Genomic DNA, 57,671 nt, shown 5'->3' with positions numbered 1-57,671 from the left:
TAGATTCACGCCAGTCTGGCACGTGCTGGTTAAGGTAGGTCATCAACGGCATTGGTTCACCGAAGTTGACATAGCCCTGACCGAGATTACGCAGCTTGCTTAAACCGCGCAGCATCTGCAGCAGGCTCTCTTTCTCTTTCGTTGCCCCGCGCAGTTCTTTGGCGTAAGTACCCACTTCCATGACGTGCTCATAACCGATGTAGATCGGAATTAACGTAATCGGACGTGTGCCGCCACGCAGCATCGCCTGAATGGTCATCGACAGCGTACCGGTTTTCGGGTCCAGCAAACGGCCTGTACGCGAACGACCGCCTTCCACAAAGTACTCGACGGAATAACCACGGCTGAACAGTTCGCCGAGATACTCACGGAAAACCGTGGAATAGAGCTTATTGCCTTTAAACGTACGGCGAATAAAGAACGCACCCAGACGGCGGAAAATCGGCCCGGCAGGCCAGAAATTCAGGTTGATCCCGGCGGCGATATGCGGCGGCACCAGCCCCTGGTGATACAGCACGTAAGAAAGCAGCAGGTAGTCCATGTGGCTGCGGTGGCAAGGCACATACACCAGCTCATGACCGTCGTGGGCCAACTGGCGAACGCGCTCGGCGTTATGGACGTTGATGCCCTGATAAAGTCGGTTCCAGGTGAAGCCCAGAATACGGTCAGTCAGGCGGATCATCTCGTAAGAGAAGTTCGCAGCAATCTCTTCCATCAGTGCAATAGCATTCTGCTGCGCTTTTTCATGGGAGATTTTTTTGCTGCGCGCTTCGTCTTCTACCGCTTTGGCAATGGCGCGGGAGGCGAGCAGTTTGTTAAACAGATCCTGACGAGCTGGCAGGCGCGGCCCTACGGCAGCCAGACGCTGGCGGGCAAAGTGCATACGCGCCACGCGCGCCAGTTTTTGGGCGATGGTTTTATCCGTGCCGTGTTCATCCGCCATACGGCGCAGCGAAACTGACGGAGAAAAACGCACAAAGCTGTCGCGGCCGAGCCATAGCACGGCGAAAAATTTCTGTACGCCGTTGAGCATGCGCAGTGGCGGGTTAACTTCACCTTTTTCACGCCCCGGCGCACGACCAAACATCACCGATACCGGCACCATCTGCACATCCAGATTTGGGTTGCTGCGGTGCAGATCGAGATAGTCGTGGAACAGCTTAATAGACTCTTCTTTCGGTGTGTAATAGGTGAAAACACGCGGCCCGCCATGAATAAACACATAGCGCGGTAGTAACGTGCCGTCTATTTCCAGCGGCTCTAATGGGTCAGGCAGGTCGTGCGCCAGGCACTGGGCGCGCAACGTCAGCAAATCCGCTTTTGAGTTGTACGGTAAAACGTACATAATTGGACGAGAGGTATCGAGTCCCAGTTCCGGGGCAGGATCTGCCGGAATAGACTTGCTTTTTACCAGGATGCTTAATGGTAAATTCAGTAATTTGTAGTAAATTCGTGGCCAGCCGGACATAAACGATGTAAAGCCTCTGGTTAATAATGCAAATGCGCGGGAAGGATAGCAGAAAGTCATGGGAAATTCTGTGGTATCCGCTCATGTTTCGCGCGACGTTACGCTAACCGTAATCTTCGGATTCAACGGTACACTGATATTGACGCTCATAATGTAAAAAGGTTCTTTCGATGGCCAATAATACCACTGGATTCACCCGAATTATCAAAGCTGCTGGCTATTCCTGGAAAGGTTTACGTGCCGCATGGATCAACGAAGCGGCATTCCGTCAGGAAGGTGTCGCGGTATTGTTGGCAGTTGTTATTGCCTGTTGGCTGGATGTGGATGCAATAACCCGAGTATTGCTTATTAGTTCTGTCATGCTGGTGATGATTGTGGAAATTCTCAATAGTGCCATCGAAGCGGTGGTTGACCGTATTGGCTCTGAATACCATGAGCTTTCCGGGCGGGCGAAAGATATGGGCTCTGCCGCGGTGCTGATCGCTATTATCGTCGCCGTGATTACCTGGTGCATTCTGTTATGGTCGCATTTTGGATAACCCTTCCAGAATTCGATAAATCTCTGGTTTATTGTGTAGTTTATGGTTCCAAAATCACCTTTTGCTGTATATACTCACAGCATAACTGTATATACACCCAGGGGGCGGAATGAAAGCGTTAACGGCCAGGCAACAAGAGGTGTTTGATCTCATCCGTGATCACATCAGCCAGACAGGTATGCCGCCGACGCGTGCGGAAATCGCGCAGCGTTTGGGGTTCCGTTCCCCAAATGCGGCAGAAGAACATCTGAAGGCGCTGGCACGCAAAGGCGTTATTGAAATTGTTTCCGGCGCATCGCGCGGGATTCGTCTGTTGCAGGAAGAGGAAGAAGGGTTGCCGCTGGTGGGTCGTGTGGCTGCCGGTGAACCGCTTCTGGCGCAGCAGCATATTGAAGGTCATTATCAGGTCGATCCTTCCCTGTTCAAACCGAATGCCGATTTCCTGCTGCGCGTCAGTGGGATGTCGATGAAAGATATCGGCATTATGGACGGCGACTTGCTGGCAGTGCATAAAACCCAGGATGTGCGTAATGGTCAGGTCGTTGTCGCGCGTATAGATGACGAAGTTACCGTTAAGCGTCTGAAAAAACAGGGTAATAAAGTCGAACTTCTGCCAGAAAATAGCGAGTTTAAACCCATTGTCGTTGACCTTCGTCAGCAGAGCTTCAGCATTGAAGGGCTGGCGGTTGGTGTTATTCGCAACGGCGACTGGCTGTAATCTATCTCTGATACCGCGATGCCGCCTGGCATCGCGGTTTGTTTTTAATCTCTCTTCATCAGGCTTGTCTGCATGGCATTCCTCACTTCATCTGATAAGGCACTCTGGCATCTGGCTTTACCCATGATTTTCTCCAATATCACCGTTCCCTTGCTGGGACTGGTTGATACGGCGGTCATTGGTCATCTTGATAGTCCGGTTTATCTGGGCGGCGTGGCGGTTGGCGCAACGGCGACCAGTTTTCTCTTTATGCTGTTGCTGTTTTTGCGTATGAGCACTACCGGGCTTACTGCACAGGCTTATGGTGCCAAAAATCCTCAGGCATTGGCGCGTGCGCTGGTGCAGCCGTTGCTGCTGGCACTGGGGGCCGGAGCGTTGATTGCCTTACTGCGTACGCCGATTATCGAGCTGGCGCTGCATATTGTTGGTGGTAGCGAAGCGGTTCTGGAACAGGCGCGGCGCTTTCTTGCAATCCGCTGGTTAAGCGCACCGGCGTCGCTGGCGAATCTGGTGCTGCTCGGCTGGTTGCTCGGCGTGCAATATGCCCGCGCGCCAGTGATTTTGTTAGTGGTTGGCAATATCCTCAACATTGTGCTGGATGTCTGGCTGGTGATGGGGCTGCATATGAACGTGCAGGGCGCGGCGCTGGCGACGGTTATTGCGGAATATGCAACATTGCTGATTGGTCTGCTAATGGTGCGTAAAATCCTCAAACTACGCGGCATCTCCGGCGAAATGCTGAAAACTGCCTGGCGAGGAAACTTCCGTCGCTTGCTGGCGCTTAACCGCGATATCATGCTGCGCTCGCTGTTGTTGCAACTCTGTTTCGGCGCGATCACCGTACTTGGCGCGCGACTGGGGAGCGATATTATCGCCGTCAACGCAGTCCTGATGACGTTACTCACCTTTACAGCCTATGCGCTGGATGGTTTTGCCTACGCGGTTGAAGCCCACTCCGGTCAGGCGTATGGTGCGCGCGACGGTAGCCAGTTACTGGATGTCTGGCGCGCAGCGTGCCGCCAGTCGGGGATCGTGGCATTGTTGTTTTCGGTGGTTTATTTGCTGGCGGGTGAACATATCATCGCGTTGCTAACGTCGTTAACGCAGATCCAGAATCTGGCCGATCGCTACCTAATCTGGCAGGTTATTTTACCGCTGGTAGGAGTCTGGTGTTATCTGCTGGATGGTATGTTTATTGGCGCAACGCGCGCTGCCGAAATGCGCAATAGTATGGCAGTCGCAGCAGCAGGGTTCGCTTTGACGCTACTGACGTTGCCGTGGTTGGGTAACCATGGTTTATGGCTGGCGTTAACCGTCTTTCTGGCGTTGCGCGGGCTTTCTCTGGCAGCTATCTGGCGGCGTCACTGGCGCAACGGTACCTGGTTTGCCGCAACATGACGGTTAAAAGTTCTGAATAAATAATCCTAAGCCAAATTCCTGACTACACTTAATCCCACGTTCAGAAGAAAAGTGAGCGTACTCTCATTCACCACCTAACGATGAGGATTTGAATATGAATAAAGACGAAGTCGGCGGTAACTGGAAACAGTTCAAAGGTAAAGTGAAAGAGCAATGGGGCAAACTGACCGATGATGACATGACGGTCATTGAAGGTAAGCGTGACCAGTTAGTGGGTAAAATCCAGGAACGTTACGGTTACCAGAAAGATCAGGCAGAAAAAGAGGTTGATAGCTGGGAAAAACGCCATGATTACCGCTGGTAATTAATCCCTCCTGCCCGACGTGTACAAGGATGTACGCCCTCTTAACGCGGTTTCTTTTTAACCTGCACAGAGTGATCATGCTGGCACTGTTCAGGATGACGACACGCTTCAACTTCCACACATGCCGCACAGAGACCATGTGCTTCAATCACATTATGCCGCAGGGCAAAACCCATTTTTGCCGCCAGCGTATGCATAATGTCTTCCACGCCTTCTGCACACTCTTCTTTCACTGCGCCGCAGCGATCGCAAATAAACATGGCTGACGTATGGGTGGGCTGATCGAACAGATGGCAGAGCACATAGCTGTTGGTGGATTCCACCTTATGCACAAAACCTTGTTCAAGCAGAAAATCGAGCGCGCGATAAACCGTCGGCGGCTTGGCTTGCGGCTCGGCTTCGCGCAGCAAATCAAGTAGATCGTAGGCGCTGATAGCCCCTTCTTGCAGGCTCATCAGGCGCAGCACTTCGAGACGTTGCGGTGTCAGGCGCACATTACGCTGCGCGCAGAGTTTTTCAGCCTGCGCCAATAACTCCTGCGTTGTGGTCTTTTCCATTGTGCACCTCGAAAGTGGGGTTAAGAATGTCCTTACTTTACCATAATTCTCACTTAAACGCCGACAACCGGGCATCGAAGCTGCCACATTGCCTGATCGCATATTCGTTATGCTATAGTAGCGCCCCCAATTCACCAGATGCTTAAAAAATCGCCATGTCAGCAGAATCACAAACCGCTTATCCCGCATACCGTTTCTCTATTGCTCCTATGCTCGACTGGACGGACAGACACTGCCGTTATTTCCTGCGTCTGCTCTCCCGTAATACGCTGCTCTATACCGAAATGGTGACCACAGGGGCGATTATTCACGGTAAAGGTGATTACCTGGCTTACAGTGAAGAAGAGCATCCGGTGGCGTTGCAGTTGGGAGGTAGCGATCCGGCGGCGCTGGCGCAGTGTGCGAAGCTGGCAGAAGCGCGCGGATATGATGAGATCAACCTGAATGTCGGCTGCCCGTCAGACCGGGTACAGAACGGCATGTTTGGCGCGTGCCTGATGGGGAATGCGCAACTGGTGGCTGACTGCGTAAAAGCGATGCGCGACGTAGTGTCGATTCCAGTGACGGTGAAAACGCGTATTGGCATTGACGACCAGGACAGCTATGAATTTCTCTGTGATTTTATCGACACTGTTTCCGGCAAAGGCGAATGCGAGATGTTTATTATCCATGCGCGCAAAGCCTGGCTTTCTGGTTTAAGTCCGAAAGAAAACCGTGAGATCCCGCCGCTCGATTACCCGCGTGTCTATCAACTGAAGCGTGATTTCCCGCATCTGACTATGTCGATTAACGGCGGCATCAAGTCACTGGAAGAGGCTAAAGCACACCTGCAACATATGGATGGCGTGATGGTCGGGCGTGAAGCGTATCAAAACCCAGGCATTCTGGCGGCGGTGGATCGAGAGATATTTGGTTCCTCGGATACCGATGCCGATCCGGTGGCGGTGGTACGCGCTATGTATCCGTACATTGAGCGTGAACTCAGCCAGGGGACGTATCTCGGTCATATCACCCGGCATATGCTGGGGCTGTTCCAGGGGATTCCTGGTGCGCGGCAGTGGCGGCGGTATTTAAGTGAAAATGCCCATAAAGCGGGCGCTGACATTAACGTGCTGGAACATGCGCTCAAACTGGTAGCGGATAAGCGTTAATTTTTCACCACAAAGTAGTCAAATTCACCACGCCCTGCGCTTCGACGCGGGGCGTTTTGTTGATAAATCAATATGTTATTTCTGGCATGATTCTTGTAAAGCCAGCAAGAGATTTCATTTTTGGGAGAACATCATGCTGGAACTACTTTTTGTGATTGGCTTTTTTGTCATGTTGATGGTCACCGGCGTTTCATTGCTGGGCATTATCGCTGCGCTGGTTGTGGCGACGGCCATTATGTTCCTCGGTGGGATGCTGGCATTGATGATTAAGTTGCTGCCGTGGCTGCTGTTGGCGATTGCGGTAGTGTGGGTGATCAAGGCGATTAAAGCGCCAAAAGTGCCTAAATATCAGCGTTATGACCGCTGGCGTTACTAAGGGATTGTGCGGATGATCACAACCTCGGGTTTTATCCTTAGAACAAAATAGGAATTGATAATCAAATCTGTCACTATTGCGCGTCAAACAAATTCATCGAGCTGTACCCTACATACAGCCGAACTATAAAAGAAAGGGCTTCCCAGGTGGAAGCCCAATTTCTTTATGGAATCAGTAAGCTGGAACCCTGCGTCGCCCGGCTTTCCAGAATCTCATGCGCACGCCGCGCATCCTTCAGCAGGTATTTCTGATGTTCTGCGACATCCACTTTAATTACGCCGCTGGCAATCAAAGAAAACAGTTCATTACTGGCTTCGGTTAACTCATCCCGCGTGGTGATATAGCCTTGCAGGGAAGGGCGTGTCACATACAGCGAGCCTTTCTGATTGAGAATGCCTAAGTTCACACCCGTCACCGCGCCTGATGAGTTGCCAAAACTGACCATTAAACCGCGACGTTGCAGGCAATCCAGCGAGCGTTCCCAGGTGTCTCTACCCACGGAATCGTACACTACGCGCACTTTCTTGCCGTCGGTAATCTCTTTTAACCGCTCGACCAGATTCTCTTCGCGATAGTTAATGACCTGCCATGCCCCGGCTTTTAAGGCGCTTTGCGCTTTTTGCGCCGTTCCCACGGTGCCGATAAGTTTTGCCCCTAAGGCTTTTGCCCACTGACAGGCAATTAAGCCCACGCCGCCAGCAGCCGCATGGAACAGGAACTGTTCGTCAGGTTTGATTTCATACGTTTTGCGTAGCAGATAATAAACCGTTAAGCCTTTCAGGAATGATGCAGCGGCTTGCTCAAAAGAGATCGCCGCGGGAAGAATTGCGGCTTTATCGGCATTGACGTTATGCACAGAGCTGTAAGCCCCTAACGTTGACTGTGCATAAACCACGCGATCGCCTGCTTTAATATGCTTCACGCCGCTACCGACTTTGCTCACGATGCCAGCCGCTTCTGTGCCTAATCCACTGGGCAGCGATGGCGGCGGATAAAGGCCGCTGCGGATATACGTGTCGATAAAATTAATGCCAATGGCTTTATTTTCGACCTGGATTTCATTCTCCGCCGGATCGGCAGGCGTGAACTCCACGGCTTGCAGAACTTCCGGGCCACCGTGCTTGTGAAATTCGATGCGTGTTGCCATTTAAACTCCTTAACTGAGCGACATATCTGTTTTAAGCCTAACAGTAGTCGCCGGGCCGCGCGGGGATTTTTTCCGGGCAGTGGTCACAACCCGGAATATCTCTGGTCAGTATTGAAACAGCGTCGCCGCAATCCAGTTTTGCCACTGGCGCTCAAAGTTGGTTAGCGTTGATACGCCCCGCTCACGGCACAAGCGAATCCAGGCATGGCAATCATTAGCTTCCAGACAAACACAAATCATGTATTGCCGGGCATCCTGATTTTCTGGTCGAAAACGCCAGGTCAGGAGTGGCCCACCTGGCGTTTGCGGTGTGATACCGGCTTCGCCATCATAGACAGCCCTGGCGCCACGACTCCCGCCACCATTTTCGATATAGCATTGTAAAGAGCGCAGTACAGCCAGCGCCAGTTGCGCACTTTGCCGCCACTGGAAAGATTGGGCGAGGCTGTTTTCATCGCTTTGAATGCCTTCCCGGCGAATATCTTCACAAAGTGTTGCTATGGTTTGCGCGGCAGTGTTGATCCCCTGCGTATGACACAAAATTGCAGCATGGTGGCTCATGGTATTTTGTATCGTTTCTCGCACGTCGTCGCGCAGCAGCCCCTGATTCAGGAACTGTTGCGCCTCATTAATCGTGCTGAGAATTTGTTGCCTCTCGAGAGGGCGGTCCTGACTTTTCTGATGAGCAATATGCAATGCACAGCGGCGGGCGAAAACTTGCCCGGCATTGAGCGCCGACCCACCAGGACGCGTCACACCATGTGTTCCGGCATTTTCTCCGGCAGCATAACAACCAGTTAGCGATGTACGCCCCCAAATATCAACATCAATTCCGCCATTAAGATGTTGATTATTTAGCGTAAATTTTAGCGGTGAGGCTGTGAGATCATGACCATGCATCTGATACAAACGAATAGCCAGAGGATTCATCTGTGTTAATCGCGCCAGCGGTTGCGCCAGCAGGGCGTGATTTTGTTGCAGATAGTCGATGACATCATCATCCAGTTCCCGCAGGTTGAATGGCGTTCCGTCCGCTGCGGGTTCGGGTTCCCGCAGAAAATCGAGGAAAACATCGCGCCCTTTTTGTGTCTCCTCATACACCGCGACATCCAGCAGGCTGGAGCCATATTCCAGCATTCGTTCCGCGTGAAACGGCCACTGGTAACCTTTGCGAAATATCGCGGAGGCCAGCATACGAGTCGTGGGGTAATAAGCTGCCAGAAAATTATACTGACGTCCGGAGTGGTCCTGCGAGTAGATGCGCGGCATCGCTTGCATGTAAGTACCGGAAAGATTCCACGGAAATTGGCTGCGCGGTGTACCGATACCAAACTGACTCTCCGTAAGATTCACCAGGCTTATACCTGCTTCCAACGCCATGCCCAACGCACTAAAACAGTTCACCGGATAGACACTGTCACGATAAAGTTCACCTGGCCCGCCCGTGGCTAAAACCAGATGTTGGCAGCGAATTACTACCATTCGCCAGGGATTATCCCGACAGGCTTTATCGATAGCGATCACCCCTACGACTCGTCTGTTTTCTCCTTCACCGCGGGTCAGGATACGAATCGCCGTTGTGTGATCGCGCAGAGGAATATTAAGGCGCATTGCCTCCAAAGCCAGAACTTTAACCATCAGGCGAGAAGTTCGTGGGCCGCAACTGGTGGCGCGACCGAACTCATCGTGATCGGTTTGATAACGCAACGTTGCGCCAAAGAGATCTTCTGGCAGATCCAGACCCAGATATTTCAGTACTTCACAGGTGTTCACTGAGCCGACGGCTTCAACATAGGCAGTGTCATGATCCATCGAACCGCCCGCCGCCAGAGTGTCACTTAATGCCAGAAAATGGTCACCATTTGCACGGGTATTGGCGGTGTGGAGCGTTTGTTTATCAGAACCAGAACAGGCGGAAGTACCCCAGAAAACTTTGCTGGAAGCGACCATGACATCGACATTTTGCCGTTTCAGCTCGACGGCAGCTCGCCATCCGGCAGCACCACTGCCTAGCACCAGCGTGTTGCAGCGGTACTCAGGTAAAATGGCGCCGTTAAGGTCGATACTACCGCTGGCTTGAGCCAGCGGTGAGTAATGGGGCATTTTGATATCAGTGAGCGCCGTTAGCGTTTCGTCAATCATTGCGTCCCACCTATTTCATCAGACTTTCGATTAAGCCGCTCATTGCCATATAGCCCATGATTAGCGTAAATGCGCTTATGGCAATAAACATGACGTTTTCCCAGCGTGAGCAACGATATTCGCCCATTAACGAAGGCTTGTTCGCCAGCCAGAACATACATAAAACAGTCAGCGGCAGAATAATGGCGTTAAAGGCCTGGCTGGCAATCATCACCAATACCGGGCGTGCGTGGAACAGCGGCACAACCAGACAAAGCAGAGACATAACCGTCATCAGGATACGGTAACCTGGGCTAACTTCGTTGCTGGTATCACGCCAGTCAGCCAGCAGCCAGGGCGTTAACAGTAAATTCGGGAACTGACTGGAAAGCCCGGCAGCAACAATACCGATAACAAATAGTCCCACGGCAGCCGAGCCAGCAATAGGTTCGAGAATAATGACCATTTGCGAGGCGTTATTTAAACCTGTGCCAGTTTGATACAACGTACCCGCAGCCGCAGCCATCACCGCCGCACTGATGATGAACATCATTCCTGCACTGACAATGGCATCACGATTTTGATGAGGCAGATTGTCCACACCCCAACCATTACTTTTTACCAGAGTCGTGCGCATAAGAAACATTGCTGGCGCTACGGTTGTACCCACCATGCCAGAAATTATCAGAAATGGCGTACTGTTATCGCCAGCGACAGGATCGGGAACAGACGGAATAAATCCGGCCAGCAGATCTGCGACCGGCGGCATCATAATGAAAAAATTAATCACAAACGCCAGCCCCATAATGCCAACCAGCGCGGAGAGGATTTTGTCGAACCCGGCGTTGCTGTTGGTCCAGAGCATCACGTTAATCATAATGACCATCGCGATAGCCCAGGCGAGTGCTGAGATACCGCCACTAAACCAGGTCGTGGACCATGTTGCCATTACATCCGCCAGAATGCCCATTACCCCCATAATGGAACCACTCACGGCAACGGTTAACCCGATCAGAAACAACATAGCAACGCCAGGATGGATATGGCGACGAAATGCAGTCAGCGCGCGTTCACCTGTGACGGAAGCATAACGACCATAAATACGGATTAAAAACCAGGTAACAATGCAAGAAAGCGCCACGGCCCACATCAGCGAGACGCCATAGTTTGCACCCGCTTTCGCCATAGTGGTGATACTGCCTGTCCCAATGCTGTAGCCAATAAGAAAGATGCCAGGCGCAAAGGCCGCAAGTTTTGTCATTATTCGCCGGAATAAAGAAGGCGTTTGGGGAACAGAGGTTGTCATATTCATTATCTTTCTTTCCTTGTAAGAGGCTTTCAGCGCGCCTGAAAGTGCGGGAGACGCTTCTCGGCGAATGCCTGACTTCCTTCACGAGCATCTTCAGTAGTGGCGGAAAAAGCGCCAGCAAGCGCTTCAAGCGTCGAGGCAACGGCAATACCTTCTCCGGCATCGATAACTTGCTTGGCGATCTGCACAGCAACCGGAGCACGTTGGGCGATACGTTGTGCCAGTTGCAGCCCGGCGTCGTGTAACGCTTCCCAGGTGACAACACGATTCACCAGCCCGCAGGACAGCGCACGCTGTGCATCTAGTGGTTCGCCGGTAAATACCAGTTCTTTCACCAGTGAACGCCCAAGTAGTGCCGTCAGCCGCTGCGTTCCTGACCAGCCAGGCACTGTCGCCAGTCCGGTTTCTGGTAGCGCCATCCGAGCCTCGGCGCTACAAATACGGATATCGGCGGTAGCAGCCAGTTCCAGACCACCGCCATAAGCCAGCCCGTGCACCAGGGCGATTACGGGGTGTGGCAGTTGTGCCAGAGCGTCAAATGCCTGATGACCGCGGCGGATCCAGTTGCGCCACATATCAAGTGCAGAAAGAGAGGTCCAGCGATGAATATCCGCACCGACACAAAACGCTTTTTCACTGGCGCTGGTCAGCAGAACCACGCGGATCTCCGAATCCGTTTCCAGCGTGTGGCAATGTGTCAGCAGCTGTTCAAGCATCTCCGGGGTTAATGCGTTGAGTTTCGCCGGACGATTAATCACCAGAGTGGCAATGAAACCGTTGCGCTGGAGGTCAATAGTGCCGTTATTCATGGTGACGTCCTTGTTGAAAATAGTGGGGATTCATTAGCTTGAGATCGTCTGCCAGACGGAGTGGGGCATCGCTTTGGGCGAGAATGTCGCGTTCAGGATCAATACCAGGGGCAATTTCTGTGACCAGTAGCCCGTCTGGTGTTAATTCCAGAACGCAGCGTTCAGTGATGTACTGCACTTGCTGCCCGAGTCTTATTGCGCGTTTGCCGGAGAACGTCACGTGGGCGACTTCTTGCACCAGCTTTTTGGCTTTGCCTTCTTTAATGATACGCAGCTGACCATCATCCAGTTGCAGCTGGGCACCAGCATTGAAAAAGCCAGAGAAAATAATTCGCTTCGCATGTGAAGTGATATCAATAAACCCACCGCATCCGGCAGTGACATGTGGACGGGCAGGCAGATGCGAGACGTTTACTGAGCCATCTGCGCCGATTTGTAAAAATGACATCAGAGTGAGATCAAAACCCCCGCCCTGGAAATAGGTGAACTGCTGGGGAGAGGGCAAAAATGCTTCTGCATTAGAGGCGCAGCCGAATTGAAATTCCAGTAGTGGAACTCCGCCAATTGCGCCCTGTTCCAGCAGCCAGGTGACATCACCGTGGCGACCTTGTTCCAGTAAAATACGCGGTACATTGGCAGAAATACCAAAGCCAATATTTACCGCATCTCCACTTTGTAGTTCTTGCGCGACTCGCTGGGCAATAACCCGCGCCGGGCCATGTTCCATATAACGAAAGGCGGACAGCGGACGACTGATTTCGCCGGAAATGGCAGGTTCGTATTGTGTTTGCGTGGTTTGTGTTTGTTCCGGCTCAATCACGATGTAATCCACCAGTACACCCGGAATACGCACCTCTTTTGGTTTCAGACTTCCGGCGGCAACCTGCCGTTTTACCTGCGCAATTACGATGCCACCGTTATTGCGAACAGCTGTGGCCTGTTCCAGTGGCCCAAGATAAGCCCCTTCATGTTCATAAGTCAGGTTGCCGCGTTCATCGGCAGTGGTAGCGCGAATGATCGCTACCTGGGGCACGATGCTGGGGAAAAACAGCCAGTCGTCGTTAGCAAATCGAACACGTTCAACCAGAGATTGTTGCGCCGCTTTTTCATTCATTGCGCCGCCCTGCAACAGGGGATCCACATAGGTATCCATGCCTGTTTGTGTCAGCACGCCAGGACGATGAGCCGCCGCTTCCCGGTGCATATCAAATAAGATCCCGGAAGGCAGATTCCAGGCGGGGATCGCGTTGTCATTGATCATTTGCCAGATTAACGGAGGCGTCATTGATGATGGCCCGGAGGGGTAGGAGCCAGCGATCACTTTTGCCAGTAAACCCGATTGCGCCAGATGATCGATGCCTTTTACGCCATACATATCACCTGCGGCGATAGGGTGGATGCTGGTGATGTTTTGCGGATGTCCGGCATGTTGAAAGCGTTCACCTATTGCTGCCAGCACGGCATCAGGACACCCCATTCCACTGGAGGAGGAGACGGTGACAACTGCGCCATCAGCAATCAAATCTGCAGCTTCCGATGCAGTGATCGTGCGTACAGAGCACATAATAATTTCCTTATTTCGATATAAAAATAATTAAAAATATCAATGTAAAACAACATAATAGTGATTATAAATTAATTGGAACGATCTAATTTATGCGTAATTTGTACGATTGGCGTGCAAAAAATACAACAAGGGAAGTATGAATCTGTGATCGAAACGACGATCTCCTGCGATCCATGGCGTTAACGGATCGCATGAGTAAAAGGAGATTATGATAAAGTAAATGCCTTGATCTTATGGGGGGTTGGAGTAGTCATGGCGAAGTCGGATACAGGAAGAAAGCGGGTAACATTAACCGATGTTGCACGTGCGGCTGGCGTTTCGAAATCGACCGTGTCGCTGGTACTCAACGACAGTCCGCTTATCAAAAAAGAGACGCAACAAAAAGTCCAGCAAGCCATTGAGCAATTAGGCTATGTCTATAACCGTTTTGCTGCCAATCTGCGTTCGCAAAAATCGCTGACTATCGGCGTGGTGATTGATGATTTGACCAACCCTTTTTTCGCTGAATTTACAATGGGCCTTGAGATCACGCTGGCGGAGCACGGTTTTATCACCGTAATGTCCAATACCTCCCAGCGTAGCGATCGGCAAAAACAGGTACTTGATACCTTGCTGGAACACCACGTCGCGGGCATTGTCCTCTGTCCAGTAAACAGCACCTCAGAAGCCGATTTACAGCGTTATGCCAACAGTTCCACACCCTTATTAATCACAATGCGCCCTCTGGACTGGCAACAATTGCCCGTCGATTACGTTGGCGTGGACAGCCACGCAGGCGTCCGGGAAGCTACGGAATATCTCATTCAACAAGGGCACAGAGACATCGTGTTTATTGGGGGACTTACGCACCATATGCGTTATCAGGGATACCTGGAGGCGATGAATCATCATGATTTACAGCCGTGGAGCACTGATGCTTTTTCGCTGCGCGCTGAACCGACTCAGGCCAACGGTTACCAGTTGATGCAACAACTGTTGGATATGCCTTCGCCACCCACAGCGGTGATTTGTTATAACGATTTAATGGCTTTTGGCGCGGAGTCGGCACTGGGCGAAAGAGGATTATTTGCCGGGGAAGATATTTCGTTGATTGGTAATGATGGCGTGGCGGCTTGTGCTTACAGTAACCCGCCGTTAACCACAATTGCGGTAGAGCCATTGGCTCTGGGGAAACAGGCGGCGCAGCAAATTTTACGGCGTATTGCGCAGCCAGACGCACCGCTCAGCCATTACGTCTATCGCCCAACCCTGCAAATTCGCGCTTCTACCGGAAGACGGGGGCGTTAAATGCTGTAGCGAGAAACTGTTTCTCGCTATACTCTCTATCCCTTTTTAACAGCAGGTAACTCCATTCACTATGGCTGGAAATAAACCCTTCAACAAACAGCAGGCTGAGCTTCGCGAACGCGATCCACAAGTTGCCGGGCTGAAAGTGCCTCCGCACTCGATCGAAGCGGAGCAGTCGGTGTTGGGCGGTTTAATGCTGGATAACGAACGCTGGGACGATGTGGCCGAGCGTGTAGTGGCAGACGATTTCTACACCCGTCCGCACCGCCATATCTTTACCGAAATGGCGCGTTTGCAGGAAGGTGGTAGCCCGATAGACCTGATAACTCTGGCGGAATCGCTGGAGCGCCAGGGGCAACTTGATAGCGTCGGTGGTTTCGCTTATCTGGCAGAGCTGTCAAAAAATACGCCAAGTGCGGCGAACATCAGCGCTTATGCTGACATCGTGCGGGAACGTGCTGTTGTCCGTGAGATGATCTCAGTTGCTAACGAGATTGCCGAAGCTGGTTTTGATCCGCAAGGGCGCACCAGTGAAGACTTGCTGGACCTTGCTGAATCCCGCGTCTTTAAAATTGCCGAAAGTCGCGCCAATAAAGACGAAGGGCCGAAGAACATCGCCGATGTGCTCGACGCTACCGTGGCGCGTATTGAGCAACTGTTCCAGCAGCCGCACGATGGCGTCACCGGGGTAAACACCGGCTATGACGATCTCAACAAAAAAACCGCCGGTTTGCAGCCGTCGGACTTGATTATCGTCGCGGCGCGTCCGTCGATGGGTAAAACGACATTTGCGATGAACCTCGTCGAAAATGCGGCGATGTTGCAGGATAAACCGGTACTTATCTTCTCGCTGGAGATGCCATCGGAACAGATTATGATGCGTTCTCTGGCATCGCTGTCGCGCGTTGACCAGACCAAAATCCGTACCGGGCAACTGGATGATGAAGACTGGGCGCGTATTTCCGGCACGATGGGCATTTTGCTCGAGAAACGTAACATCTATATTGATGACTCCTCCGGTCTGACGCCAACGGAAGTGCGCTCGCGCGCGCGTCGTATTGCCCGTGAGCACGGCGGCATCGGGCTTATCATGATCGACTACCTGCAGCTGATGCGTGTGCCGTCACTTTCCGACAACCGTACGCTGGAAATTGCAGAAATCTCCCGCTCGCTGAAAGCGCTGGCAAAAGAACTGAATGTGCCGGTGGTGGCCCTGTCCCAGTTGAACCGTTCTCTGGAACAACGTGCCGACAAACGTCCGGTCAACTCCGACTTGCGTGAATCCGGCTCCATCGAGCAGGATGCGGACTTGATCATGTTTATCTATCGTGATGAGGTTTATCACGAGAACAGTGATTTGAAAGGCATCGCGGAAATTATTATCGGTAAACAACGTAACGGCCCAATCGGGACGGTACGCCTGACCTTTAACGGTCAATGGTCGCGCTTCGACAACTACGCGGGGCCGCAGTACGATGACGAATAATAATTATTTTATGTATTAGGTAATTAAAGCAAACACTTATCAAGGAATACAAATGCAAGCGGCAACTGTAGTGATTAACCGCCGCGCTCTGCGACACAACTTGCAACGTCTGCGTGAACTGGCCCCCGCCAGTAAACTGGTTGCGGTGGTGAAAGCGAACGCTTATGGTCACGGTCTTCTTGAAACCGCGCGAACGCTTCCTGATGCCGACGCCTTTGGCGTAGCCCGTCTCGAAGAAGCCCTGCGGCTTAGAGCAGGGGGCATCACGCAACCTATATTGTTACTGGAAGGCTTTTTTGAAGCAGACGATCTGCCGACGATTTCCGCTGAACATCTGCATACTGCCGTGCATAACGAAGAACAGCTTGCTGCTCTGGAAGAGGCCAGTCTGGAGGAGCCAGTTACCGTCTGGATGAAACTCGACACCGGTATGCATCGACTGGGCGTTTTACCGGAACAAGCTGAGGCGTTTTATCAACGTCTTACGCAATGTAAAAACGTCCGTCAGCCGGTGAATATTGTCAGCCACTTTGCTCGCGCTGATGAGCCAAAATGCGGCGCGACTGAGAAACAACTCGATATCTTCAATACCTTTTGCGAAGGCAAACCCGGCAAGCGTTCAATCGCCGCATCGGGCGGAATTTTGTTATGGCCGCAGTCGCATTTTGATTGGGTGCGCCCGGGCATCATTCTTTACGGCGTGTCACCGCTGGAAGATGGCTCCACCGGTGCTGATTTCGGTTGCCAGCCTGTGATGTCACTGACCTCCAGCCTGATTGCCGTGCGTGAGCATAAAGCGGGTGAACCGGTAGGCTATGGCGGCACCTGGATTAGCGAACGCGATACCCGCCTTGGCGTGGTGGCGATGGGCTATGGCGATGGCTACCCGCGCGCCGCGCCGTCCGGTACGCCAGTGCTGGTTAATGGTCGTGAAGTGCCGATTGTTGGTCGCGTGGCGATGGATATGATTTGCGTAGATTTAGGTCCACAGGCGCAGGATAAAGCCGGGGACCAGGTCATTTTATGGGGTGAAGGTTTGCCCGTAGAGCGTATCGCAGAAATAACAAAAGTGAGTGCTTACGAACTTATCACGCGCCTGACGTCAAGGGTCGCGATGAAATACGTGGATTAATCGTTCTGTAATAGTTGATTGTCTGTGCCGGATGCGGCGTGAATGCCTTATCCGGCACGTAATATCTTGTAAATTCAATAAATTGATATTCTCGCATAGGCCTGATAAACGTCATGCATCTGGTGGTTTTGCGTTTGTCATCAGTCTTACCCTCTGGTTAATTGCCGTTCGTCGCTGAACATCCTCTCGATCTTCGCCATCTTCCGGTTTATTGTGTTTTAACCACCTGCCCGTAAACCTGGAGAACCATCGCGTGTTTCAAAAAGTTGACGCCTATGCTGGCGACCCGATTCTTTCGCTTATGGAGCGTTTTAAAGAAGACACTCGCAGCGACAAAGTGAATTTGAGTATCGGTCTGTACTACAACGAAGACGGGATTATTCCGCAACTAAAAGCTGTCGCGGAAGCGGAAGCGCGTCTGAATGCACAACCTCATGGCGCTTCGCTTTATTTACCGATGGAAGGGCTGAACAGCTACCGCCATGCCATTGCGCCGCTGCTGTTTGGCTCTGACCATCCGGTGTTACAACAACAGCGTGTGGCGACCATTCAGACGCTCGGTGGTTCGGGGGCATTAAAAGTAGGCGCTGACTTCCTGAAACGCTACTTCCCGGAATCAGGCGTCTGGGTCAGCGATCCTACCTGGGAAAACCACGTAGCAATATTCGCTGGGGCTGGATTCGAAGTGAATACTTACCCCTGGTATGACGAAGCGACTAACGGCGTGCGTTTTAATGACCTGTTGGCGACGCTGAAAACATTACCTGCCCGCAGCATTGTGCTGCTGCATCCTTGTTGTCATAACCCAACGGGCGCCGATCTCACCAACGACCAGTGGGATGCGGTGATTGAAATTCTCAAAGCACGCGAGCTTATCCCATTCCTCGATATTGCCTATCAAGGATTTGGTGCCGGTATGGAAGAAGATGCCTATGCCATTCGCGCGATCGCCAGCGCCGGATTACCTGCTCTGGTGAGCAATTCATTCTCGAAAATTTTCTCCCTCTACGGTGAGCGTGTCGGCGGTCTTTCTGTGGTGTGTGAAGATGCCGAAGCCGCAGGTCGCGTACTGGGGCAGTTGAAAGCAACTGTTCGCCGCAACTACTCCAGCCCGCCGAATTTTGGTGCGCAGGTGGTGGCTACGGTGCTGAATGATGCGGCGTTAAAAGCTAGCTGGCTGGCAGAAGTGGAAGAAATGCGTACCCGTATTCTGGCGATGCGTCAGGAACTGGTGAAGGTATTGAGTAAAGAGATGCCAGAACGCAATTTTGATTATCTGCTTAAGCAGCGCGGCATGTTCAGTTATACCGGTTTAAGCGCTGCTCAGGTTGACCGACTGCGTGAAGAGTTTGGTGTTTACCTGATTGCCAGCGGCCGCATGTGTGTTGCCGGACTTAATGCGCAAAATGTGCATCGCGTGGCGAAGGCGTTTGCAGCCGTGATGTAATGTCGTTAGCAGGTGGTTGAACAGCCGCCTGCTCAATTTTAACTTGTTGATATAATTATTATCATTGAGAATAGAGAGAAAGAAAAACTCTGCCCCTCATATAAAGCCGCTCACTTCTGGTAAGCGATATTAACCACGGACTAAATGGATATACCTACTCCATGGATAGACATTAAGCTATTAAAAAACACGAACTTCTCTCATGTGATCCTGCTCCCTTTCTCTAACAAAACCGCAGATAATCCTTCCTTTCCTCCGCTGCTGGCGTTATGGTCAGATGGTTTTTTCAACAAATCTCACAATAAAAAGTTTTAACTTACTGACTATTTAGGGAAAAATATGCGCAAGATCACACAGGCATTGAGTGCCGTTTGCTTATTGTTCGCTCTAAACAGTTCCGCTGTTGCCCTGGCCTCATCACCTTCACCGCTTAATCCGGGTACTAACGTAGCCAAACTCGCTGAACAGGCGCCAATTCATTGGGTTTCAGTCGCCCAAATTGAAAACAGTCTGGCAGGACGCCCACAGATGGCTGTTGGGTTTGATATTGATGACACTGTTCTGTTTTCCAGCCCTGGATTCTGGCGCGGCAAAAAAACGTTCTCGCCAGAAAGCGAAGATTATCTAAAAAACCCAGCATTCTGGGAAAAGATGAACAACGGTTGGGATGAATTTAGTATTCCAAAAGAGGTCGCGCGTCAGCTGATTGATATGCATGTCCGCCGTGGCGACACCATTTTCTTTGTGACAGGTCGTAGCCCTACGAAAACTGAAACAGTGTCAAAAACGCTGGCTGATGACTTTCACATTCCTGCAACCAGTATGAACCCGGTGATTTTTGCGGGCGATAAAGCAGGACAAAATACAAAAACGCAGTGGCTACAGGATAAAAATATCCGAATTTTTTATGGTGATTCCGATAACGATATTACCGCTGCACGTGATGTTGGCATCCGTGGCATCCGCATTCTGCGAGCCTCCAACTCCACCTACAAACCCTTGCCACAAGCGGGTGCATTCGATGAAGAGGTGATCATCAATTCAGAATACTGATAAGTCGGGAGAGCGCCTGACTCTCCCGAATGCTGTTTTTTTAATCGCACCTTTATCCTTTCGCTGTCTTGCTGCAAACTGATTAAGAGAGTTTTATCAAGGAGCAGCACATGTGGTTTCAAAAGACGCTCACGCTTAGCGCTAAATCTCGTGGGTTTCATTTGGTAACGGATGAAATCCTGACTCAACTAGCTGATATGCCGCGTGTTAATGTCGGTTTACTGCACCTGTTGCTGCAACACACTTCCGCCTCTCTGACACTTAATGAGAATTGCGACCCCACAGTACGCTATGACATGGAGCGTTTTTTCCTCCGCACCGTTCCCGACAACGGAAACTATGAGCATGACTATGAAGGGGCAGACGATATGCCTTCTCATATCAAATCCTCGATGCTGGGGGTATCGCTCGTATTGCCAGTGCATCAGGGGCGTATTCAGACCGGCACCTGGCAGGGAATATGGCTTGGGGAACATCGCATCCACGGCGGTTCGCGTCGCATTATCGCGACACTACAAGGGGAGTAAAAAATGACCATTTCGGAGTTGCTACAATATTGCATGGCAAAACCAGGCGCAGAACAGAGTGTGCATAGTGACTGGAAAGCAACGCAAATCAAAGTGGAAGATGTGCTGTTTGCGATGGTGAAAGAAGTGGAAAATCGCCCAGCGGTTTCGCTGAAAACCAGCCCTGCGCTGGCCGAGCTTTTGCGACAGCAGCATAGCGATGTTCGTCCCAGTCGGCATCTGAACAAAGCGCACTGGAGCACCGTATATCTCGACGGCTCGTTGCCGGATTCGCAAATCTATTATCTGGTCGATGCGTCTTATCAGCAGGCGGTGAATTTGCTGCCGGAAGAAAAACGTAAATTGCTGGCGTAACTCTGAAAGGAAAAAGCCGTTCAGCAAGCGGCCTGAGAATGATGACAAACGCAAAATTGCCTGATGCGCGACGCTTATCAGGCCTACGTAACCCATGCAATATATTGAAATTGCATGTTTTTGTAGGTCGGATAAGGCGTTCACACCGCATCCGGCAAGAACAAAGCGCACTTTGTCAATAATCTGAGGCCGCTCAGAAAGCGGCCTTAACGATTACAGCATCGGCTTGAGGAAGCGTGCCGTGTGTGATGCTTCACACTCCGCGACGGTTTCTGGCGTACCGGAGACGAGGATCTCGCCGCCGCCGCTACCACCTTCCGGCCCCAGGTCGACAATCCAGTCTGCGGTTTTGATTACGTCGAGATTGTGCTCAATCACCACAATGGTGTTGCCCTGATCGCGCAGTTTATGCAGCACGTCGAGCAGTTGCTGAATATCGGCGAAGTGCAGGCCGGTAGTCGGCTCGTCGAGAATATACAGCGTCTGCCCGGTGCCGCGTTTTGACAGCTCACGCGCCAGCTTCACACGCTGGGCTTCACCGCCGGAAAGCGTGGTTGCGGACTGCCCGAGGCGGATATACGTCAGGCCAACATCCATCAACGTTTGCAGCTTACGCGCCAGTGCAGGTACGGCATCGAAGAACTCTCGCGCCTCTTCGATGGTCATATCCAACACTTCGTGGATGGTTTTGCCTTTGTACTTAATCTCCAGCGTTTCACGGTTATAGCGTTTACCTTTGCACTGGTCGCACGGTACGTAAATATCCGGCAGGAAGTGCATCTCCACTTTGATTACGCCATCGCCCTGACAGGCTTCGCAGCGTCCGCCACGGACGTTAAAGCTGAAACGCCCCGGCGTATAGCCGCGCGCACGAGATTCCGGTACGCCCGCAAACAGTTCGCGCACAGGCGTAAACACGCCAGTATAGGTCGCCGGGTTAGAACGCGGAGTACGACCAATCGGGCTTTGGTCGATATCGATGACTTTATCGAAATGCTCAAGTCCCTGAATATCGCGATACGGTGCCGGTTCGGCGATGGTTGCGCCGTTCAACTGGCGTTGGGCAATCGGGAACAGCGTGTCGTTAATCAGCGTCGATTTACCAGAACCTGAAACACCTGTAATGCAGGTAAACAGACCGACCGGCAGCGTCAGCGTTACGTCTTTCAGGTTGTTGCCACGCGCGCCTGTCAGCTTCAACACTTTTTCCGGATCCGCCGGAACGCGTTTCTTCGGCACTTCAATCTTGCGTTTACCGCTCATGTACTGCCCGGTCAACGACTCCGGCACGGCCATAATCGCTTCCAGCGGACCTTCCGCGACCACTTCACCGCCGTGTACACCCGCGCCTGGACCAATGTCGATAACGTGGTCAGCGGCGCGAATCGCGTCTTCGTCGTGCTCCACCACAATCACGGTATTACCGAGATCGCGCAGGTGGATAAGCGTACCCAGCAGGCGTTCGTTATCGCGCTGGTGCAGGCCGATAGACGGCTCATCCAGTACATACATCACGCCAACCAGCCCCGCGCCAATCTGGCTCGCCAGACGGATACGCTGGGCTTCACCGCCGGAAAGCGTTTCTGCCGAGCGGGAAAGTGTCAGATAGTTCAGACCGACGTTAACGAGGAATTTCAGACGATCGCCAATCTCTTTGAGGATTTTTTCTGCAATCTTCGCCCGCTGACCAGCGAGTTTGAGATTGTTGAAAAACTCCATCGCATGACCAATGCTCATGTCGGAGATAGCTGGCAGCGGCGTATTCTCGACATACACGTGGCGTGCTTCCCGACGCAGACGTGTTCCGTCGCAGCTGGTACACGGGCGATTGCTGATAAACTTGGCTAACTCTTCGCGTACCGCGCTGGATTCCGTCTCTTTATAACGGCGTTCCATATTATGCAGCACGCCTTCGAACGGATGACGACGAATGGAGGTATCGCCACGATCGTTCATGTATTTGAATTCGATGTTTTCTTTGCCAGACCCGTACAACACCACTTTATGCACGTTCGCGCTCAGGCTGCCCCACGGCGCTTCGACGTCGAACTTATAGTGATCTGCCAGCGATTTCAGCATCTGGAAGTAATAGAAGTTGCGGCGATCCCAGCCACGGATCGCACCGCCAGCCAGCGACAGTTCCGGATTCTGGATCACGCGGTCAGGATCGAAATATTGCTGTACGCCGAGGCCGTCACAGGTCGGGCAGGCCCCCGCCGGGTTGTTAAACGAAAACAGACGTGGTTCCAGTTCACGCATACTGTAGCCGCAAATCGGACAGGCGAAGTTGGCGGAAAATAGCAGCTCTTCCGCTTTTGGATCGTCCATATCAGCGACGACCGCTGTACCGCCAGAAAGCTCCAGCGCCGTTTCAAACGACTCAGCCAGACGTTGGGTGAGATCGTCGCGCACTTTGAAACGATCAATAACCACTTCAATGGTGTGTTTCTTTTGCAGTTCCAGTTTCGGTGGATCGGAAAGATCGCAGACTTCGCCATCTATGCGCGCACGGATGTAGCCTTGACTTGCCAGATTCTCCAGCGTTTTCGTGTGTTCGCCTTTGCGCTCTTTAATAATCGGCGCCAGCAGCATCAGACGTTTACCTTCCGGCTGCGACAGCACGTTATCCACCATCTGGCTGACAGTTTGCGCCGCCAGCGGAACATCGTGGTCCGGGCAGCGCGGCTCACCGACGCGAGCGTACAGCAGACGCAAATAGTCGTGGATTTCGGTGATTGTCCCCACCGTAGAGCGCGGGTTATGAGACGTCGATTTCTGTTCAATTGAGATGGCGGGTGAAAGCCCCTCAATATGGTCGACGTCCGGCTTTTCCATCAGTGACAGAAACTGCCGCGCGTAGGCGGAAAGGGATTCAACGTAACGACGCTGCCCTTCGGCATATAAGGTGTCGAAAGCGAGCGAGGATTTGCCAGAACCCGAAAGCCCGGTCACGACAATGAGTTTGTCGCGGGGGATAACGAGGTTGATGTTTTTTAGATTATGGGTGCGGGCGCCCCGAACTTCGATCTTATCCATTCACCTTTCCCGGATTAAACGCTTTTTTGCCCGGTGGCATGGTGCTACCGGCGATCACAAACGGTTAATTATGACACAGAATGACCTGAATGAATATACAGTGTTGGAATGTGAAACCCAGAGCGCGATGTAACAATGTTTGACCAGAATTGTTTAGCGGAACCGAGGTCACAACATAGTAAAACCGCTATTGGTAATGCTACAATCGCGCGTTTACACTTATTAGAACGTTTTTTTTCAGGAGACATGAACATGGCCAGCAGAGGCGTAAACAAGGTTATTCTCGTTGGTAATCTGGGTCAGGACCCGGAAGTACGCTACATGCCAAATGGTGGCGCAGTTGCCAACATTACGCTGGCTACTTCCGAATCCTGGCGTGATAAAGCGACCGGCGAGATGAAAGAGCAGACTGAATGGCACCGCGTTGTGCTGTTCGGCAAACTGGCTGAAGTGGCCAGCGAATATCTGCGCAAAGGTTCCCAGGTTTATATCGAAGGTCAGCTGCGTACCCGCAAATGGACCGATCAATCCGGTCAGGATCGCTACACCACGGAAGTGGTGGTGAACGTTGGCGGCACCATGCAGATGCTGGGTGGTCGTCAGGGCGGTGGCGCTCCGGCTGGCGGTAACGTCGGTGGCGGTCAGCCGCAGGGCGGTTGGGGTCAGCCTCAGCAGCCGCAGGGTGGCAATCAGTTCAGCGGCGGCGCGCAGTCTCGCCCGCAGCAGTCCGCTCCGGCAGCGCCCTCTAACGAGCCGCCGATGGATTTCGATGACGATATCCCATTCTGATTTTGTTTTAAAACAATAGATTATATTGTTTTAAGGTAGGTGATTAGCGCATCTGCCAGGGATAAAAAAAGAAGCCTCCATAATGGAGGCTTCTGCATATCACACCAAAATCATCGGCCATTGTGGCGGTGCCTGATTTGTGGCTTCGACCATTACCGACTCAATATTGTGCCAGATTGCGGCAATATCCATCATGGTGATTCCGAGCAGTCCCATCGCGAACCAGCAGGCGGAAACAACGCCCAGGCCACTACTGATCACCGCGAGTCCTACGTAATCAGACCGACGAAAACGGATGTTGAGCGTACTTGCCAGAAACATCAGTACGGCGCTAAGAAGCTGCCAGCGAAGAAGAACCACGCCAGTGGTGAGGGTAGCCATCGAACATTTCCTCTGAAAATAACCGATGCCCTGGACAGCACGGTGTTGTTCACGGGAGGCGTGATGCACTCTGGCTATCATGGGGCTTGCAAAATACCAAAATGAAACAATTAGTGCGTTTCATTATTTTTGTGAACTATATCACAATTGGTTGTTTGTTAGCCAGATAGAGTCGCTATTTTTATTAGCATGCTTATTTTGTGGTTTTTCAGTGGCGTCGCGGAAATACAAAATATCGTATCTTCCTGATTGACTCGCATTTTTTAGTAAATTCTTTTTGATATCAGCGTGTTATTTTTAATAAAACAACGATTATAAAGGTATCAATTTCAAATCAGGCAAAAGTGCTATTTATACCGTAAGATTTATCTAACGTCGTCGGTGGCCAGGGTTTTCACCTTGCAATGACCAGCTATAACCAGACAGGGAATTGATAGAAATGAGTCATCGTGCACGACACAAATTGCTGGCGTTGCCGGGCATTATCTTTGTAGCACTCCTCCCCATCATCCTGTCACTATGGATTGCCTTCATTTGGGCAAAATCAGAAGTGAACAATCAGCTTCGTGTCTTTGCCCAACTGGCGCTGGATAAATCCGAGCTGGTCATTCAACAGGCAGATTCAGCGAGCGATGAAGCGAAACGCTATCAGGGGCAAGTTTGTACACCGGATCATCAAAAGCGAATGTTGAATATTATTCGTGGCTATCTTTATATCAATGAACTGATATATGCCCAGGATAACCATTTTTTATGTTCTTCACTTATCGCCCCTGCTGACAGATATATGATCGCCCCCGCGGATTATAAGCGTGACCCTGACATTTCTATCTATTATTATCGCGATACCCCTTTTTTCTCCGGTTATAAAATGACTTATATGCAGCGGGGTAATTATGTGGCGGTCATCAATCCTTTATTCTGGAGTGAGGTGATATCTGACGATCCGACGCTACAATGGGGCGTGTATGATACGGTGACGAAAACCTTTTTTTCGTTAAGCAACCAGGCCTCGGCTGAAACGTTTACTCCGTTAATTCATCTGAATGATTTAACGGTGCAACGAAATGGTCATTTGTATGCAATGGTACATTCAACAAAACGCCCAATAGCGGCCATTGTTGCCACTTCAAATAAACGCCTTATCGCTCATTTTTATAATCATCTTATTTTTGCTTTGCCCGCAGGTATTTTTTGCAGTCTGGTACTCCTGTTACTCTGGTTGCGGATTAGCCAGGAGTACCAGTCACCCAAACGCAAATTGCAACGCGCCCTCGAAAAAAGACAGCTTTGTCTTTATTACCAGCCAATTATCGATATCAAAACAGAAAAATGTATTGGCGCTGAAGCGTTGCTACGTTGGCCAGGTGGTCAGGGGCAAGTGATGAGTCCGGCAGAGTTTATCCCATTGGCGGAAAAAGAGGGGATGATTGAGTTAGTCACTGATTATGTTATTGATAATGTATTCAGCGATCTGGGGGCGTATCTGGCAACACATGCCGATCGCTATGTTTCTATTAACCTGTCGGCCTCCGACTTTCATACATCGCGTTTAATTGCGCGAACCAATCAGAAAATAGAGCAATACGCGGTGCGTCCGCAGCAAATTAAATTTGAAGTTACTGAACATGCGTTTCTTGATGTCACCAAAATGACGCCGATTATTCATGCTTTCCGTCAGGCCGGTTATGAAGTTGCGATTGATGACTTCGGTATTGGCTACTCCAACTTACACAACCTTAATTCATTGAATATCGATATTTTGAAAATCGATAAATCGTTTGTTGAGACGCTGACCACGCACAAAACCAGCCATTTGATTGCGGAACACATCATTGAACTGGCGCACAGTCTGGGGCTAAAAACGATAGCGGAAGGGGTAGAAACGTCGGAGCAAGTTAATTGGCTGCGCAAACGCGGCGTGCGTTATTGCCAGGGCTGGTACTTTGCAAAGGCGATGCCGCCGCAAATGTTTATGGAATGGACAGGGAAATTACCCGCACATGAGTTAATGTGCGGGAAATAATTCTAGATACGGTGGCGATAATCGCTGGGAGTGCGATCAAACTGCCGACGGAAAACGCGGGAAAAGGTCTGCTGCGAGACATACCCAAGATCCATTGCGATATCAAAAATAGGGCGCTCGGTGGTGCGCAACTCAACGGCAGCCAGTAACAGGCGGCGTTGACGAATGTAATCACCAAGTGTCTGATGCGTTACCGTGCGGAACATCCGCTGTAAGTACCACTTTGAATAACCTGATTTTTTTGCGACGACATCAATGTTCAGTGGCTGGTCAATATGCTCGTCAATCCATGCGATAAGATCCTGAATAATTTTCTGATGGGACATAAATCTGCCTCTTTTCAGTGTTCAGTTCGTTAATTCATCTGTTGGGGAGTATAATTCCTCAAGTTAACTTGAGGTAAAGCGATTTATGGAAAAGAAATTACCCCGCATTAAAGCCTTGCTCACCCCAGGCGAAGTGGCGAAACGCAGTGGGGTAGCGGTATCTGCACTGCATTTCTATGAGAGCAAAGGGCTGATTACCAGTATTCGAAATAGCGGCAATCAGCGACGATATAAGCGTGATGTGCTGCGATATGTGGCGATTATCAAGATTGCTCAACGTATTGGCATTCCATTGGCGACTATTAGTGAAGCATTTGGTGTGTTGCCTGAAGGGCATACATTAAGCGCCAAAGAGTGGAAGCAGCTTTCTTCGCAATGGCGAGAAGAATTAGATCGGCGCATTCATACCTTAGTGGCTCTGCGAGATGAACTGGACGGTTGTATTGGCTGCGGCTGCCTTTCGCGTAGCGACTGCCCGTTGCGTAACCCGGGCGACCGCTTAGGGGAAGAAGGTACTGGCGCGCGTTTGCTGGAAGACGAGCAAAACTAAAGCGCCACAAGGGCGCTTTAGTTTGTTTCCGGTCTTTGTCTTTCACTCTATCCCGCTGGTACACAGGAGGGTTTCCCCCGACGTCAACACACCTCATTCGAGCACGTGGTGGAGGTTCCGGTTGGTGTTGATACTTTAATTGTATGCCGCCTCCGTATCTTCGCCAGTGCAAAAAGACGTTTTTTAGACGCAATGTTTTTGCCATCTTGCACGATTTTTTACTGCAACCCTTCGCTACAAGCTACCTACAAATGCCGTAATTTTGCGCATCGACGATAACGTTTGCGCATCAATTGCCTGGTTTTTCATCGTCAATACAAGAAAAGGGAAAAAAGCAGCAAACTTCGGTTGAAAAAGCCGCTATGATCGCCGGATAATCGTTTGCTTTTTTTTTACCACCCGTTTTGTATGCGCGGAGCTAAACGTTTGCTTTTTTGCGACGCCCCACATTGTCGCAAACCTGAAGCAGGAAGATAACGTTTCGCTGGCAGGGGATTGTCCGCCACGCATCTTGACGAAAAATAAACTCTCAGGGGATGTTTTCTATGTCTACGCCATCAGCGCGTACCGGCGGTTCACTCGACGCCTGGTTTAAAATTTCACAACGTGGAAGCACTGTCCGTCAGGAAGTGGTTGCCGGGTTAACAACGTTTCTGGCGATGGTCTACTCGGTCATCGTCGTTCCGGGCATGCTGGGTAAAGCAGGCTTCCCACCAGCAGCAGTTTTTGTTGCGACCTGTCTGGTTGCCGGGATTGGTTCTATCGCGATGGGGCTGTGGGCCAATTTGCCGCTGGCTATCGGTTGCGCTATCTCCCTGACCGCGTTTACTGCATTCAGCCTGGTGCTGGGGCAGCATATTAGCGTTCCGGTCGCGCTGGGCGCCGTGTTCCTGATGGGGGTGCTGTTTACAGTCATTTCTGCAACGGGTATCCGTAGCTGGATTTTGCGCAACTTGCCTCACGGTGTGGCGCACGGTACGGGGATTGGTATCGGCCTGTTCCTGCTGCTGATTGCTGCGAATGGTGTTGGCCTGGTCATTAAAAATCCGCTCGACGGTCTGCCGGTTGCGCTGGGTGATTTCGCCACCTTCCCGGTCATTATGTCGCTGGTAGGTCTGGCGGTGATCGTCGGTCTGGAAAAACTGAAAGTGCCGGGCGGCATTCTGCTGACCATTATCGGTATCTCGATTGTGGGCCTGATCTTCGATCCTAACGTTCATTTCTCCGGCGTTTTCGCTATGCCGTCACTGAGCGATGAAAATGGTAACTCGCTGATTGGTAGCCTGGATATTATGGGCGCGCTGAATCCGGTGGTACTGCCGAGCGTACTGGCGCTGGTGATGACGGCGGTCTTTGATGCGACCGGAACCATCCGTGCAGTCGCCGGTCAGGCTAACCTGCTGGATAAAGACGGGCAGATCATTGATGGCGGTAAAGCGCTGACCACCGACTCCCTGAGCAGCGTTTTCTCAGGCCTGGTGGGGGCGGCTCCGGCCGCGGTATACATTGAGTCTGCGGCGGGTACGGCAGCGGGTGGTAAAACCGGTCTGACGGCAATCACCGTTGGCGTGCTGTTCCTGCTGATTCTGTTCCTCTCTCCGCTCTCTTACCTTGTTCCAGGTTACGCAACGGCTCCGGCGCTGATGTATGTTGGCCTGCTGATGTTGAGCAACGTGGCGAAAATCGACTTTGCTGATTTTGTCGATGCGATGGCGGGGCTGGTGACGGCGGTATTCATTGTACTGACCTGTAACATCGTGACCGGCATTATGATCGGTTTCGCGACCCTGGTTATTGGCCGTCTGGTTTCTGGCGAATGGCGTAAGCTGAACATTGGTACGGTTGTTATCGCCGCGGCACTGGTGACCTTCTACGCGGGTGGCTGGGCTATCTAATCTTTAATAAGATTCTGAAAACGGGTGGCAATGGCTGCCCGTTTTTATTTTCTCCGTACATTGTGTGAGCTTTTGCGATATTCTGAAAAAACTGAGAATTCAGGCATAACGCCTTTCTCAAACCATAAAACATCGCAAACAGGGAACGCATGGAAATCTTCTTTACCATACTGATAATGACCCTCGTGGTTTCGCTGTCCGGGGTGGTCACTCGTGTCATGCCCTTTCAGATTCCGCTTCCGCTTATGCAAATCGCCATTGGTGCGCTACTGGCGTGGCCGACGTTTGGTTTGCATGTGGAGTTTGATCCTGAACTCTTTTTAGTTTTGTTTATTCCGCCGCTGCTCTTTGCTGATGGCTGGAAAACGCCGACCCGTGAATTTCTCGAACATGGTCGGGAGATCTTCGGTCTTGCGCTGGCGCTGGTGGTAGTCACCGTAGTCGGCATTGGCTTCCTCATTTACTGGGTGGTGCCAGGCATTCCGCTAATTCCGGCCTTTGCGCTGGCGGCGGTGCTCTCTCCGACCGATGCCGTGGCGCTCTCCGGGATTGTTGGCGAAGGGCGAATACCGAAAAAAATCATGGGCATTTTGCAGGGCGAAGCGTTGATGAATGACGCCTCCGGCCTGGTGTCGCTGAAGTTTGCCGTGGCAGTCGCGATGGGAACGATGATCTTCACTGTTGGCGGTGCGACGGTCGAATTTATGAAAGTCGCGATCGGCGGTATTCTCGCGGGGTTTGTGGTGAGCTGGCTATATGGTCGCTCGCTGCGCTTCCTGAGCCGCTGGGGCGGCGATGAACCTGCGACACAGATAGTCCTGCTGTTCCTGCTGCCGTTCGCCTCTTATCTGATTGCCGAACATATTGGCGTTTCCGGTATCCTTGCGGCAGTTGCTGCCGGGATGACCATTACCCGTTCAGGCGTGATGCGCCGTGCGCCGCTGGCGATGCGTCTGCGTGCGAACAGCACCTGGGCGATGCTGGAGTTTGTCTTTAACGGCATGGTGTTCTTGCTGTTGGGCCTGCAACTGCCGGGCATTCTGGAGACGTCGCTGATGGCGGCAGAGATCGACCCGAACGTCGAAATCTGGATGCTGTTTACCGACATCATCTTGATTTACGCAGCGCTCATGCTGGTCCGTTTCGGCTGGCTGTGGACGATGAAAAAGTTCAGTAACCGCTTCCTGAAGAAGAAACCGATGGAGTTTGGTTCGTGGACCACACGAGAAATTCTTATCGCGTCTTTTGCCGGGGTTCGCGGGGCTATCACCCTGGCTGGTGTGCTCTCTATTCCGCTGCTGTTGCCGGATGGCAACGTCTTCCCGGCGCGTTATGAGCTGGTGTTCCTGGCGGCTGGCGTCATTCTCTTCTCGCTGTTTGTTGGCGTGGTGATGCTGCCTGTTCTGCTGCAACACATTGAAGTCGCAGATCATTCTCAGCAGCTGAAAGAGGAACGCATTGCGCGCGCGGCAACGGCAGAAGTGGCGATTGTGGCGATCCAGAAAATGGAAGAGCGACTGGCGGCGGACACTGAAGAGAATATCGACAACCAGCTGCTTACCGAAGTCAGCTCTCGCGTCATCGGTAACCTGCGTCGTCGCGCCGACGGCCGAAACGACGTTGAAAGTTCTGTCCAGGAAGAGAACCTGGAGCGTCGCTTCCGTCTGGCGGCGTTGCGCTCAGAACGTGCGGAACTTTATCACCTGCGCGCCACGCGGGAGATCAGCAACGAAACGCTGCAAAAGTTGCTACACGATCTCGATCTGCTGGAAGCGTTGTTAATAGAAGAGAACCAATAACGCTTTGGCGGTGTAATCGGTAAAAAGGTGCAGTACATTGCACCTTTTTACCGTTGGTCAGGTGACCAGAGGCTAGTGGAGATTAATGCGCGCGGCCCTGCTCAACGCCAAAGCCGGTCTGGGAACGGATAAATTGCGCACGGAACAGTTCACGCTCGCGCGCCCCTTCCGCTGAATTATCGGTTGCCGAGAAGAACCAGATGCCGAGGAATGCCACGCTGATTGAGAACAGCGCCGGGTATTCGTACGGGAAGATGGCTTTTTCGTGACCGAGGATCTGTACCCAAATCGTTGGGCCGAGGATCATCAGTACTACCGCAGTAATCAGCCCTAACCAGCCGCCCATCATTGCGCCACGAGTAGTCAACTTCGACCAGTACATGGAAAGCAGAATGATTGGGAAGTTGCAGCTCGCGGCGATGGCAAACGCCAGGCCCACCATGAACGCGATGTTCTGATTCTCAAACAGCACGCCGAGGATAATGGCAATCACGCCGAGGATCAGCACGGTGATTTTCGAGACTCGCAGCTCTTCACGTTCGGTTGCGCCTTTTTTGAAGACGTTAGCGTACAGGTCATGCGAAACCGCGGAAGCGCCCGCCAGCGTCAGACCCGCAACTACCGCGAGGATAGTGGCGAAAGCAACCGCTGAAATAAAGCCGAGGAACAGGTTGCCGCCCACCGCATTGGCCAGATGAACTGCCGCCATGTTGTTACCACCAATCAGATGGCCCGCAGCGTCTTTATATTCCGGATTCGCACCGACCAGCATGATCGCGCCAAAGCCGATAATAAAGGTCAGGATGTAGAAGTAGCCCATAAATCCGGTAGCGTAGAACACGCTCTTACGCGCTTCGCGTGCATCGCTGACCGTAAAGAAGCGCATCAGAATATGCGGCAAGCCAGCCGTACCAAACATCAGCCCAAGCCCCAGAGAGAGCGCGGAGATCGGATCTTTCACCAGTCCGCCCGGTTTCATGATGTCGACACCTTTTGGGTGTACCGCCATCGCTTCGCTGAACAGATTGTTGAAGCTAAAGCCGACGTGTTTCATCACCATAAAGGCCATAAAGCTGGCACCGAACAGCAACAGAACGGCTTTGATAATCTGCACCCAGGTGGTCGCCAGCATGCCGCCGAACAGGACGTACATCATCATCAGCACGCCAACCAGCACCACCGCAATGTGATAGTTAAGGCCGAACAGCAGTTCAATCAATTTACCTGCGCCGACCATCTGGGCGATAAGGTAAAGCGCTACCACCACCAGAGAACCACAAGCCGAAAGAATACGAATCGGCCCTTGTTTCAGGCGGTAAGAAGCCACATCCGCAAAGGTATAGCGGCCCAGGTTACGCAGACGTTCAGCAATCAGGAACAGAATGATTGGCCAGCCCACCAGGAAGCCCAGCGAGTAGATCAGCCCGTCATAGCCGGAAGTAAACACCAGCGCGGAGATCCCCAAAAATGAGGCGGCAGACATATAGTCCCCGGCAATCGCCAGCCCGTTCTGGAAGCCAGTGATATTGCCGCCTGCGGTGTAGTAGTCATTACGAGAACGTACGCGTTTTGACGCCCAGTAGGTAATGCCGAGCGTGAACACGACGAAAATCAGGAACATAATAATCGCCTGCCAGTTTGTTGGCTGGCGCTCAACGGCCCCGCTAATAGCATCCGCGGCGTTAGCTGCGAAAGGGAGTGTGGCGGCAAGCGCCGTCAGAACTCTTTTCATGATGCTTGTACCTCATGCAGGACTTCATTATTTAGACGGTCGAATTCGCCGTTCGCCCGCCAGATGTAGATACCAGTGAGAACAAAGGAGATAACAATGACCCCAACGCCAACGGGAATACCGCGTGTGACGCTGGTGTTCGGATTCAGCGGGGTGCCCAGCCAGCCGGGCGCGAAGGCGATCAGTAAAATAAAGCTGATATAAACTGCCAGCATAATAATCGACAGGATGGTGGCAAACCGTTGCCGTTTTTCGACTAACTCCCTGAAATGCGCATTGTCTTCTATCCGCTGATAAATCGTACCATTCATCACAGATTCTCCAGAGGTAATGTAGGGATTGTTTTAATTCCCGCTCCCTTATGGGAGAAGGTTAACGCTCGGGTAACCCTTGCCGAATGTAGGCCGGATAAGGCGTTCACGCCGCATCCGGCAACCAGTGCCTGATGCGCCGCTGTCGCGTCTTATCAGGCCTACAAACCGTTACCGACTCACATCGGGCAATTGTGGGTTACGATGGCATCGCGATAGCCTGCTTCTCTTCAAGCAGCTTCTCGACCACGCCAGGATCGGCAAGCGTCGAGGTATCGCCCAGGTTGCTGGTATCGCCCGCCGCAATTTTGCGCAGAATACGGCGCATAATTTTGCCGGAGCGGGTTTTAGGCAGGGAGTCGGTCCAGTGCAGCACGTCTGGCGTCGCCAGCGGGCCAATCTCTTTACGCACCCAGTTGCGGACTTCTGCGTATAGTTCTGGTGACGGTTCCTCCCCGTGATTAAGCGTGACGTAGGCGTAGATCGCCTGACCTTTAATATTGTGCGGAATACCCACCACGGCGGCTTCGGCAATCTTCGGATGCGCCACCAACGCCGACTCAATCTCCGCCGTCCCCAGACGGTGACCAGAGACGTTCAGCACGTCGTCCACGCGCCCGGTGATCCAGTAATAGCCATCTTCATCGCGACGCGCGCCGTCGCCGCTGAAATACATATTTTTGAAGGTGGAGAAGTAGGTCTGTTCAAAACGTTCGTGATCGCCAAACAGCGTACGCGCCTGACCCGGCCAGGAATCGGTGATCACCAGACTGCCTTCAGCGGCACCTTCTTGTGGATTACCTTCGTTATCCACCAGCGCCGGTTGTACGCCGAAGAACGGACGCGTTGCAGAACCGGCTTTCAGTTCGGTCGCCCCAGGCAGCGGCGTAATCATGAAACCGCCAGTTTCGGTCTGCCACCAAGTGTCGACCACCGGGCATTTCTCGTTGCCGATCTTCTTCCAGTACCACTCCCACGCTTCCGGATTGATTGGCTCGCCCACGGAACCGAGAATGCGTAGCGACGAACGGTCGGTGCCTTCAATCGCTTTATCGCCTTCCGCCATCAGCGCGCGAATCGCCGTTGGCGCGGTGTAAAGAATATTGACCTGATGCTTATCCACCACCTGCGCCATACGGGCAGGCGTCGGCCAGTTCGGTACACCTTCAAACATCAGCGTGGTCGCGCCGCAGGCCAGCGGGCCGTACAGCAAATAACTGTGTCCGGTAACCCAGCCCACATCAGCGGTACACCAGTAGATATCGCCCGGATGATAATCAAAGACATATTTAAAGGTCAGCGCCGCGTACACCAGATAACCGCCGGTAGTGTGCAGCACGCCTTTCGGCTTACCGGTAGAACCGGAGGTGTAGAGAATAAACAGAGGATCTTCGGCGTTTATCTCTTCCGCCTGATGCTGATCGCTGGCTTGCTCAACCAGGTCGTGCCACCACAGGTCGCGCCCTTCCTGCCAGTCGATTTTTCCGCCAGTACGCTTCAGTACCACCACATGTTCAATGCTGGTGACGTTCGGGTTTTTTAGCGCGTCATCAACGTTTTTCTTCAGCGGAATACTACGCCCGGCGCGCACACCTTCGTCGGAAGTGATCACCAACCGTGAGTTAGAATCGATAATGCGTCCGGCAACGGCTTCCGGCGAGAAGCCGCCGAAAATTACCGAATGCACCGCGCCAATGCGGGCGCAGGCCAGCATCGCGACCGCAGCTTCCGGTACCATCGGCATATAAATCGCCACCACATCACCTTTTTTAATGCCCAGCTCGAGCAGGGTATTGGCGAAGCGGCAGACGTCGCGGTGCAGCTCTTTATAACTAATATGTTTGCTCTGACTGGCGTCATCGCCTTCCCAGATAATAGCGGTACGATCGCCGTTTTCTTGCAGATGGCGGTCAAGGCAGTTTGCCGCCAGATTCAGCGTGCCGTCCTCGTACCATTTAATGGACACATTACCGGGGGCAAAGGAGGTGTTTTTCACCTTCTGGTACGGTTTGATCCAGTCGAGAATTTTTCCCTGTTCGCCCCAAAAGGTATCTGGTGCGTTAATTGATTGTTGGTACATCGCTTCGTACTGCTGAGGGTTTATCAGGCAATGGTCTGCGATGTTGGCAGGAATGGTGTGTTTGTGTATTTGGCTCATGCTTTTGTTCTCCTTGTAGGATGTTAATAATATGTGTCATAAGCGTTAAATGTAGGGGTATTGGCAGTTTTGTTTAGTATTTGGGCGGCAGATCACGCAAAAGTAGAATTGTGCAAATAAACGACAGGATTATTTTTGAAGGACACCAACAAAAGTTGGCATTTTCTTTCTGGAACATGCAGTTATGCATGTGTTTGAAATGGAGGAAATTATCGGCTAACTCTAAAGTGGTATTTCACATGCACTTACAATTGATTAAAGACAACATTCACAGTGTGGTTATTTGTTACACATAGGGGCGAGCAATGTCATGACAGTGTATGTGCGGTTACTGTCATGAAAAAACAATAAAAACTGCCATTGCCTCAATGGCAAAATTTGGATAAAGCCCCTATGACAAGGATAAAAATAAACGCACGCCGTATCTTCAGCTTGTTGATTCCTTTTTTCTTTTTCACTTCTGTTCACGCTGAACAAACGGCCGCTCCCGCGAAACCTGTAACTGTGGAAGCGAAGAATGAAACCTTTGCCCCACAGCATCCCGATCAATATCTCTCCTGGAAAGCCACCTCGGAACAGTCAGAGCGTGTTGACGCTCTGGCGGAAGATCCACGGCTGGTGATCCTGTGGGCGGGGTATCCCTTCTCGCGCGATTACAACAAGCCGCGTGGACATGCCTTTGCTGTGACCGATGTGCGTGAAACTCTGCGTACCGGTGCGCCGAAAAATGCCGAAGATGGTCCGCTACCGATGGCATGCTGGAGTTGTAAAAGCCCGGATGTGGCGCGCCTGATCCAGAAAGACGGCGAAGATGGCTACTTCCACGGTAAATGGGCGCGCGGCGGCCCGGAAATCGTCAACAACTTAGGTTGTGCCGACTGCCATAACACCGCCTCACCAGAGTTCGCCAAAGGTAAGCCGGAGTTAACCCTTTCCCGTCCATATGCGGCGCATGCAATGGAAGCCATTGGCAAACCTTTTGAGAAAGCTGGACGTTTCGACCAGCAATCGATGGTTTGCGGTCAGTGCCATGTGGAGTATTACTTCGACGGCAAAAACAAAGCCGTTAAATTCCCGTGGGATGACGGCATGAAAGTCGAAAATATGGAGCAGTATTACGACAAAATTGCCTTCTCTGACTGGACTAACTCCCTGTCGAAAACGCCAATGCTGAAAGCGCAGCACCCGGAATATGAAACCTGGACAGCGGGCATTCACGGCAAAAACAACGTGACCTGTATCGACTGCCATATGCCAAAAGTGCAGAACGCCGAAGGCAAACTCTACACCGACCATAAAATTGGTAATCCGTTTGATAACTTCGCCCTGACTTGTGCGAACTGCCATACCCAGGACAAAGCCGCCTTGCAAAAAGTTGTCGCGGAACGTAAGCAGTCGATTAACGACCTGAAAATCAAGGTTGAAGATCAACTGGTTCACGCTCACTTCGAAGCGAAAGCTGCACTGGACGCAGGCGCGACGGAAGCCGAAATGAAGCCGATTCAGGACGATATCCGTCATGCCCAGTGGCGTTGGGATCTGGCGATCGCTTCCCACGGTATTCATATGCACGCACCGGAAGAAGGTCTGCGGATGCTCGGTACTGCGATGGATAAAGCGGCGGATGCGCGTACCAAACTGGCGCGTTTGCTGGCGACCAAAGGCATCACCCATGAAATCCAGATCCCGGATATCTCGACCAAAGAGAAAGCCCAGCAGGCAATTGGCCTGAACATGGAGCAAATCAAAGCCGAGAAACAGGATTTCATCAAAACGGTGATCCCGCAGTGGGAAGATCAGGCACGTAAAAACGGTCTGTTAAGCCAATAATCCCCGTTCCGCCTCGCAAGGGGCGGAAAACAAAATGGAGTGAATATGAGCGTATTACGTTCGTTATTAACTGCTGGGGTGCTGGTGTCGGGCCTGTTGTGGAGCCTGAACGGAATTACCGCTACCCCTGCGGCGCAGGCATCTGGCGATCGCTACGAAGTTACCCAGCAGCGTAACCCGGATGCCGCCTGTCTGGACTGTCATAAACCAGATACCGAAGGTATGCATGGCAAACATGCTTCCGTTATCAACCCGAATAACAAACTGCCGGTCACTTGCACCAACTGTCACGGCCAGCCATCACCGCAACACCGCGAAGGGGTGAAAGATGTGATGCGCTTTAACGAGCCGATGTACAAGGTTGGAGAGCAGAACAGCGTCTGTATGTCCTGCCATCTACCGGAACAGTTGCAAAAAGCGTTCTGGCCGCACGATGTTCACGTAACCAAAGTGGCGTGCGCCAGCTGCCATTCCCTGCATCCACAGCAAGATACGATGCAGACGTTAAGTGACAAAGGACGGATCAAGATTTGCGTCGATTGCCACAGCGATCAGCGCACCAATCCGAACTTTAACCCGGCGTCTGTTCCGTTGCTTAAGGAGCAGCCATGACCTGGTCACGTCGCCAGTTTCTCACCGGCGTCGGTGTGCTGGCAGCCGTTAGCGGCACCGCGGGGCGCGTGGTGGCGAAAACGTTGAATATCAATGGGGTGCGTTACGGCATGGTGCATGACGAGTCGTTATGTATCGGCTGTACCGCCTGTATGGATGCTTGTCGGGAAGTGAACAAGGTGCCGGAAGGTGTCTCGCGCCTGACGATTATTCGTAGCGAGCCGCAGGGCGAATTTCCTGATGTGAAATATCGCTTCTTCCGTAAGTCTTGCCAGCACTGCGATCATGCGCCGTGCGTTGACGTCTGCCCAACGGGTGCCTCTTTTCGCGATGCCGCCAGTGGGATTGTCGATGTTAATCCGGATCTCTGCGTCGGTTGTCAGTACTGCATCGCCGCCTGTCCGTACCGCGTGCGCTTTATCCATCCGGTCACGAAGACAGCGGACAAATGCGATTTCTGCCGCAAGACTAATTTGCAGGCCGGTAAGTTACCCGCGTGCGTTGAAGCTTGCCCGACGAAGGCGCTGACGTTTGGCAATCTGGACGATCCCAACAGTGAGATTTCACAACTGCTGCGCCAGAAGCCCACTTACCGCTACAAGCTGGCGCTGGGAACCAAACCGAAGCTGTACCGCGTGCCGTTTAAATACGGGGAGGTGAGCCAATGACTCAGGCTTCCGCATTTCATTTTGAATCGCTGGTGTGGGACTGGCCGATTGCCATCTATCTGTTTTTGGTGGGGATCTCTGCCGGACTGGTGACGCTGGCGGTGTTGCTGCGTCGCTTCTACCCGCAGGCGGGTAGTGCAGACAGTACGTTGCTGCGCACCACGCTGATTGTCGGGCCTGGCGCAGTGATCCTCGGCCTGCTGATCCTCGTCTTTCATCTGACGCGTCCGTGGACCTTCTGGAAGCTGATGTTCCACTACAGTTTTACCTCGGTGATGTCGATGGGGGTGATGCTGTTTCAGCTCTACATGGTGGTGCTGGTGCTGTGGCTGGCGAAAATCTTTGAACACGATTTGCTTGCCCTGCAACAACGCTGGTTGCCGAAGTTGGGGAGCGTGCAAAAGGTCTTGAGCCTGCTGACGCCCGTTCATCGCGGACTGGAAACGTTGATGCTGGTGCTGGCGGTGCTGCTGGGGGCTTATACCGGCTTTCTGCTGTCGGCGCTGAAATCGTATCCGTTCCTCAATAACCCGATCCTGCCTGTGCTGTTCCTCTTCTCCGGCATCTCGTCCGGTGCGGCGGTGGCGCTGATCGCCATGGCGATACGCCAACGCAGTAACCCGCATTCCACGGAAGCGCACTTTGTTCACCGGATGGAAATCCCTGTGGTATGGGGTGAAATTTTCCTGCTGGTGGCGTTTTTTGTCGGTCTGGCGCTGGGCGATGACGGTAAAGTGCGTGCGCTGGTGGCGGCATTGGGTGGCGGTTTCTGGACGTGGTGGTTCTGGCTTGGTGTCGCTGGGCTGGGGCTGATTATGCCAATGTTGCTCAAACCGTGGGTCAATCGCAGTTCCGGCATTCCTGCCGTGCTGGCGGCGTGTGGGGCCAGCCTGGTCGGCGTGTTGATGCTGCGCTTTTTCATTCTCTACGCCGGACAGTTGACGGTGGCGTAAGCCAGAAAAGAGGTGGTTTCTGGACGTATTCCTTCCTGAAGTCGGTTTTCTGGCGTTGTTGTTAAGTCTCGGGGTCAACGTGTTGACCCCGTTGATGACCTTCGCGGGAGTGCGGTTACGCTGGCCTGCCATGATGCGGCTCGCCAGCATTGGCATTCTGGCGCAGTTCACACTCCTGCTGCTCGCCTTTGGCGTACTGACGTATTGTTTTCTCATCAGCGATTTCTCGGTCATTTATGTCGCACAACATAGCTACAGCCTGCTGTCGTGGGAACTCAAACTGGCGGCGGTGTGGGGCGGTCATGAAGGTTCGTTGCTACTTTGGGTACTGTTGCTTTCCGCCTGGAGCGCGCTGTTTGCCTGGCATTATCGGCAGCAAACCGATCCGCTATTTCCGCTGACGCTAGCCGTTTTATCTCTCATGATCGCCGCACTGCTACTGTTTGTGGTGCTGTGGTCCGATCCCTTCGTGCGGATATTCCCCCCAGCAATCGAAGGCCGCGATCTTAATCCGATGCTGCAACATCCCGGTCTTATCTTTCATCCACCGCTGCTTTACCTTGGCTATGGCGGTTTGATGGTGGCGGCGAGCGTGGCGCTGGCGAGTTTACTGCGCGGCGAGTTTGATGCGGCCAGCGCCCGAATTTGTTGGCGCTGGGCGTTACCTGGCTGGAGCGCATTAACGGCGGGGATCATCCTCGGTTCCTGGTGGGCCTATTGCGAACTCGGCTGGGGCGGCTGGTGGTTCTGGGATCCGGTGGAAAACGCCTCTTTATTACCCTGGCTTTCTGCCACTGCGCTGCTGCACAGTTTATCCCTGACACGCCAGCGGGGGATTTTCCGCCACTGGTCGCTGCTGCTGGCGATCGTTACTCTGATGCTGTCGCTGCTGGGGACGTTGATTGTCCGTTCTGGCATTCTGGTTTCGGTTCATGCGTTCGCGCTGGATAACGTCCGCGCCGTGCCGTTGTTCAGCCTGTTTGCGCTGATTAGCCTTGCGTCTCTGGCTCTGTATGGCTGGCGAGCGCGGGACGGTGGCCCGGCGGTGCGTTTTTCAGGGTTATCGCGAGAAATGTTAATCCTCGCTACGCTGTTGCTGTTTTGCGCGGTGCTACTGATCGTGCTGGTGGGAACGCTTTATCCGATGATTTACGGCTTGCTGGGCTGGGGACGCCTCTCCGTTGGCGCGCCATATTTTAACCGCGCGACGTTACCGTTTGGTCTGTTGATGCTGGTGGTGATTGTGCTGGCGACGTTTGTCTCTGGCAAACGCGCGCAGCTTCCGGCGCTGCTGGCGCATGCGGGCGTGCTGTTATTTGCCGCGGGGATCGTGGTTTCCAGCGTCAGCCGTCAGGAGATCAGCCTGAATTTACAGCCGGGGCAGCAGGTAAAACTGGCAGGATACACCTTCCGGTTTGAGCGCCTCGATCTGCAAGCCAAAGGCAATTACACCAGCGAAAAAGCGATAGTGGCACTGTTTGACCATCAGCAACGTATTGGTGAATTAACGCCGGAGCGGCGTTTCTATGAAGCACGCCGTCAGCAAATGATGGAGCCGTCAATTCGCTGGAACGGCATCCATGACTGGTATGCGGTCATGGGCGAGAAAACCGGAGCGGATCGTTACGCTTTTCGTTTGTATGTACAAAGCGGTGTGCGCTGGATCTGGGGGGGAGGATTGTTGATGATTGCAGGCGCATTGTTAAGCGGATGGCGGGGGAGGAAGCGCGATGAATAAAGGGTTTCTCACTTTGCTGCTGCTATTTACCTGTTTTGCGCACGCTCAGGTCGTAGACACCTGGCAATTCGCCAATCCGCAACAACAGCAACAGGCGTTAAATATTGCCAGCCAGTTACGCTGCCCGCAGTGCCAGAATCAGAACTTACTGGAATCCAACGCGCCAGTGGCGGTCAGTATGCGCCATCAGGTTTACAGCATGGTGGCGGAGGGGAAAAACGAAGTTGAAATCATTGGCTGGATGACCGAACGCTACGGAGATTTTGTTCGCTATAACCCTCCGTTAACTGGTCAGACGCTGGTGTTGTGGGCGCTGCCAGTGGTGTTGTTACTGCTGATGGCACTGATCCTCTGGCGAGTGAGGGCGAAGCGATGAAACAGCCTCAAATACCGGTGAACATGCTGACAACACTCACGATTTTGATGGTATTTCTCTGTGTCGGCAGTTATCTGTTAAGTCCAAAATGGCAGGCGGTACGTGCGGAGTATCAGCGTCAGCGCGATCCGCTACATCAGTTTGCCAGCCAGCAAACCCCGGAAGCGCAGCTTCAGGCATTGCAGGATAAAATCCGCGCCAATCCACAAAACAGTGAACAGTGGGCGTTGCTGGGCGAGTACTATCTGTGGCAAAACGATTACAGCAATTCGCTGCTGGCGTACCGTCAGGCGTTGCAACTACGTGGTGAGAACGCTGAACTGTATGCGGCGCTGGCGACGGTGCTTTATTACCAGGCCAGCCAGCATATGACCGCCCAGACTCGCGCAATGATCGACAAAGCCCTCGCGCTGGACAGTAATGAAATCACCGCCCTGATGCTGCTGGCTTCAGATGCGTTTATGCAGGCGAATTACGCGCAGGCCATCGAACTATGGCAAAAAGTGATGGATTTAAACTCACCACGAGTTAACCGAACACAGCTGGTTGAGTCGATTAATATGGCAAAACTGCTGCATCGGCGAGCGGATTAATCATTCAGTGTTGAAGATTATGTTATTGAGATGTGTAAAAAATAATCGAATGAACACATGCAAAAAATAATCACCAATCAGTATTATTGCAAATTAAACAAATAAAAATCTTTTCATAACAAATAGTTATTCATTAATTTTGCCATAAAGTCGCGTTATTATGCATTAATGCAGCGAAAAGCTCTGTTGTTAAAGGGTTGCGCAACATACCGCGCAAATGATACTGATCATAAGCGTTAAAAAAATCCACAAACCAACGCAACACAATCCATACCCTGCAGTTTATAACGTTCTTGCGTTTTTGAACGGGGAACGGCGTTCCACTGAGGAAGTCAATCGTATGAAAAATATAAAAATCAGCCTTGCCTGGCAGATACTCATTGCTATGGTGCTGGGCATTCTCCTGGGAAGTTACCTGCATTATCACAGCGACAGCCGTGACTGGTTAGTCGTTAATTTTCTCTCCCCGGCAGGTGATATCTTTATCCACCTGATTAAAATGATCGTTGTGCCGATCGTGATTTCCACGCTGGTGGTCGGTATCGCGGGTGTCGGCGATGCCAAGCAGCTTGGGCGAATTGGCGCGAAAACCATTATCTACTTTGAGGCGATCACCACTGTCGCCATCATCCTGGGGATCACCCTGGCGAACGTCTTCCAGCCTGGAGCAGGGGTCGATATGTCACAGCTGGCGACTGTCGATATCTCGAAATATCAGAGCACCACGGAAGCGGTACAAAGCAGTTCTCACGGTATTATGGGGACGATTTTGTCGCTGGTGCCGACGAACATTGTGGCATCGATGGCGAAAGGCGAAATGCTGCCAATCATCTTCTTCTCGGTGCTGTTTGGTCTGGGGCTTTCCTCCCTGCCCGCGGCGCATCGCGAACCGCTGGTGACCGTGTTCCGCTCCATCTCTGAAACCATGTTTAAAGTGACGCACATGGTGATGCGCTATGCCCCAGTGGGGGTGTTCGCGCTGATTGCGGTGACGGTGGCTAACTTTGGTTTCTCTTCTCTGTGGCCACTGGCGAAACTGGTGCTGCTGGTACATTTCGCCATTCTGTTCTTCGCGCTGGCGGTGTTGGGAATTGTGGCGCGCCTGTGCGGGTTAAGTGTCTGGATCTTGATTCGTATTCTGAAAGATGAGTTGATTCTGGCGTACTCCACTGCCAGCTCAGAAAGCGTACTGCCGCGAATTATTGAGAAGATGGAAGCCTACGGCGCCCCGGCATCGATCACCAGTTTCGTGGTGCCGACCGGTTACTCTTTTAACCTTGATGGTTCGACGCTGTATCAAAGTATTGCCGCTATTTTCATCGCGCAGTTGTATGGCATTGACCTGTCTATCTGGCAGGAAATCATTCTGGTGCTGACGCTGATGGTGACCTCGAAAGGGATTGCTGGCGTGCCGGGCGTGTCGTTTGTGGTGCTGCTGGCGACGCTGGGCAGCGTAGGTATTCCGCTGGAAGGTCTGGCGTTTATTGCTGGTGTTGACCGTATCCTCGACATGGCACGTACCGCGCTGAACGTAGTGGGTAATGCGCTGGCGGTGCTGGTGATTGCCAAGTGGGAACACAAATTTGACCACAAAAAAGCGATGGCCTACGAGCGTGAAGTGCTGGGCAAATTTGATAAGACTGCGGATCAGTAATTGAAGATTGCCGGGGACATCCACCCGGCAATGTGTGGATGCCTGATGTGACGCTTACCGCGTCTTATCAGGCCTATGCCAGACTGCGCAATAGCCTGATTTAGCGTGATTTTGTAGGTCGGATAAGGCGTTTACACCGGATCCGACATCAATGCCTGATGCGACGCTTACCGCGTCTTATCAGGGCTACCTTAACCATTGGTTAATTTTTCAAACTCTTCACACCCGGTATCAAACCCTTCCATACAGCTCAGGTTCAACCAGTGCAGCGCCTTCTGTTTGTTCTTCTCGATAAAACCTTCTTCACCGTTTAAGAACATCATTCCTGCCCAGTACTCGGAATAACCGGTACGGGAAATCGCAGAGCTACGCTTGAAATACCAGGTCGCTTTCTCATCATCGGCCTTAATGCCTATGCCGTTGGCGTAAATCAAACCAAGCAGCATCTGGGCATCGACGGCGGAGTCGTTCTCCAGATCTTCCGAGGCGTTTTCTAACAGCGAAATCGCCTTCGGATAATCCGGTTTACCTGCCTGAGTATTCACCAGAATATGTGCCAGCGTCACTTCACCTTCTTTACTGCCCGCTTGCGCTGCTTTTTCGGCGAGAATTTTTGCTTGTGGATAGTCCAGACTGACCGGATTGGTGATTTTAATCTGCGCCAACAGCGCGCAGGCATCGGCATCACCACTGTCGGCGGCTTTCTGTGCCCAATATTCGGCTTTGCTCAAATCGCCGGAGCTAAACCAGCTGTCGGCAAGAAAATATTGTGCGCGTCTGTCTCCGGCCTCTGCCGCCTTTACATACTGGCTGCCAGGCTCAGAGTCATTCGCGTGGGCAAAGAATGTCAAAAACAACATCAATGCGATAATTTTTTTCATTTTGATAATACGATTGGGTAGGGTGTATCCAGTATAAAGAGTTCGAATGGATAAAAAAACAGCCTCCCAGAGGAGGCTGTAGAAGGGACTTATTTACGCCAGTGCCGCTTCGCGCAGGCGAGTTTTCAACTTGTTGTACTCGTCAATAACGTACTGCTCGGCGGCGCGCTGATCGGCGATCGGCTCGACGCGCACGGCGCAGTATTTGTATTCCGGCGTTTTGGTAATCGGGCTTAAGTTCTCGGTAACCAGCTCGTTACAGGCGCCAATCCACCACTGGTAGGTCATGTAAATCGCCCCTTTGTTAGGACGATCGCTGACCTGCGCACGGGTGATAATTTTGCCTTTACGCGAGTGCACCCAAACCAATGCCTCATCTTCAATACCCAGACGTTTGGCGTCTTCGGTATTGATTTGTGCGTAGCCAGGTTCATCAGCCAGCGCTGCCAGTGCCGCACAGTTACCGGTCATCGAACGGCAAGAGTAGTGGCCAACTTCACGCACCGTTGACAGTACCATCGGGTACTCGTCGGTGAGTTTGTCGATTGGCGCTACCCAGTCGCAGGTGAAGAACTGCGCCAGACCGTTCGGGGTATCAAACTTCTCTTTAAACAGATAAGAAGTCCCCTGATCGGCATCTGACGTATCGCGGCAAGGCCACTGGATGAAGCCCAGTTCGCCCATTTTCTCGTAAGTTGCACCGTAGAAATCCGGGCACAGATGACGCAACTCGTCCCAGATCTCCTGGGTGTTGTTGTAGTGCATCGGATAACCCATACGGGTGGCGATTTCACTGATAATCTGCCAGTCCGTTTTCAGATCCCACTTCGGTTCAACCGCCTTGAAGAAACGCTGGAAGCCACGGTCAGCCGCAGTATAGACACCTTCATGCTCGCCCCACGACGTTGACGGTAAAATGACATCCGCTGCCGACGCGGTTTTGGTCATAAAGATGTCCTGAACGATGACCAGTTCCAGATCTTCAAAGGCTTTACGGACTGCCGACAGTTCCGCATCCGTTTGCAGCGGGTCTTCGCCCATAATGTACGCGGCACGCACTTCGCCATGCGCTGCGCGGTGCGGCAGCTCGCTGATGCGATAGCCGGTATGAGCAGGCAGGCTTTCTACGCCCCAGGCTTTGGCGAATTTCTCGCGGTTAGCCGGATCTTTCACGTACTGGTATCCCGGATACGTATCCGGCAGCGCGCCCATATCACAGGCGCCCTGCACGTTGTTCTGACCACGAACCGGGTTAACACCCGCATGCGGCTTACCGAGGTTACCGGTCAGCATCGCGAGGCTGGTCAGAGAACGGACGGTTTCCACGCCCTGATAGAACTGGGTCACACCCATGCCCCACAGAATAGATGCGCTTTCCGCCTGGGCATACATCCGCGCCGCCTGACGAATCTCACTGGCGCTAACGCCGGTGATATCTTCAACCGACTCCGGCGTGTAGCCTTCAACGATTTTACGATACTCTTCAAAGCCCTCTGTGCGAGAAGCGACGAACGCTTTGTCGTACAGATTTTCTTCAATAATGACATGGCCCATCGCATTCAACAGCGCGATGTTCGAGCCGTTTTTCAGTGCGATGTGCATGTCAGCAATGCGCGCGGTTTCAATTTTGCGCGGATCGCAGACGATAATTTTCGCCCCGTTACGTTTAGCGTTAATCACGTGATTCGCCACGATAGGGTGGGAATCCGCCGGGTTGTACCCGAAAACGAACACTAAATCGGTATTATCAATTTCGTTAATGGCATTGCTCATTGCGCCGTTACCGACCGATTGGTGCAGACCTGCAACCGATGGGCCGTGTCAGACGCGAGCGCAGCAGTCAACGTTATTGGTACCAATAACGGCGCGCGCAAATTTTTGCATTACATAGTTGGTTTCGTTACCCGTACCACGCGAGGAGCCTGTCGTCTGGATGGCATCCGGACCGTACTTCTCTTTGATGGCGCTCAGGCGCTCGGCAACGTAATTCAGTGCCTCATCCCAGGAAACAGGTTCGAGTTTGCCGCCACGCTGGCGACGGATCATGGGGGTTTTCAGGCGCGGGGTCAGGATCTGGGTATCGTTAATAAAATCCCAGCCATAATAACCCTTCAGACACAGAGTACCCTGGTTGGTTTTCCCCTGTGCTGCCTCCGCCCGGACGATTTTGCCGTTATCGACGACCAGGTTGATTTTGCAACCTGATGCGCAATATGGGCAAACCGTGACGACTTTTTTCATCAGTCTCGCTCCAGTTAATCAAATCACGCATACGCGCTCTCGACCACAGTATGCATCTTTTATGCCACATTTTATTTGAGGCTATTCCCTGATATTACGGGCACTATTTATTCAAAACTCTGACGAAAAACAGGCTGTCGTCAGTTTTGACGTGACGAAACGAAATACCGCGTGACAGCCATCACGCGGCAGACATTTTATTTTTTCTCAACGACGGGAGCCGCCTGATACCCACCGCCCAGCGATTTCATCAACTGAATACTTTGAATCACACGGCGGCTGTCCAGCATCAGTAATGACATCTCTTCGGAAAGCACCGGCAACTGAGCTTCGGTGGCCAGTAAACGGCTGGTTAGACCGCGTTGGTAGGCGGCGTCGGCGGCACGCTGGGTGAAGCGGGTTGCTTCTACGCGTTCTGCCTGCATCTCCCGCTCGTCGTTGAGCGTTTGCAGACGTGTGCCATTGACTGCAACGTCGCGCACCGCGTTCAGTACTGACTGGTTGTAACGTTCAATCATCATGTTGCTGGCGGCGCGAGTGCCTTCGAGATTGGCATTCAACCGTCCACCGTCAAACAGCGGCAATTTCAGACCCGGGATGAAGTTGAACTGGCGACTGGTTTTTTTGAATAAGGTATCCAGGTGGATGGAGTCCAGACCGAAAAACGCTTTGATATCAAAGCTCGGATAGAACAACGCCCGCGCGGAATCTACCTGATCTAATGACGCCTGAACATACCAACGCATGGCTTGCAGATCCGGGCGCCTGGCGAGCAACTCATAAGAGAGTGTCGCCGGAATACCGGTCTGTACTTGCGGTAATGCCACCGACTTGATCTCCGGCATATCGCTGGCTCCCGCGCCAATCAATGCACGCAGAGATTCTCGCGTTTCGGTGATTTGCCCTTTGACGGCAGCAATTTGTTTATCGACGGCCAGAATCTGCGCCCGCGCGCCGTGGAAAGGCACTTGCGCTTCCAGACCGTGCGCCACTTTGCTCTGGTGCGCTCTCACCGCGTAATCAATCACATCGCGAGTTTGCTCTAACAGATCAAGCATCTGGTAGCTGGCCTGCATGCTGTAATAAAGCTGCGCTACGCCAGTGGTCAGCGATAGCTCTACTGCTGCGGTTTCTGCCAGCGCGGCATTATGCGCGCCAATGGCGGCGGCAACCGCCGAGCGATGCACACCCCACAAATCAAGATCCAGTCCGGCAAACAAACCTACTGTGGCTTCCGTATAGTACGGCCCGTCCATACCCAGTGCTGGCGCATCCATTGAATAAGGGCTTAAAAAACCGTTCGCCGAGACGCGTTGGCGGTTGAGCATCCCTATCGCCGCCACCTGCAATTGTGAACCGGCATCTAACAGGTCGGCCTGTGATTGCGCTTTTTCTTCCCGCAGTTTCGCTTCGGCAAGCGTGTGTGAACCTTGCAACGTGTGCTGGATCAGGGCATCCAGTTGCGGGTCGTTAAATTGTTTCCACCACTGCGCCTGCGGCCAGCCGGAACTGGCCAGATGAATATCATCGGCAAGTTTGATTTGTTCCGGTTTGAGCTGTTGATGAGGCGCAGAATCCTTGCGTACCAGGGCACAGCCGGAAATCAGCGTCGTGCTGCCGAGAATGCTGCACAACAGCAGACGTGAAAGTTGACGATTGATCATTGTGTGGCTCCTTGTGCCTGTTCCGTGGCGGGCGTTAATGCCGGGGCTGTCCAGTCTGGCAAGCGGGCGAAAAGCTGGCAGACGTGTTGCTCCTGTTTTAATAAGGTGGGCAGGATGGCCTGCGAGGCGGGTGTTTCTTCAAGCGTTATTTGAGGAGAACGGCTGAGTGCAGTTGCCAGACCGGCGGCGTATTTCTCCAGTGCGTCGGCAAACTGGCCTGCTCTGTCCGGCTGTAGTGCGTTATCCAGCGCCTGCGCCGAGTTCCAGGTCGCATCCCAGGCGTGAAGAATGTCGCGTCCCTGACGAATAACCGTTTGCGAACGTTCAATCAGTAATGCGCGTTCTTCGCTGTCCAGTTGACGCTCCAGAGCCACGCGTTGGCACATCTCTTCACAGGCATTAAACGCCGCATGCAGACCTATGCGAATTTGCAGATAAGTGCGCAGAGCCGTGGCTTCCTGCTGGCGTGGGATCCGCATTACTTTACTTAACATACCCAGCGCGCCAGCCAGTTTTTGCGGCAGCGTGCGCGCTTCACTTTCGGGCCAGACAAAGGTGTAAATCACCGCGGACACCACGGTACCAATGATGATACCCAGGGCGCGATCGCGAATTTCCACCAGGTCGTACACCGGGCCAAAAACGTTTTCGAGCGTGGCGAGCGCGAAGGTGACCACCATCTGTGTGCCGATATAAGAAGAACGTTCGGAGCTGGTGGCAATCCATGCGCCCAACAGGAAAATCGGTGCCAGCACAAACAGCAATTCGACAATATTGTCCAGCCAGGGCATGACCAGTAGTGTAAATAACAGCGCCAGAATCGCGCCGCAAAAAGCCCCGCCAAAACGCAGCACCATCTTCTGGTACGACGAACCGACGTTCGGGTTAGCGACGATCACGCAGGTCAGCATACAGGTGTGAATGCCTTCCCAGTCCACGCCGCTGTAGAAGGTGTAACAGATCAAACAGGCGAGCAGCGTTTTTACCGCGTAGCGCATATAGTCTGGATTGGTAAAAGCATCGGCGACCATTGACGGCGGTTTGGCTGCGGGCGTTGGCGGCGTATTCGGGTCCATCTGACCCAGTTGCAATAACGTCTGGCAGATATTCTCCAGGTTACATTCCCGTGCCGCCATCGCTTCATCTTCACTAAGTCGCCAGTCGCTTTGCCAGCACTGACCTTTGGCAATGGCATGTCGCAGCTTGTTGATTTCTGAGGCTAATTTTTGCCGAAATTCAATGATTGCCTGAGAATCAGCAAAAGAGGTGGGATCGTAGCGATTCAGCGTCGAGTAAATGTAGGTTACCGTTGCCACGCAGCTTTGCCACCATGCGCTTTGAGTTCGCCAGTTGGCATCGTCCGCGAGACAAAAGACATTGAGTTTTTGCAGCGCCAGCGCCTCTCTTTCAATCCGCGTTTCGGGTAGCGGTGCGAGGCTGTCCGTCAGGTGACCAATGGCATCATCAAGCCGATCATTAAGCGCCTGATGCATTTGCGTAATGGCACGACTGGGAAACCACAGCACGCCGATTAACGTCATCAGCAAGGTTGGATAGAGGCCAACAACGATACACCACAGCGTTAAGCGCACGACCACTTCCGGATAGTCGAGCATGGCGGGGAAGGTTTGCCCGTAAATAGCGACAATGGCGACGGCGAAAAAGACCAGCCCCAGCCGATGGGTGCGCATCAAAAACATGCAGCCCATCAGGATCGGTCCGGCGATGATCAATCGGATCAACGGTTCGCCGTATGACCATTTGTAGATCAAAAACAGGCTGGCGATCTCCAGCACCGTGGCGACCATAAACAAGATCGCCACAAATTTGGTGTAAAACGCGTTCGACTGAATACCGTAAAACAGCACTGCCAGCGATAACGCCACAAAAGGGATCTCAAAGGTCATCGAGATCAGAATCACCAGCAGGCAGCCTACCCAGAGTTGCACGGTCTGCGGCACGCGGCCTGGTCGCCGCTCGCTTAACTCTTCATGAAAGAACGCCAGCAGCCTGACCACCGGTAATGGCAGGGAGTTGAGCGCGCTCATTATTGCGGCTCAAGATTAGCGACTGCCGAAGCACCGATGCGGAACATTTCCGGATCGGGTTTATCAACCATGATTTTGACCGGAAAACGCTGGGCGACGCGGACCCAGTTAATAGACCGAGACACTTTCGGCAGGCCGCCCAGCACCAGGCCGCCGTCATCCGGTAGCACGCCGTAGCCAATCGAATCCACTTTACCCTCGAAGGTTTTGCCGCTGTCGCTCATCAGGCGAATCGTTGCGGGTGTACCTGAGCGAATATTTTTCAGATCGGTTTCGCGGAAGTTGGCGATAACGTACCAGTGACGAGTGTCGATTAGCGTGAAGATAGGGCGCATGGCAGAAGCAAATTGCCCGACGGAGGTTTTGAGGGAAATGACCCGGCCATCAAACGGCGCGCGAACGGTTGCCATTTCCAGATGCAGTTTCGTCAGCGCGATATCCGCTTCGACTGCCGCACGCTGGGCAACTAATGCATCGACGCCGCTGACGGCGCTGGCGGCTGACTGCGCCTGCAACAATACGGCATTAAGATCCGCTTCTGCGGCGCGCTGCGCCGTTCTTGCACGGTCAACGTCTTCCGCTGAGACAAAACCTTCTTTCAGTAATGGCTCGGTGCGGCGTAATGTATCGCTGGCCTGTTTTGCAGCGGCACGGGCTTTTTCTACCGTGGCATTAACCGAGTCGGCACCAAACTGTTGCGCGTCAACGCTACGCTGGGTGAGCATAATTTGCTTATCCAGCGCCGCGAGGGAGGCTTCAGCTTTCGCCAGATTGGCTTCGTACGGGCGCGGGTCGATGCGGAACAGCAAATCGCCCTGTTTCACCGCCTGGTTGTCGGTGACCGCCAGTTCTACAATGCGACCGCTGACTTCCGGCACCACATCAATGGTATCTGCTGACGCGTAAGCGTCATTAGTTGATGGCGCACTGTCTACGCGCCAGATAACGAAAACAATGGCAACCAGCGCCAGCGCAACCACTAACAGAGCAGGGAATTTACTGCGAGGAGCTTTTTTCGGCGTACTTTCCATGAGCGCGTCTCAAATAGATTAGAAAAATGCCAGCCAGAACAGCATGGCGTAGAGAGCAAAAAGGGCGGTATAAATAATTCCGACAAATGCCAGATTGATATTTGCCCGCTGAATAATTTGCCTCGTGATGAGCGTCAAAATAAGGCTGGCAATGGCGCAGAAAAACCAGCTGGGATAATAAGCGCCGATCACCGGGATTGCGGGAGATAATGAACATCCCGAAACCATGAAGACGGGAATTATCCAGGCTGTTTTTTTGAGTTGCATCGCCATGCGAGAGAGAACTGTTGGCATATTAAATACATCCTGTCTGCTGCGAACAATATCTGTAGTGAATATCAATATCCATTGAAGGCGTCAGTATGGCTATTTTCTCGATGAATAAAAATAGCTTTATTCAGCCACCGCATTCATAACTTATATATTTTATGTATTAATTGGTTGTATGTATTTTTAAGATAAATACTTTTGGGGGCTTAAGCGCCCCCAAAAGCGAGTGGCATTAATTTGGAGTTACGATATTCACCCACAAATCGAAATTATCCAGACAGGCAATAATTTCTTCCAGTTTCGCGCCATTGCCAATAATTTTGGCTTTCTTCGCTTTTACCAGATCCGCCATTTTGGCTTGCCCGGTCAGCACGGCGTGAAGATCTTCACGGCTGATGTAGAAAGAGGCGTTGGCTTGCGGTTGCAGTGTTTTACGGTAGTTAAGCACGCTATCGTTCAGCGTCAGGTTGAGGTTATCGCCGTTGCTCATATTGAAGTTCAGGCTGATATTTTTACCCGCGGCTTTCGCGCTATCGAGGCGAACGGCCATAAAGTCGAACAGCATTTCGACCGACATTCCGCGAATGGTGTCCGGGGAACCGGTGGTGCCGTGGCTGAACTTATGTACCCCTTCGCGCAGTTCTTTCGCGCCGGTCAGGTAGAAACCGCGCCAGGTAGCGGACTCGGCCTGATAGCCCAGCTGTTCAAAGTTATTCGCTTGCAGATTCTTCGCCACCTGGTCACCCGGGTTGGCGGCGATCACCTGTTTCAGCAGTTCTGCCGACCAGCGATAATCACCTTGCTTGTTCGCTTCTTTCGCCAGGTTGATGACACGGGCAGAACCGCCCAGCGCCTGCACATAACGTTTACCCATCTCCACCTGACCATACGGATGCAGGTTAGCCGGGTTACCGTCGTAATAGCCAAGATAGAAGTTATACACCGCGCGGGCGTTGTGGCTGACAGAACCGTAATAGCCGCGGCTGGCCCAGTTATTGGCAAGCGCAGGTGGCAGCTTAATCATGTCGCCGATTTCATTCATGGTGTAGCCCTGGTTCGCCAGGTGCAGGGTCTGGTCGTGAATGTACTTGATAGTATCGCGATATTTACCAATATAATCATTGATATGCTTGTTGCCCCAGACCGGCCAGGTGTGCGGCATAAACAGTACTTCCGCTTCGTTACCCCACATATCCAGCGTTTCGTTCAGATACTCGGTCCACTTGCTGGTGTCGCGGGTTTTCGCGCCGCGCAGAGTGTAGAAGTTGTGCAGGGTATGCGTGGCGTTTTCGGCGGTACACAGGGCTTTCAGGGCCGGAATATAGAAGTGCATTTCGGCTGGCGCTTCGCTGCCTGGGGTCATCAGGAAGTCAAACTCCAGGCCGTCGATAATCATCTTCTCGCCAGTTCTGACGATAGTTTTAGTCGGTGCAATAATGCTCGGGTCGCCCGTTGCCAGCGTCACACCGAGGCCGTTGCCTACGTTGCCTTGCGCGTTGTGCGGCAGTAACAGACCGTAAGAGTAGAGCGCACGGCGGCTCATGATGTTCCCCGCCAGCACGTTTTCGCTGATGGCTTCGTCCATAAAACCAGCTGGGGCAATCACCTGAACTTTGCCGGATTTCACATCGGCTTCAGAGATAATACCTTTCACGCCACCATAGTGGTCGGCGTGGCTGTGAGTGTAGATAACGGCAACAATCGGTTTTTGCGGACGATGCTGGAAGTAAAGGTCAAGTGCGGCTTTTGCGGCAGGTGGCGTCACCAGCGGGTCGATAACAATAATGCCTTTCTCGCCCTCAACGAACGTAATGTTAGAGATATCCTGGCCGCGCACCTGATACATTTTATCGGTGACTTTGAACAGGCCAGAAATACCGTTGATTTGCGACTGACGCCACAGGCTGGGGTTTACGGTTTCCGGCGCAGCGGCATTAATATCAAATTTGTAATCGTCCGCGCGGTAGTAAACTTTACCGTTCGCATCACGCAGAATACCTTCATCCAGCAGCGGGGCGATAAATCCACGCTGGGCATCGTCAAAATCCTGACGATCGCTAAACGGCAATGATTTGGCGTAATTCTGATTAACCTGCTGGGTATATTGAGTGGCGCCTTTCGCTTCATCTGTTGCGTAAGCGGTATTTATCATCATGCCGCTGACGGTGGTTAAGGCAATAACAATCCTGCTCAAACGGAATAACCGAGAGTTATTCATATAAATCTCCATTTATCATTTATGTCGTAAATATGTAATCCATGCAAAATACGTCATTTAAAGCTGGCGTTATCATAATTGGGAATTTGCGACTTTAATAAGTGGAAGTGTGAGCGGAACGAGCCATTTTATTAGGCATTTGTGCTGAAGAGGGAAAATTACGGCATATTTATTATTGTCATCAATAATGTGACCTAACTTATGTTTTTATTATATATATTGCTTTTCTCTTTCACTTCGGCAAGAAGTCCGCACAATGATTAATCAGGTGAATAATTCGGAGTATAACCATGAAACCTGTTGTGCTGGTGGTGGATGATGACACGGCTATCTGCGCACTGTTGCAGGACGTGTTAAGTGAACATGTCTTTACGGTTTCAGTCTGCCATACCGGGCAGGAGGCAATATCACGTGTTGAGGGCGATCCTGATATCGCGCTGGTGGTGCTGGATATGATGCTACCCGATATCAACGGCCTGAGGGTATTGCAACAATTACAGAAAATGCGTCCTGCACTGCCGGTGGTGATGCTGACCGGCCTGGGCAGTGAGTCTGATGTGGTGGTCGGGCTGGAAATGGGCGCAGATGATTACATCTGCAAGCCGTTTACCCCACGGGTCGTGGTCGCGCGACTAAAAGCGGTGCTACGGCGCGTTGGCGCGCTGGCAGTCAATGAGGAGAAAAACGCCGGGCTGTCATTCAATGGCTGGTATCTCGATACCACGCGCTGCCAGTTGCACAATCCGCTACAACAACATGTCGAGCTGACCCAGGGCGAATATGGCTTGTTACTGGCCCTGGCGCAAAACGCTCGTCGGGTATTGAGCCGCGAGCAGTTGCTGGAGTTCACCCACAGCGATAGCGTGGAGGTGTTTGATCGCACCATCGACGTATTAATCATGCGCTTACGCCGCAAAATCGAACTAAACCCGCATCAGCCGATGTTGATTAAAACTCTGCGCGGTCTGGGGTATGTCTTCGCTGCCGACGTGCACTAATCCGACAATTCTGTTTGTAGTTCTTCCAGCGTTTTTGCCCCGTCGATAGCATTGGCACATAACAGGCTTGCCCGCGCGCAGGCGTGTGCCAGTTTGATGCTCTCGGTAAGCGTCCAGCGTTCATGGCAGCCATATAAAAATCCGGCACAAAATGCATCGCCCGCGCCGACGCTGCCGATAATTTCCCGTTGTTCTAACTTTTGCGAAGGGATCCACACGCCGCCCTGTTCCGGTGTCTCTCCCCAGGCACCTTCCGGGCAGTGGATCACCACTCGCTGGCGTACGCCCGCATCTAACAGTTCACGCGCGGCGGCAGCAATATGCACGATATGCGGTTCGCCGTTGGGTAAGCGAATTTCCAGCCCGCTAAACTCCCCGGCCTCCAGTTCGTTAATTATCAGATAATCCAGATGGCGCAACGCGGGCAGCACCATCGGCTGATAACGCGGATCGCCCTTGCGGGAGACAAGGTCGAGCGAGGTTTCAAAGCCATTATCACGCATTTGCGCCAGCAGACGCGCGCTACGAGTACCGTAAACATCGTCCGGCATATCCAGGCTATCGAGCAACAGTAAATAGCCGAGATGGAAAATCTTCATGCTGTTATCAAGCTGATCGAACGCCGGAAGATCAAGCAGTCGGTTAGCGCCCGGCGAATGGAAAAAGGTGCGCTGCCCGCCGGGGTCGGTCATCACCTGCGACATCGACGTCGGGGCAAAGGTGGTGCGCTGCACATGCTGGCGATTGACGTGATATTGCTCAAGCATCGCCATGATGTAATCGCCGTCGCTGTCCTGACCGATTAGCCCGACCGCCTGTAACGGCAACCCGGTGCGCATTTTCGCCAGCGTCAGCAGGACGTTAAGCGGCGCGCCTCCGGTTGAGCGTTCGCTGTGGGTGATTTCCGCCAGCCAGCCGCGCTCTGGCCACTGGATAATCTGATGGACGTGGTCAACCAGCATATTGCCTGCGGCGATAATCCCTTTACGTTCCATCATGCTTGCCCCGCACTGCCGAAAATACGCATCTGTTGTGCAACCGTATCGCTGATGGCGGCTTCCACTGCCAGCAGTAACTCGGCGAACTCGTCATACATCGGCTGACGGCGCGCCATTCGGGCCTCAACGGCTGCCAGCGCCGCTTGCGACATACCCGTGTAGAAATTGATTTTGTGGATACCCCGTTCGATGGCGCGGCGGAAATCGGCATCGCTAATCCCTGAACCGCCGTGTAACACCAGCGGGATAGCCGCCTGCTTGCGGATGGCGTCGAGACGCGGGAAATCGAGTTTCGGTTCGCCGCGATATTTGCCGTGTGCATTGCCAATCGCCACGGCCAGCGCGTCAATGCCGGTACGGTCGACAAAATCACGCGCCAGTTGCGGATCGGTAAACAGAGATTCATCGGCATGACCGTAAAGCGCACCGCCTTCGTCGCCACCTACCGCGCCCAGTTCAGCTTCTACCGATACGCCAACGGCATGGCACATTTTCACCACTTCCCGCGTCTGGCGGACATTTTCTTCATACTCCAGCGTGGAGCCGTCAAACATTACCGAGCTGAATCCCAGCCGCAACGCTTGCACCACCGATTCAAAATGCAGCCCGTGATCGAGATTTAACACCACCGGAATGGCATGGCGCGCCGCTTCAAATTTCACGGCTTCGACCAGGGAATCCAGCGAGATATATTTAAAATGTACTTCGGCAATGTTGATAATAAACGGCGAGCGTTCCTGTCTGGCCGTAGCGAATAGCGCGCGTAAAAAGTGTGAGTCCAGCACATTAAACGCGCCTAACGCATAGTGATGTTCGCGGGCATGAGCCAGCCCTTCAGCGAGAGAAATCAACGGCATAACGTTCTCCTTATTCAGCGGAACTGGCGGTATTCGTTACACAACACCAACTGGGCCGGTTCGTCTTCGTCAATCAGGTTGTAGCGGTCCAGCGGCTGTAAAAAGTGGTTATCGTGGTCGTCGTCATTAACAGAAGAGACTTCGCCAACCAGCACATCGCCAAAACCGGCTTCTGCCCAAAAGCTGTGATAAAGGCCAGGCGGCAGGCAGATACTTTCGCCGGGAGACAGGCGCAACTGACTGCCTGCGGTATGTTTCTGGCGGCAG

Annotated in this window: 50 protein-coding genes (2 of these 50 cut by a window edge); 27 read left to right on the top strand and 23 right to left on the bottom strand. The window is 52.5% G+C overall.

The features are described from left to right. A protein-coding gene (plsB, locus tag FEK66_RS05540) for a glycerol-3-phosphate 1-O-acyltransferase PlsB (protein WP_130206092.1) crosses the window boundary here: on the bottom strand, positions 1 to 1,468 show its 5' portion. Its footprint begins 956 nt before the window's first position; 1,468 of the gene's 2,424 nt are visible here — the first part of the coding sequence; the start codon lies at positions 1,466 to 1,468; its stop codon lies beyond the left edge, outside the window. A 170-nt stretch (positions 1,469 to 1,638) separates the two neighbouring features. Between plsB and dgkA the strand changes: the two genes are divergently transcribed. The 4 genes from dgkA to FEK66_RS05520 all read left to right on the top strand — a co-directional run bounded on the left by dgkA (position 1,639) and on the right by FEK66_RS05520 (position 4,448). Then, complete coding sequence (gene dgkA, locus FEK66_RS05535) at positions 1,639 to 2,007, top strand: diacylglycerol kinase (protein ID WP_000002907.1); 369 nt, start codon at positions 1,639 to 1,641, stop codon at positions 2,005 to 2,007. Between the two features lie 109 nt (positions 2,008 to 2,116). Beyond that, positions 2,117 to 2,725: a transcriptional repressor LexA gene (gene lexA / locus FEK66_RS05530; RefSeq protein ID WP_064525560.1), complete on the top strand. Its 609-nt coding sequence runs from the start codon at positions 2,117 to 2,119 to the stop codon at positions 2,723 to 2,725. A gap of 72 nt (positions 2,726 to 2,797) precedes the next feature. Next, positions 2,798 to 4,123 (top strand): MATE family efflux transporter DinF, encoded by a 1,326-nt coding sequence (gene dinF, locus FEK66_RS05525; protein WP_130205792.1) that lies wholly within the window; start codon positions 2,798 to 2,800, stop codon positions 4,121 to 4,123. A gap of 115 nt (positions 4,124 to 4,238) precedes the next feature. Further along, a complete protein-coding gene (locus FEK66_RS05520) occupies positions 4,239 to 4,448 on the top strand; it encodes a CsbD family protein (protein ID WP_001030602.1) in 210 nt (69 codons plus the stop codon). A gap of 41 nt (positions 4,449 to 4,489) precedes the next feature. Here FEK66_RS05520 and zur read toward each other — a convergent pair whose 3' ends face one another. Then, positions 4,490 to 5,005, bottom strand: a complete 516-nt coding sequence (gene zur, locus FEK66_RS05515; protein WP_130205794.1) for a zinc uptake transcriptional repressor Zur — start codon at positions 5,003 to 5,005, stop codon at positions 4,490 to 4,492. 155 nt (positions 5,006 to 5,160) lie between these two features. Between zur and dusA the strand changes: the two genes are divergently transcribed. Both dusA and pspG read left to right on the top strand, forming a co-directional pair. After that, complete coding sequence (gene dusA, locus FEK66_RS05510; protein ID WP_130205796.1) at positions 5,161 to 6,156, top strand: tRNA dihydrouridine(20/20a) synthase DusA; 996 nt, start codon at positions 5,161 to 5,163, stop codon at positions 6,154 to 6,156. Positions 6,157 to 6,289: 133 nt separating this feature from the next. Continuing rightward, positions 6,290 to 6,532 carry an envelope stress response protein PspG gene (pspG, locus tag FEK66_RS05505; RefSeq protein ID WP_000891404.1) on the top strand — a complete coding sequence of 81 codons (243 nt, stop codon included), beginning with the start codon at positions 6,290 to 6,292 and terminating at the stop codon, positions 6,530 to 6,532. Between the two features lie 163 nt (positions 6,533 to 6,695). Here pspG and FEK66_RS05500 read toward each other — a convergent pair whose 3' ends face one another. The 5 genes from FEK66_RS05500 to FEK66_RS05480 form a co-directional block, all read right to left on the bottom strand. Then, on the bottom strand, positions 6,696 to 7,679 hold the full coding sequence (locus FEK66_RS05500; RefSeq protein WP_135495165.1) for a quinone oxidoreductase: 984 nt from the start codon (positions 7,677 to 7,679) through the stop codon (positions 6,696 to 6,698). 105 nt (positions 7,680 to 7,784) lie between these two features. Then, entirely contained in the window at positions 7,785 to 9,821 is a 2,037-nt protein-coding gene (locus FEK66_RS05495) for an FAD-binding protein (RefSeq protein WP_135495164.1), read from the bottom strand. A 10-nt stretch (positions 9,822 to 9,831) separates the two neighbouring features. Further along, positions 9,832 to 11,061 (bottom strand): Nramp family divalent metal transporter, encoded by a 1,230-nt coding sequence (locus tag FEK66_RS05490; protein ID WP_165383314.1) that lies wholly within the window; start codon positions 11,059 to 11,061, stop codon positions 9,832 to 9,834. Positions 11,062 to 11,138: 77 nt separating this feature from the next. Continuing rightward, positions 11,139 to 11,918 carry an enoyl-CoA hydratase-related protein gene (locus FEK66_RS05485; protein WP_135495163.1) on the bottom strand — a complete coding sequence of 260 codons (780 nt, stop codon included), beginning with the start codon at positions 11,916 to 11,918 and terminating at the stop codon, positions 11,139 to 11,141. Beyond that, on the bottom strand, positions 11,911 to 13,482 hold the full coding sequence (locus FEK66_RS05480; protein ID WP_130259471.1) for a CoA-transferase: 1,572 nt from the start codon (positions 13,480 to 13,482) through the stop codon (positions 11,911 to 11,913). Before FEK66_RS05480 ends, FEK66_RS05485 begins: the two co-directional genes overlap by 8 nt. Positions 13,483 to 13,737: 255 nt before the next feature. Here FEK66_RS05480 and FEK66_RS05475 point away from each other — a divergent pair, with 255 nt between their 5' ends. From FEK66_RS05475 to FEK66_RS05440, 7 genes are all read left to right on the top strand, one after another. Continuing rightward, a complete protein-coding gene (locus FEK66_RS05475; protein ID WP_130205808.1) occupies positions 13,738 to 14,772 on the top strand; it encodes a LacI family DNA-binding transcriptional regulator in 1,035 nt (344 codons plus the stop codon). A 70-nt stretch (positions 14,773 to 14,842) separates the two neighbouring features. Beyond that, positions 14,843 to 16,258, top strand: a complete 1,416-nt coding sequence (gene dnaB, locus FEK66_RS05470; protein ID WP_130205810.1) for a replicative DNA helicase — start codon at positions 14,843 to 14,845, stop codon at positions 16,256 to 16,258. Positions 16,259 to 16,310: 52 nt separating this feature from the next. Next, the gene (gene alr / locus FEK66_RS05465; protein WP_130218569.1) at positions 16,311 to 17,390 is read left to right on the top strand and encodes an alanine racemase; all 1,080 of its coding nucleotides are present in this window, start codon (positions 16,311 to 16,313) and stop codon (positions 17,388 to 17,390) included. A 253-nt stretch (positions 17,391 to 17,643) separates the two neighbouring features. Continuing rightward, a complete protein-coding gene (tyrB, locus tag FEK66_RS05460) occupies positions 17,644 to 18,837 on the top strand; it encodes an aromatic amino acid transaminase (protein ID WP_135408644.1) in 1,194 nt (397 codons plus the stop codon). Positions 18,838 to 19,176: 339 nt separating this feature from the next. Further along, positions 19,177 to 19,890, top strand: a complete 714-nt coding sequence (gene aphA, locus FEK66_RS05450; RefSeq protein WP_130205816.1) for an acid phosphatase AphA — start codon at positions 19,177 to 19,179, stop codon at positions 19,888 to 19,890. A gap of 110 nt (positions 19,891 to 20,000) precedes the next feature. Further along, positions 20,001 to 20,417: a secondary thiamine-phosphate synthase enzyme YjbQ gene (locus FEK66_RS05445; RefSeq protein WP_130205818.1), complete on the top strand. Its 417-nt coding sequence runs from the start codon at positions 20,001 to 20,003 to the stop codon at positions 20,415 to 20,417. A gap of 3 nt (positions 20,418 to 20,420) precedes the next feature. After that, complete coding sequence (locus FEK66_RS05440) at positions 20,421 to 20,771, top strand: MmcQ/YjbR family DNA-binding protein (protein ID WP_135408646.1); 351 nt, start codon at positions 20,421 to 20,423, stop codon at positions 20,769 to 20,771. A 213-nt stretch (positions 20,772 to 20,984) separates the two neighbouring features. Here FEK66_RS05440 and uvrA read toward each other — a convergent pair whose 3' ends face one another. Then, positions 20,985 to 23,807 carry an excinuclease ABC subunit UvrA gene (gene uvrA / locus FEK66_RS05435; RefSeq protein WP_130205822.1) on the bottom strand — a complete coding sequence of 941 codons (2,823 nt, stop codon included), beginning with the start codon at positions 23,805 to 23,807 and terminating at the stop codon, positions 20,985 to 20,987. A 252-nt stretch (positions 23,808 to 24,059) separates the two neighbouring features. Here uvrA and ssb1 point away from each other — a divergent pair, with 252 nt between their 5' ends. Further along, complete coding sequence (ssb1, locus tag FEK66_RS05425; protein WP_000168309.1) at positions 24,060 to 24,596, top strand: single-stranded DNA-binding protein SSB1; 537 nt, start codon at positions 24,060 to 24,062, stop codon at positions 24,594 to 24,596. Positions 24,597 to 24,695: 99 nt separating this feature from the next. Here ssb1 and FEK66_RS05420 read toward each other — a convergent pair whose 3' ends face one another. Beyond that, positions 24,696 to 24,977 (bottom strand): YjcB family protein, encoded by a 282-nt coding sequence (locus FEK66_RS05420; RefSeq protein ID WP_064525602.1) that lies wholly within the window; start codon positions 24,975 to 24,977, stop codon positions 24,696 to 24,698. Between the two features lie 439 nt (positions 24,978 to 25,416). On the opposite strand from FEK66_RS05420, the gene FEK66_RS05415 reads away from it, so the two are divergent. Beyond that, a complete protein-coding gene (locus FEK66_RS05415) occupies positions 25,417 to 27,003 on the top strand; it encodes an EAL domain-containing protein (protein ID WP_135495162.1) in 1,587 nt (528 codons plus the stop codon). Positions 27,004 to 27,005: 2 nt separating this feature from the next. Here the strand turns inward: FEK66_RS05415 and soxS are convergent, their stop codons facing one another. Beyond that, positions 27,006 to 27,329, bottom strand: coding sequence for a superoxide response transcriptional regulator SoxS (gene soxS, locus FEK66_RS05410; RefSeq protein WP_000019357.1), 324 nt, complete (start codon positions 27,327 to 27,329; stop codon positions 27,006 to 27,008). An 85-nt stretch (positions 27,330 to 27,414) separates the two neighbouring features. Here soxS and soxR point away from each other — a divergent pair, with 85 nt between their 5' ends. From soxR to FEK66_RS05395, 3 genes are all read left to right on the top strand, one after another. After that, positions 27,415 to 27,879, top strand: a complete 465-nt coding sequence (gene soxR / locus FEK66_RS05405) for a redox-sensitive transcriptional activator SoxR (protein WP_000412432.1) — start codon at positions 27,415 to 27,417, stop codon at positions 27,877 to 27,879. 545 nt (positions 27,880 to 28,424) lie between these two features. Next, positions 28,425 to 29,774, top strand: coding sequence for a guanine/hypoxanthine transporter GhxP (ghxP, locus tag FEK66_RS05400; protein WP_130205830.1), 1,350 nt, complete (start codon positions 28,425 to 28,427; stop codon positions 29,772 to 29,774). Positions 29,775 to 29,923: 149 nt separating this feature from the next. Beyond that, entirely contained in the window at positions 29,924 to 31,573 is a 1,650-nt protein-coding gene (locus tag FEK66_RS05395) for a Na+/H+ antiporter (RefSeq protein WP_130205832.1), read from the top strand. An 82-nt stretch (positions 31,574 to 31,655) separates the two neighbouring features. Here FEK66_RS05395 and actP read toward each other — a convergent pair whose 3' ends face one another. The 3 genes from actP to acs form a co-directional block, all read right to left on the bottom strand. Next, the gene (gene actP / locus FEK66_RS05390) at positions 31,656 to 33,305 is read right to left on the bottom strand and encodes a cation/acetate symporter ActP (RefSeq protein ID WP_000832550.1); all 1,650 of its coding nucleotides are present in this window, start codon (positions 33,303 to 33,305) and stop codon (positions 31,656 to 31,658) included. Continuing rightward, positions 33,302 to 33,616: a DUF485 domain-containing protein gene (locus FEK66_RS05385; protein ID WP_001337746.1), complete on the bottom strand. Its 315-nt coding sequence runs from the start codon at positions 33,614 to 33,616 to the stop codon at positions 33,302 to 33,304. The genes actP and FEK66_RS05385 overlap by 4 nt, the downstream gene beginning before the upstream one ends. Before the next feature lie 199 nt (positions 33,617 to 33,815). Next, the gene (gene acs / locus FEK66_RS05380) at positions 33,816 to 35,774 is read right to left on the bottom strand and encodes an acetate--CoA ligase (protein WP_130205834.1); all 1,959 of its coding nucleotides are present in this window, start codon (positions 35,772 to 35,774) and stop codon (positions 33,816 to 33,818) included. A gap of 393 nt (positions 35,775 to 36,167) precedes the next feature. Between acs and nrfA the strand changes: the two genes are divergently transcribed. The 8 genes from nrfA (at position 36,168) to gltP (ending at position 44,198) form a co-directional block, all read left to right on the top strand. Then, positions 36,168 to 37,604, top strand: a complete 1,437-nt coding sequence (nrfA, locus tag FEK66_RS05370) for an ammonia-forming nitrite reductase cytochrome c552 subunit (RefSeq protein WP_135495161.1) — start codon at positions 36,168 to 36,170, stop codon at positions 37,602 to 37,604. A 45-nt stretch (positions 37,605 to 37,649) separates the two neighbouring features. Further along, complete coding sequence (gene nrfB / locus FEK66_RS05365) at positions 37,650 to 38,216, top strand: cytochrome c nitrite reductase pentaheme subunit (RefSeq protein WP_135495160.1); 567 nt, start codon at positions 37,650 to 37,652, stop codon at positions 38,214 to 38,216. Then, positions 38,213 to 38,884 (top strand): cytochrome c nitrite reductase Fe-S protein, encoded by a 672-nt coding sequence (nrfC, locus tag FEK66_RS05360; protein WP_000220281.1) that lies wholly within the window; start codon positions 38,213 to 38,215, stop codon positions 38,882 to 38,884. The genes nrfB and nrfC overlap by 4 nt, the downstream gene beginning before the upstream one ends. Further along, positions 38,881 to 39,837, top strand: a complete 957-nt coding sequence (nrfD, locus tag FEK66_RS05355) for a cytochrome c nitrite reductase subunit NrfD (protein ID WP_135495159.1) — start codon at positions 38,881 to 38,883, stop codon at positions 39,835 to 39,837. Before nrfC ends, nrfD begins: the two co-directional genes overlap by 4 nt. 19 nt (positions 39,838 to 39,856) lie before the next feature. Then, positions 39,857 to 41,575, top strand: coding sequence for a heme lyase CcmF/NrfE family subunit (locus tag FEK66_RS05350; protein WP_135495158.1), 1,719 nt, complete (start codon positions 39,857 to 39,859; stop codon positions 41,573 to 41,575). Next, on the top strand, positions 41,568 to 41,951 hold the full coding sequence (gene nrfF, locus FEK66_RS05345) for a heme lyase NrfEFG subunit NrfF (RefSeq protein WP_135495157.1): 384 nt from the start codon (positions 41,568 to 41,570) through the stop codon (positions 41,949 to 41,951). The genes FEK66_RS05350 and nrfF overlap by 8 nt, the downstream gene beginning before the upstream one ends. After that, positions 41,948 to 42,544: a heme lyase NrfEFG subunit NrfG gene (nrfG, locus tag FEK66_RS05340; protein ID WP_135495156.1), complete on the top strand. Its 597-nt coding sequence runs from the start codon at positions 41,948 to 41,950 to the stop codon at positions 42,542 to 42,544. Before nrfF ends, nrfG begins: the two co-directional genes overlap by 4 nt. Before the next feature lie 340 nt (positions 42,545 to 42,884). Next, positions 42,885 to 44,198, top strand: coding sequence for a glutamate/aspartate:proton symporter GltP (gltP, locus tag FEK66_RS05335; RefSeq protein ID WP_130205847.1), 1,314 nt, complete (start codon positions 42,885 to 42,887; stop codon positions 44,196 to 44,198). A 191-nt stretch (positions 44,199 to 44,389) separates the two neighbouring features. Here gltP and yjcO read toward each other — a convergent pair whose 3' ends face one another. From yjcO to yjcS, 7 genes are all read right to left on the bottom strand, one after another. Beyond that, complete coding sequence (gene yjcO, locus FEK66_RS05330; protein WP_064525643.1) at positions 44,390 to 45,079, bottom strand: Sel1 family TPR-like repeat protein YjcO; 690 nt, start codon at positions 45,077 to 45,079, stop codon at positions 44,390 to 44,392. Positions 45,080 to 45,172: 93 nt separating this feature from the next. After that, the gene (gene fdhF, locus FEK66_RS05325) at positions 45,173 to 47,320 is read right to left on the bottom strand and encodes a formate dehydrogenase subunit alpha (RefSeq protein ID WP_077629246.1); all 2,148 of its coding nucleotides are present in this window, start codon (positions 47,318 to 47,320) and stop codon (positions 45,173 to 45,175) included. 197 nt (positions 47,321 to 47,517) lie between these two features. Then, positions 47,518 to 48,984 carry a multidrug efflux transporter outer membrane subunit MdtP gene (gene mdtP, locus FEK66_RS05320; RefSeq protein ID WP_130205853.1) on the bottom strand — a complete coding sequence of 489 codons (1,467 nt, stop codon included), beginning with the start codon at positions 48,982 to 48,984 and terminating at the stop codon, positions 47,518 to 47,520. Beyond that, complete coding sequence (gene mdtO / locus FEK66_RS05315; protein WP_135495155.1) at positions 48,981 to 51,032, bottom strand: multidrug efflux transporter permease subunit MdtO; 2,052 nt, start codon at positions 51,030 to 51,032, stop codon at positions 48,981 to 48,983. Before mdtO ends, mdtP begins: the two co-directional genes overlap by 4 nt. After that, entirely contained in the window at positions 51,032 to 52,063 is a 1,032-nt protein-coding gene (gene mdtN / locus FEK66_RS05310) for a multidrug efflux transporter periplasmic adaptor subunit MdtN (RefSeq protein WP_135495154.1), read from the bottom strand. Before mdtN ends, mdtO begins: the two co-directional genes overlap by 1 nt. 18 nt (positions 52,064 to 52,081) lie before the next feature. Continuing rightward, on the bottom strand, positions 52,082 to 52,357 hold the full coding sequence (locus FEK66_RS05305) for a YtcA family lipoprotein (protein WP_135495153.1): 276 nt from the start codon (positions 52,355 to 52,357) through the stop codon (positions 52,082 to 52,084). Positions 52,358 to 52,565: 208 nt separating this feature from the next. Continuing rightward, a complete protein-coding gene (gene yjcS, locus FEK66_RS05300; protein ID WP_135495152.1) occupies positions 52,566 to 54,551 on the bottom strand; it encodes an alkyl sulfatase YjcS in 1,986 nt (661 codons plus the stop codon). A 290-nt stretch (positions 54,552 to 54,841) separates the two neighbouring features. Here yjcS and FEK66_RS05295 point away from each other — a divergent pair, with 290 nt between their 5' ends. Then, positions 54,842 to 55,549, top strand: coding sequence for a response regulator transcription factor (locus tag FEK66_RS05295; protein WP_135495151.1), 708 nt, complete (start codon positions 54,842 to 54,844; stop codon positions 55,547 to 55,549). Here the strand turns inward: FEK66_RS05295 and FEK66_RS05290 are convergent. The 3 genes in view from FEK66_RS05290 to FEK66_RS05280 are tightly spaced (at most 14 nt apart) and all read right to left on the bottom strand, a layout consistent with a single transcriptional unit that may run on beyond the window. After that, positions 55,546 to 56,547 carry a carbohydrate kinase family protein gene (locus tag FEK66_RS05290; RefSeq protein ID WP_130205861.1) on the bottom strand — a complete coding sequence of 334 codons (1,002 nt, stop codon included), beginning with the start codon at positions 56,545 to 56,547 and terminating at the stop codon, positions 55,546 to 55,548. The genes FEK66_RS05295 and FEK66_RS05290 overlap by 4 nt on opposite strands. Then, complete coding sequence (locus FEK66_RS05285; protein WP_135495150.1) at positions 56,544 to 57,404, bottom strand: ketose 1,6-bisphosphate aldolase; 861 nt, start codon at positions 57,402 to 57,404, stop codon at positions 56,544 to 56,546. Before FEK66_RS05285 ends, FEK66_RS05290 begins: the two co-directional genes overlap by 4 nt. A gap of 14 nt (positions 57,405 to 57,418) precedes the next feature. Then, positions 57,419 to 57,671, bottom strand: the 3' portion of a protein-coding gene (locus tag FEK66_RS05280; RefSeq protein WP_135495149.1) for a D-lyxose/D-mannose family sugar isomerase. It continues 431 nt past the right edge of the window; 253 of the gene's 684 nt are visible here — the last part of the coding sequence; its start codon lies beyond the right edge, outside the window — the gene reads right to left on this strand; its stop codon occupies positions 57,419 to 57,421.

This window comes from Escherichia sp. E1130, from assembly GCF_005781065.1.
GTDB lineage: Bacteria > Pseudomonadota > Gammaproteobacteria > Enterobacterales > Enterobacteriaceae > Escherichia.
This window is presented reverse-complemented; position numbering and strand designations above follow the sequence as displayed.

What these genes read in the sequence shown, in the direction of transcription:
- dgkA (WP_000002907.1), top strand. Translation starts at nt 1,639, where the DNA reads ATGGCCAATAATACCACTGGATTCACCCGAATTATCAAAGCTGCTGGC.
- lexA (WP_064525560.1), top strand. Translation starts at nt 2,117, where the DNA reads ATGAAAGCGTTAACGGCCAGGCAACAAGAGGTGTTTGATCTCATCCGT.
- dinF (WP_130205792.1), top strand. Translation starts at nt 2,798, where the DNA reads ATGGCATTCCTCACTTCATCTGATAAGGCACTCTGGCATCTGGCTTTA.
- FEK66_RS05520 (WP_001030602.1), top strand. Translation starts at nt 4,239, where the DNA reads ATGAATAAAGACGAAGTCGGCGGTAACTGGAAACAGTTCAAAGGTAAA.
- zur (WP_130205794.1), bottom strand. Translation starts at nt 5,005, where the DNA reads ATGGAAAAGACCACAACGCAGGAGTTATTGGCGCAGGCTGAAAAACTC.
- dusA (WP_130205796.1), top strand. Translation starts at nt 5,161, where the DNA reads ATGTCAGCAGAATCACAAACCGCTTATCCCGCATACCGTTTCTCTATT.
- pspG (WP_000891404.1), top strand. Translation starts at nt 6,290, where the DNA reads ATGCTGGAACTACTTTTTGTGATTGGCTTTTTTGTCATGTTGATGGTC.
- FEK66_RS05500 (WP_135495165.1), bottom strand. Translation starts at nt 7,679, where the DNA reads ATGGCAACACGCATCGAATTTCACAAGCACGGTGGCCCGGAAGTTCTG.
- FEK66_RS05495 (WP_135495164.1), bottom strand. Translation starts at nt 9,821, where the DNA reads ATGATTGACGAAACGCTAACGGCGCTCACTGATATCAAAATGCCCCAT.
- FEK66_RS05490 (WP_165383314.1), bottom strand. Translation starts at nt 11,061, where the DNA reads ATGACAAAACTTGCGGCCTTTGCGCCTGGCATCTTTCTTATTGGCTAC.
- FEK66_RS05485 (WP_135495163.1), bottom strand. Translation starts at nt 11,918, where the DNA reads ATGAATAACGGCACTATTGACCTCCAGCGCAACGGTTTCATTGCCACT.
- FEK66_RS05480 (WP_130259471.1), bottom strand. Translation starts at nt 13,482, where the DNA reads ATGTGCTCTGTACGCACGATCACTGCATCGGAAGCTGCAGATTTGATT.
- FEK66_RS05475 (WP_130205808.1), top strand. Translation starts at nt 13,738, where the DNA reads ATGGCGAAGTCGGATACAGGAAGAAAGCGGGTAACATTAACCGATGTT.
- dnaB (WP_130205810.1), top strand. Translation starts at nt 14,843, where the DNA reads ATGGCTGGAAATAAACCCTTCAACAAACAGCAGGCTGAGCTTCGCGAA.
- alr (WP_130218569.1), top strand. Translation starts at nt 16,311, where the DNA reads ATGCAAGCGGCAACTGTAGTGATTAACCGCCGCGCTCTGCGACACAAC.
- aphA (WP_130205816.1), top strand. Translation starts at nt 19,177, where the DNA reads ATGCGCAAGATCACACAGGCATTGAGTGCCGTTTGCTTATTGTTCGCT.
- FEK66_RS05445 (WP_130205818.1), top strand. Translation starts at nt 20,001, where the DNA reads ATGTGGTTTCAAAAGACGCTCACGCTTAGCGCTAAATCTCGTGGGTTT.
- FEK66_RS05440 (WP_135408646.1), top strand. Translation starts at nt 20,421, where the DNA reads ATGACCATTTCGGAGTTGCTACAATATTGCATGGCAAAACCAGGCGCA.
- uvrA (WP_130205822.1), bottom strand. Translation starts at nt 23,807, where the DNA reads ATGGATAAGATCGAAGTTCGGGGCGCCCGCACCCATAATCTAAAAAAC.
- ssb1 (WP_000168309.1), top strand. Translation starts at nt 24,060, where the DNA reads ATGGCCAGCAGAGGCGTAAACAAGGTTATTCTCGTTGGTAATCTGGGT.
- FEK66_RS05420 (WP_064525602.1), bottom strand. Translation starts at nt 24,977, where the DNA reads ATGGCTACCCTCACCACTGGCGTGGTTCTTCTTCGCTGGCAGCTTCTT.
- FEK66_RS05415 (WP_135495162.1), top strand. Translation starts at nt 25,417, where the DNA reads ATGAGTCATCGTGCACGACACAAATTGCTGGCGTTGCCGGGCATTATC.
- soxS (WP_000019357.1), bottom strand. Translation starts at nt 27,329, where the DNA reads ATGTCCCATCAGAAAATTATTCAGGATCTTATCGCATGGATTGACGAG.
- soxR (WP_000412432.1), top strand. Translation starts at nt 27,415, where the DNA reads ATGGAAAAGAAATTACCCCGCATTAAAGCCTTGCTCACCCCAGGCGAA.
- ghxP (WP_130205830.1), top strand. Translation starts at nt 28,425, where the DNA reads ATGTCTACGCCATCAGCGCGTACCGGCGGTTCACTCGACGCCTGGTTT.
- FEK66_RS05395 (WP_130205832.1), top strand. Translation starts at nt 29,924, where the DNA reads ATGGAAATCTTCTTTACCATACTGATAATGACCCTCGTGGTTTCGCTG.
- actP (WP_000832550.1), bottom strand. Translation starts at nt 33,305, where the DNA reads ATGAAAAGAGTTCTGACGGCGCTTGCCGCCACACTCCCTTTCGCAGCT.
- FEK66_RS05385 (WP_001337746.1), bottom strand. Translation starts at nt 33,616, where the DNA reads ATGAATGGTACGATTTATCAGCGGATAGAAGACAATGCGCATTTCAGG.
- acs (WP_130205834.1), bottom strand. Translation starts at nt 35,774, where the DNA reads ATGAGCCAAATACACAAACACACCATTCCTGCCAACATCGCAGACCAT.
- nrfA (WP_135495161.1), top strand. Translation starts at nt 36,168, where the DNA reads ATGACAAGGATAAAAATAAACGCACGCCGTATCTTCAGCTTGTTGATT.
- nrfB (WP_135495160.1), top strand. Translation starts at nt 37,650, where the DNA reads ATGAGCGTATTACGTTCGTTATTAACTGCTGGGGTGCTGGTGTCGGGC.
- nrfC (WP_000220281.1), top strand. Translation starts at nt 38,213, where the DNA reads ATGACCTGGTCACGTCGCCAGTTTCTCACCGGCGTCGGTGTGCTGGCA.
- nrfD (WP_135495159.1), top strand. Translation starts at nt 38,881, where the DNA reads ATGACTCAGGCTTCCGCATTTCATTTTGAATCGCTGGTGTGGGACTGG.
- nrfF (WP_135495157.1), top strand. Translation starts at nt 41,568, where the DNA reads ATGAATAAAGGGTTTCTCACTTTGCTGCTGCTATTTACCTGTTTTGCG.
- nrfG (WP_135495156.1), top strand. Translation starts at nt 41,948, where the DNA reads ATGAAACAGCCTCAAATACCGGTGAACATGCTGACAACACTCACGATT.
- gltP (WP_130205847.1), top strand. Translation starts at nt 42,885, where the DNA reads ATGAAAAATATAAAAATCAGCCTTGCCTGGCAGATACTCATTGCTATG.
- yjcO (WP_064525643.1), bottom strand. Translation starts at nt 45,079, where the DNA reads ATGAAAAAAATTATCGCATTGATGTTGTTTTTGACATTCTTTGCCCAC.
- mdtP (WP_130205853.1), bottom strand. Translation starts at nt 48,984, where the DNA reads ATGATCAATCGTCAACTTTCACGTCTGCTGTTGTGCAGCATTCTCGGC.
- mdtO (WP_135495155.1), bottom strand. Translation starts at nt 51,032, where the DNA reads ATGAGCGCGCTCAACTCCCTGCCATTACCGGTGGTCAGGCTGCTGGCG.
- mdtN (WP_135495154.1), bottom strand. Translation starts at nt 52,063, where the DNA reads ATGGAAAGTACGCCGAAAAAAGCTCCTCGCAGTAAATTCCCTGCTCTG.
- FEK66_RS05305 (WP_135495153.1), bottom strand. Translation starts at nt 52,357, where the DNA reads ATGCCAACAGTTCTCTCTCGCATGGCGATGCAACTCAAAAAAACAGCC.
- yjcS (WP_135495152.1), bottom strand. Translation starts at nt 54,551, where the DNA reads ATGAATAACTCTCGGTTATTCCGTTTGAGCAGGATTGTTATTGCCTTA.
- FEK66_RS05295 (WP_135495151.1), top strand. Translation starts at nt 54,842, where the DNA reads ATGAAACCTGTTGTGCTGGTGGTGGATGATGACACGGCTATCTGCGCA.
- FEK66_RS05290 (WP_130205861.1), bottom strand. Translation starts at nt 56,547, where the DNA reads ATGATGGAACGTAAAGGGATTATCGCCGCAGGCAATATGCTGGTTGAC.
- FEK66_RS05285 (WP_135495150.1), bottom strand. Translation starts at nt 57,404, where the DNA reads ATGCCGTTGATTTCTCTCGCTGAAGGGCTGGCTCATGCCCGCGAACAT.